Below are 57,671 nucleotides of genomic sequence, written 5' to 3' on the forward strand. Positions count from 1 at the left end.
GTGATCCGATTGAGGCGGGTGCGTTGTTGGCTGTTTATGGTGGGGGTCGTGAGCGTCCTTTGTTGTTGGGGTCGTTGAAGTCGAATATTGGTCATACGCAGGCGGCGGCGGGGTTGGCTGGTGTGATCAAGATGGTGATGGGGATGCGGGCGGGTTTGGTGCCGGCGTCGTTGTATGCGGGTGTGTTGTCGGAGCATGTGGATTGGGGTTCTGGGCGGGTTGAGGTGCCGGGGGAGTTGGTGGAGTGGCCGGTGTCGGGTGGGCGGCGGCGTGCGGGGGTGTCGGCGTTCGGTATCAGTGGGACGAATGCGCATGTGATTGTGGAGGAGGCGCCTTCGCGGTCGGAGCCGGTGTCTGCCGGCCCGGTGTCGCTGTCTGTCGGCGGGGCCTCGACGTCGGTGTCGGTGTCGGCCGGCGGAGAGTCGGCGTCGGTGTCTCCTGGTGGGGCGTCGGTGTCGGTGTCGGCTGGTCCGGTGGTGTGGTGTTTGTCGGCTGTGTCGGATGTGGCGTTGCGGGCGCAGGCTGCTGGTCTGCGGGTGTTTTTGGAGGAGCGGCCGGAGGTGTTGCCCGCGGATGTGGGCTGGTCGTTGGTGAGGACGCGTGCGTTGTTCGATCATCGGGCCGTGGTGGTGGGTGAGGACCGTACGGAACTCCTCACCGGACTCGAAGCACTCGCCCGGGGCGAGGAGGCCCCGCAACTGGTCCAGTCCGGCCCGGGGCGCGGCAGGACTGCGTTCCTGTTCTCCGGACAGGGTGCGCAACACCCTGGTATGGGTGCCGAGTTGTACCGCGCCTACCCCGTCTTCGCCGAAGCCTTGGATGAGGTCTGCGACCAGCTCGACGCGCGTCTCGACCGTCCCCTGCGAGAGCTGATGTTCTCTTCGCCGGGATCCGACGAGGCGCGGCTGCTTCACCGCACGGCCTACGCCCAGCCCGCTCTGTTCGCCCTGGAGACCGCCCTCTACCGGCTGGTGCGGTCCCTCGGTCCCGTTCCCGACTTCCTCATCGGCCACTCGGTGGGGGAGATCAGCGCCGCGCACGCCGCCGGAGTTCTGACACTCGCCGACGCGTGCGCCCTTGTCGCCGCCCGCGCCCGGCTCATGGAGGCCGCGCCCGATACCGGTGGCATGATCGCGATCGACATCGGCGAGGCGGAGATGCGGGGCTGCCTCGGCGAGTTCGACGGCAGTGCCACCATCGCCGCGGTCAACTCACCCCGGTCCGTGGTGATCTCGGGGGAGGACATGACCGTCGAGAAGGTCGCCGCCTACTGGGAGACACGGGGGCGGCGAACCACTCGGCTGCGGGTGAGCCACGCCTTCCACTCCATGATGATGGACGGTGTCCTGGAGGAGTTCCGCGCCGTGGCCGCGACCATTTCCTTCAACGCGCCGGAGATACCCGTCATCTCCAATCTGACAGGCAGGCCCGGGGCCGCCGGCGAGCTGTGCTCACCCGACTACTGGACCCGCCAACTCCGGGACCCCGTCCGGTTCATGGACGGGGTGAACAGCCTGTTCGAGGAGGGGGTGACCACCTTCCTCGAACTCGGTCCCGACGCCACCCTCACCGCTCTGGTCGAGGACTGCGTCACGGGCACCGGTCCCGCGCCGACCCTGACGTCCGTGCTCCGGCGGGAGAGGCCGGAGACACGCACGCTCGCGACGGCTCTCGCCGAGGCCCATGTCGCCAACACCACCGTCGCTCGCCCCAGCCTCGGCCATGACGCCGCGAGGGGCGCGGTCGAGCTGCCCACGTACCCCTTCCAGCGGAGCCGCTACTGGCTGGAGGGCCAGGACGCGGTCCGCCGGCCGGCCGGCGGGCGGGGCGGATCCCCGGACCATCCGCTGCTCGGCGCGGGCATCGACCTGGCCGTGACCAGCGACCGCTGGTTCTCCCAGGAACTCTCCGCCGACCGGCCCTGGTTCGTCCGTGAGCACCGCGTCGCGGGGCGGTCCGTGCTGCCCGGCAGCGCGATGGTCGAATGGGCACTGGCCGCCGTACGGTCCATGGGCCGTCCCGAGCCTGCCGCCTGGACGCTGCGGGACGTGACCTTCGACGAGTTCCTGCCGTTCCCGGACGACGGGAGCCCGCTCACCGTGCAGGCCCTGGCCGAGGCGACCGGGAGGACACACCGGGTGCGTTGTCTGAGCCGGCGGGCCGGGCACGGGACCCCGGCCACACCCGACGGAGGCTGGACCGAACACGCCACCGTGGCGAGCGCCGGGCCCGGTGACAGGCCCCGCCCGGCGCCCGCGGCCAGGCCCGGGCCGGAGGCGGACATGACCGAGCCCGCCATCGGGCGGCTGTATGACTCCTTCCGGAGAATCGGCCTGGATTACGGGCCGGCCTATCGCGCGCTGCGTCGGGTCCGGGTCGACGGAGACCGGGCGCACGGTCTGATCGTCGCCGACGAAGCCACCCGGGACCAGGACACCTATCTGCTGCACCCGGTCGTACTCGACGCCTGCTTCCAGATGGTGGTGGCGTTCACCGCCGACGACGACACACTGCGCGTACCCGTCGCCGTCGACCGGATCGATGTCTACGGGCCGCTCCCGGCCCGGGTCGAGTGCCGGGCCCACCGGCGTGGGACGGCGGACCCCGGTGACGTGTCACTGGACCTGGAGGTGTCCTCGGAGGACGGGGAAGTCCTGGCGACCGTCGAGGGGTTGCGCCTGCGTGCGGTGCCCCGTTCCGCGCTCGGCGCGATGACGAACCCGACTCCCCGCGGCTACGCGCTGACCTGGCGGCCCCGGCCCGACCTGCCGGGGACCGCGCCCGCCCCCCGCGCGCGGACCGGCGGTTGGCTCGTGTGCGGAACCGACCCCGGGGCGACCGTGTCCTGGCGCGACCGGTTGGCCGCGCTCGGTGTCACGGCCACCGCCGTGGTCACCGGCGCCACCGCACCGCGCGCGGACTCCGGCGCCGTGCACGTGGACGCCGTCTCGGACAGTGACGTGCGGGGCATGCTCGACACCGTACGCGGCGACACAGGACAGCCCCTCGCCGGACTGATCCTTCTCACGGAGCCCACCGACGCGGGAGCCGACGAGGTCGTCGAGGCCACGTACCGGCTGGCCCATCGGACCAGCACACTGCTCGCCGGTTTCCTGCGGGCCTTCGCCGCCGGACGCCCCGAGATCATCATCTGCTCGGCGGGCGCGGCGGTGGCGCCCGGCGACGGCGCGGCTGTCGGTGGCGCCGCTGCCGGTGGCGTGAGCGCCGACGGCGCCGGAGCCGACGGCCGGGCGCCCGAGCTCGCACCGTCCGTCCTGACCGCCCTCACCCGGTCGGTCATCGCCGAGTACCCGGACCTGACCTGCGTACAGATCGATCTCGCCCCCGCGGCGCCGATGCCCGCCCCGGCGGAGATCCTCGACCAGGTGTCGGCACTCGGCGGTTCGGGTCATCTCGCGGTGCGCGACGGACAGTGGTACGAGGCCCGCCTGCGCGAGGAGGGACAGGACGCGACGGCGACCGGCGGGACACCAGGAGCCGGCGCACAGGATCCGATGGTGGTCCGAGGCGACGCCACCTATCTGATCACCGGCGGTCTGGGCGGCCTCGGTCTGGCCACCGCCGGCCACCTGGCGGGCAAGGGCGCGCAGTGCCTGCTGCTCGTCGGCCGTACGCTGCCCGCCGGTACCCCGCCCGAGGTGGCGGCGCTGCGGGCGCGCGGGGTCCGGGTCGAACTCCGGGCCGTCGACATGGCGGACACCGCCGGGGTCGAGCGTGTCCTGGCGTACGCGCGGGGCGAACTGCCGCCGCTGCGCGGGGTGGTGCACGCGGCCGGGATCAACGCCGAGGGCGTCCTGGAGCGGGCCGACTGGTCGGAGCTCAGCCGGGTGATGGATCCGAAGGTCAAGGGGGCCTGGAATCTGCATCGCCTCACACACGATCTCGACCTCGACTTCTTCGTCCTCTACTCGGCCCTGGGGGCGCTGATCGGCCTGCCCGGGCAGCCGGGCTATCTGATGGCGAACACCTTCCTGGACGCGCTCGCCCGCCACCGTCGGCGCCAAGGGCTGCCCGCCCTCAGCGTGGGCTGGGGAGCGTGGGCGGACACGGGCATGGCGGTCGACGGGGGCCTCGTGGAGCGGTTCGCCGCCTCGGGCATCCACGGCATGCCGGCCGACGAGGCCCTGCGTGCCCTCGACCTCGTGTCCGCGGACGGTCCCGCGCACATCGCGCTGGCCGCCGTCGACTGGCGGCGGTACGGGGCCGCCGGTGGCCGCCGGCTTCCGGACACGCTGCTCGGCGATGTCGTGCCGCTCGGCCCGTCCTCGGCGCCCGACAGCGGCACGGGGACCGCCCCGGGGACGGCGACCGACAGCGGGCCCGGCCTGGCCGAACTGGTCCTCACCCGGCCCGAGGAGGCACCCGGGATCGCCCTCGACCGGCTGCTCGACCTGGTGGCCGTGCTCCTCGGGATGTCCGCGAAGGAGCGGGACGCGTTGCGTCCCACCTTCCACTACAAGCACCTCAACGAACTGGGCTTCGACTCACTGACCACGATCCGGCTCCGCAACCGGCTCCGCGCCGACTTCTCCGCCGATGTGCCGGCGGACTACCTCTTCGGAGGCGGTACGGCCCTGGAGATCGCCGGGCTGATCTGCCGGCAGCTGACGACCATGAGCGTGCTCGCCACCGACGACGACGTGCTGGACGACGGCGCGGAGACCGAGGTGCTGACGCTGTGACCGCCCCGGCACCCCCTCGACTGCCCCACGACTCGTCAACTGGCGGACAAGGAGAAACCGCTGTGCCTGAAAGCGGATCCCAATCGGTCCCGTCCCTCCTCGACGACCTCGCCCGGGCCGGCATCAGACTGCGGCTCGCACCGGGGGACCGGATCGAGGTGATCGCCCCCAAAGGAGGGCTCACCGGCGATCTCCGGGAGCGGATCGGCCGGCTCAAGCAGGAGCTCATCGCCTGGCTCGACGGCGCCAGGACCCGCCGGGAGCAGGAGGCCGAGCTGCCCGTCGTGACACCGGACGAGCGGCGTCTCCACGAGCCGTTCGCCCCGTCGGACCTTCAGATGTCGTTCATCATGGGCGGCAGGGAGGGGTTCGAGTACTACGTACGGCCCCACCAGTACATGGAGTACGACCTCGCCGAGGCGGACCCCGGGCGCCTGGAGAAGGCGCTCAACCAGGAACTGGAGTTCCAGCGGCGGAATCTGGTCGTGGTCCGGGAGGATCTGCGGCTCCAGACGGTCCGGGACCCGGGTCCCGCCCATATCGAGGTGTTCGACGTCCGTCACCTGGACGCGGCGCGGGCACAGGCGCACATCGAGCGGGTCCGTGACTCCATGACGCGACGCGAGCCCGTGCACGACCGCTGGCCCTGGGTGGACATGCGGCTCAGTCTGCTGCCGGACGACACCGCCAAGCTCCACTACAACAACAACAACCTCTTCAGCGACGCCCCGGCGACCCTGCGGTTCATCAGCGCCGTGCTGCGGCGCTACGAGAACCCCGGGGAGTCCCCGCCCGAACTGGAGATCAGCTATCGGGACTGCGTGCTCGCCCTGGCCGAGCTGGAGGAGTCCCCGCTCGGCCAGGCGTCGAAGAAGTACTGGACCGACCGGATCGCCGGCTGGCCCGCCGCACCGGAGATACCGCTCGCGGCCGGCGCCGACCCGCGACGGCGCTCCCGGCTGGAACGCCGGGAACTGCTGTTCCCCGCCGACGTCTGGGCCTCGCTCAAGGAGAAGGCCGCCGCCCGCAATCTCACCACGACCAATGTGCTGTGCGGCGTACACGCGGAGGTCCTGGCGTTCTGGAGCGGCTCGCGCCACTTCCTGCTCAACAACATGATCACCCACCGGCTCCCGCTGCATCCGCGGATGAACGAGGTGTTCGGCAACTTCGCCTCCCTCTACCCACTGGAGGTCGACTGGCGGCACGAGGAGGGCTTCGAGGACCGGGTCCGCCGCCTCCAGGCGCAGGTCCTCTCCGACGTCGAGCACATCTACTGGAGCGGTGTGAAGGTGCTCCAGGCGCTCAACCAGCACCGCCGCACCCCGGGCAAGGCCGTGTGCCCGTACGCGGTCGGCAGCGCGCTGTTCGTCGGAGCGGCCGAACGTCCCGTGCACAGCCTGCTGGAAACCCCGCAGACACTCATCGACTGCGAGTTCTGGGATCTGCGGGACGGCAGTCTGTGGGTCATCTGGGACGTCATCGAGGACATGTTCCCGCCCGGGCTCGTCGACGCCATGCAGGAGGCCTACCGCGACATCGTCATGCGGCTCGCCGAGAGCGACGAGGCATGGCGGGAGCGGGCCTTCGACCCGCTCCCGGACGCGCAGCGCGCCCGGCGCGCCGCACTCGACGCGCCGTCCGGGCCGGTGCCCCCGGGACTGCTGCACGACTCCCTCGCCCGGCAGCGGGCCCGGCAGCCGGGCCGCCCCGCCGTGGTGACCGCCGACCGTACCCTCACCTACGACGCGCTCGCCGGATGCGCCGAGCGGATCGCCAGGGCGCTTGGCGAGTCCGGTGTCGTGCCCGGCGCCCTGGTCGCCGTCGCCGCGCCGCCGGGATGGGAGCAGATCGCGTCGGTGCTCGGCGTTCTGACCGCCGACGCGGCCTATGTGCCGGTCGATCCCGACTGGCCGCAGGACCGGCTCCGTTATCTGCTCCAGGACACCGGTGCCGCCGCCGTCCTCACCAGCCGGGCCCGGCTGGACACGCTCACCGCGCTCACGGGCGTGCCCGTACTGGCCGTTGACCCACCGGAGGCGGGCGAGACCGGTCACGTCCCGGCGGCCTCGCCGGAGACGACCCGGCAGCCGGGCGACCTCGCCTACGTCATCTACACGTCGGGCTCCACGGGCCGCCCCAAGGGAGCGATGCTCGACCACCGGGGGCCGCTCAACACCGTCACCGAGATCAACCGCCGCTACGGCGTGACCTCCGACGATGTGCTCTTCGGCATCTCCTCGCTCTGGTTCGACCTGTCGGTCTACGACATCTTCGGCGCCCTGGACGCCGGCGCCGCGCTCGTGCTCGCCGAACCCGGCCGGCCCGACCCCGCCGCCTGGACCCGTACCGTCCGGGAGCGGGGGGTCACGGTCTGGAACTCCGTGCCCGCCCTCATGCAGCTCTTCGTGGAGGAGGCCGAGGGAGCCGGACTGCGGTTCCCCGGACTGCGCACGGTCCTGCTGAGCGGCGACTGGATCCCGGTCGGACTCCCGGACCGGATCCGCGCGATCGCGCCCAACGCCCGGGTGATCAGCCTCGGCGGCGCCACCGAGGCATCGATCTGGTCCATCTGCTACCCCGTCGACCGGACCGACCCGGACTGGACGAGCATCCCCTACGGGAAACCGCTCGCCAACCAGAGCTGGCACATCCTCGACGAACTCGGCCGCGACGTCCCCGAGCAGGTCACGGGACAGCTCTTCATCGGCGGCGAGGGCGTCGCCCTCGGATATCTGGGGGACGCCGAGAAGACCGCGTCCGCCTTCGTGCCCCACCCTGTCACCGGCGAACGGCTGTACCGCACCGGCGACCTCGGGCGCCTTCTTCCCAGCGGAGACATCGAGTTCCTCGGCCGGATGGACTTCCAGGTGAAGATCCAGGGATTCCGCGTCGAACCGGGCGAGGTCGAGCACGCGCTGCTGGACCTCCCGGACATCGGGCAGGCGGCCGTCGTGGCACGCGGCACCCGCTCCGGTAAACAACTGGCGGCCTTCGTGACCGCCAAGGAGGGCTGCCCCGCGCCGGTCCCGTCCGGCATACGGGCCGCCCTCGCCGAGCGACTGGTCGGCTATATGGTGCCCAGTCATGTCGCGGTCCTCGACCGCCTGCCACTGACCGCGAACGGCAAACTGGACCGTACGGCCCTGGAAGCCCTGAGCCCGGCCGACATCGACGGCGGGCACCTCCCCGCCGAACCCGGGACCGCCACCGAGCGCACCCTGCTGGACATCTGGCAGTCGGTTCTGGCGCGCGAGCCGATCGGGGTGCACGACGACTTCTTCGACCTGGGCGGCCAGTCCTTCACCGCGCTGCGGGTCATCGGGCAGATCGCCCGCCGACTGGGGCACCGCGTCCCGCTGGGCACGTTACTTGAGCGGCCCACCGTCGCCGGACTGGCCGACTGGCTCGACACCCGGCAGAGCGACTGGACTTCGCTGGTCCAGCTCCGGTCGTCCGACGGTGACGGGAATCCCTGGTTCTTCGTCCACCCGGCCGGCGGCAACGTGCTGTGCTACCGGTCGTTGGCCGAAGCACGCGACCGGCCGTTCTTCGCGTTCCAGGCACCGGGCCCCGCCACCGGCCAGGAGCCGGTGGACAGCGTGCCCGAGCTGGCCGCTCTCTATGTCGCGGCGCTGACGGACGTCCGGCCGCGAGGCCCGTACCGGATCGGCGGCTGGTCCTCGGGTGCCGTGATCGCGGCCGAGATGGTCCGGCTGCTTGAGGCGCGCGGCGAGCGGGTCGAGCGGCTGGCGGTGATCGACTCTCCCGCGCCGGTGGCGCCGCGCGCGAACGCCGACGAGACGCGACTGCTGCTCTGGTTCCTCGAAGACCTCGACATCGGCTTCGACCCGGGCGCCCCCGGCGCCACGGAACTGCCCGGGCCCGAGGGGCCGCCGGTGACGGTCCGACTCGGCCGCGCGCTCGACGCGCTCCGTGACCGGGGCCTGGCCGACACCGGACTCGACCGTGATGAACTCGCCGACACCTTCGCGGTGTTCAAGGCCGTCGTGGCGGGCTGCGACCGCTACACCGCGTCGCCGGTCGCCGCCGACATCACGGTGCTGCGGGCCCGCGACGGCCAGGTCGGCGAGTTCGCCGGCCACCCCTTCGCGGCGGCCCCCGACTGGGGCTGGTCCGCGCTCACCAGCGGTGCCGTGAACAGTCTGAGCGTTCCCGGAACCCACCACACACTGCTCGTCGGCGCGTCCGTGGACATCGTCGCCGACGCCCTGGACAGCACGCCCTACCGCGGGCGGCGGGCCCGGTGACCGCGGCGGCGCGAGACGGAGGAGGACCTACGGTGACGGTGACTCAGGAACTGCTCGGCGAATTGCGCACGCGCGGCATCAAGCTGCGTCTGACCGACGGCCGACTGGACGTGGTGGCCCCGGCCGGCGCGCTGACCGCGCGACTGCGGGACGAACTGCGCGAGCGGCGCGACGATCTCGTCGCGATGCTCAGGGATGTGTCGGCCGGCCCGGAAGAGGGCGCCGTCGTGCCCCGCCCCGCCGACCGCCACGAACCCTTCCCGCTGACCGACATCCAGCACGCCTACTGGGTCGGTCGCGGGTCCGCGGTCGAACTCGGCGGTGTCTCCACCCACATCTACTTCGAACTCGAACGCGCCGGGTTGGACCAGGACCGGCTGGAGACCAGTCTCCGGGCGGTCATCGCCCGCCACGACATGCTCCGCGCGGTCATCGGCCCCGACGGCATGCAGCGCGTGCTGCCGGAGGTCCCCCCGTACCGGATTCCCGTCGCCGATCTGCGCGGCCTGGTGGCGGAGAAGCGGGAACAGGAAATCCTGCGCACCCGGGACGAGATGGACCACCAGGTCCTGCCCGCCGATCGCTGGCCGCTGTTCGACATCCGTGCCTCCCGGCTCGGGGACGATCGTCTGCGCCTCCACATCAGCCTCGACACCCTGATCCTCGACGGCTACAGCATGTATCTGCTGTTCCAGGACTGGCGCCGCTTCTACGAGGACCCCGACTGGTCGCCGGAGCCGCTGGACCTCTCCTACCGCGACCATGTGCTGGCCGAGGCGGCGGCGCAGGAGGGCCCCCGCTACCGGGCGGCGGAGAAATACTGGCTCGACCGGCTGCCCGAGCTGCCGCCGGCGCCCGCCCTGCCGCTTGCCGCGCAGCCCGGCACGATCGGCCGGCCCGAGTTCGGCCATCGCGGGGGACGGTTGCCGGCCGCGCGGTGGACAGCCGTCAAGGAGTCCGCCCGGCGGTTCGGGGTCACCCCGTCCGCCGTGCTGATGACCGCCTACGCCGATGTACTGCGGACCTGGTCGAGCGAGCCCGACTTCACACTGGACCTGACCCTGTTCAACCGTCCGCAGTCCCATCCGCGCATGGGCGAGCTCATCGGCGACTTCACCTCCGTCACCCTCCTCGCGCTGCCGGCCGGCCAGGGCGAGGCGTTCGCCTCCCGGGTGCGGCGGCTCCAGCTGCGGCTCATGCGGGATCTGGAACACCCCGAGTTCAGCGGCGTCCGGGTGCTGCGCGAACGGTCCCGCCGCGCGGGCGGCGGGCCCGGTGCCTCGATGCCGGTCGTCTTCACCAGCGCGCTGGTACTGGGGACCGGCGGCGAGGACCCGTCGGAGGGGATCCGGTTCTTCGGGGACGAGATGTACGGCATCACCCAGACCCCCCAGGTGTGGCTGGACCATCAGGTGACCGAGGAGCGGGGCGACCTGCTGTTCAACTGGGACGCCGTCGAGGCCCTCTTCCCCGCCGGTCTCCTGGACGACATGTTCGACGCCTACCGCGCCACCCTGGACCGGCTCGCCACGGACCCCGCCGCGTGGACGGAGCCGACGACAGCGCCCGCGCTGCCCGAGTGGCAGCTCGCGGAGCGCCGCGCCGCCAACGACACCGGCGCGCCCATCCCGGCCCGCACCCTTGGCGACCTCGTGGTGTCCCGGGCCCGCGGGTGTCCCGACGCGACCGCGGTGATCGACGAGAACGGCGAGCACAGCTACCGCGAGGTCATGGCGGCCGCGGCGGGGCTGGCCCACCGGCTGGTCGAACTGGGCGCCACGCGGGACACGCTGATCGGTGTCGTACTCGACCGGGGCGTGGACCAGATCGTCGCCGTGCTCGCGGTCGCCCTCTCGGGCGCCGCGTATCTGCCGGTCAGCCCGCAGTGGCCGACCGCCCGGCGGCATCTGCTGCTGGAGCGCGGCGGGGCACGGATCGTGGTGACGGCCCCCGAGGCGCGCGACGAGCTCGACTGGCCGGCCGGTGTCCACCTCGTCACCTCGGCGGATCCCGAGGTGAGCGCTGCCGGCACCGAGCCCCCTGAGGTCGATGTCCATCCGGACGACCTGGCCTATGTGATCTTCACCTCCGGGTCGACCGGACAGCCGAAGGGCGTGATGATCGACCATCGGGCCGCCGCCAACACCCTCCAGGACATGAACGAGCGGTTCGCGGTGGGTCCTGACGACCGGGTGCTCGCCCTGTCGTCGCTGAGCTTCGACCTCTCGGTCTACGACGTGTTCGGCGCGCTCGGGGCCGGGGCCGCGGTAGTCGTGCCGGCCCGCGGCCGCGGGCACGATCCGCTGCACTGGGACGAACTGGTACGGCGCCACGGCGTGACGGTCTGGAACTCGGTGCCCGCCCTGATGCGTGCATGGACCGAGGCCCCCGCCGCAGGAGGGAAGGACGGCCGGGGCGAGTCGAGCGTCCGGCTCGTCCTGCTGAGCGGCGACTGGATCCCCGTCACCCTTCCCGCGGCCGTCCGCGCACGGCATCCCCGGGCGGAGGTGGTGAGCCTGGGAGGCGCCACGGAGGCGTCCATCTGGTCCGTGCACCATCCGATCGGGGACGTGCCACCGCAATGGACGCGGATCCCGTACGGCAAGCCCCTCGCCAACCAGACGCTGCACGTGCTCGACAAGCACCTCGAACCCTGCCCGGTGTGGACCACGGGGGAGATATGCATCGGCGGGGTGGGCGTGGCCCGGGGCTACTGGGGAGCGCCCGAGCTGACCGCGGAGCGCTTCGTCGTCCATCCGCTGACCGGCGAACGGCTGTATCGCACCGGCGACCTCGGGCGCTATCTGCCGGGCGGGGACATCGACTTCCTCGGGCGCGCGGACTTCCAGGTGAAGATCAACGGATACCGCGTGGAGCTCGGCGAGATCGAGGCTGCGCTGCGCTCCGCCCCCGGCGTCGCCGACGCCCTGGTGGGAGTGGAGAGCAACCCGGCGACCGGCGGACGCCAGCTCGTCGCGCATCTCGTGGCCGAGGACGGCGCCGCCCGGCCCGCCGGTACGACCGGCACCGACCGCGCCGCGGGCGTCCGCGCCGCCGTCGAGGAACTGCTGCCGGGGTACATGGTTCCGCACCACCTCCTCTTCATCGACACGGTGCCGCTCAGCGCCAACGGCAAGGTCGACCGGGCTGCTCTGCCCGCCCCATGGACCGAGCCGGCGTCGAAGGAGCGGACCGCCCCGCGCGACGAGCTGGAGGACCGGCTGACGCGGATGTGGGCCGACGTGCTCGAACGGGACGACTTCGGCGTCGACGACAACTTCTTCGAGCTGGGCGGGGACTCACTGCACGCGGTACGCGTCCTGACGTCGATCCGCCAGGAGATCGGTCTCGAACAGGACGCGGAGGACGACCTCGGGATGCTCTTCGACTTCCCCACGATCGCGGAACTCGCCCAGCGGCTCACCGGCCGAGCGGAGGGGTGACGGCATGTCAGGAACCGATGCGGGGGGAGCGGGACAGCGCACGGCGACGGTCGAGGGGCACTGGGACGAGGTGATCGTCGGGGCCGGCTCCGCGGGCGCCACCCTCGCGGGACGGCTGTCCGAGGACCCGGGCCGCCGCGTCCTGCTCCTGGAGGCCGGGCCGGACAACCAGGGCGATCCACCCGGTTCGCCCGACAACCCCGTGTTGTCGGGGGCCAACTGGGACCACTCCGCCTACATCCAGGGGGAGTCGGAGAACGGACGGCGCTACCCGTATGTGGTGGGCAGGACCGTCGGGGGCTCCTCCGCGGTGAACGGCGCCCTCGCGCTGCGCGGTCTGCCGGGCGACTTCGACGCCTGGGCGGCCGCGGGCAATCCCGCCTGGTCGTGGGAGAGCGTGCTGCCGTACTTCGTCCGGCTGGAGTCCGACGGCGACATCAAAGGGCCCGAGCACGGTGGTGACGGGCCTCTGCCCATCCGCAGGCCCTCCGAGGACGAGTTCGGGCCGCTGTCGGCCGGCTTCCTGCACGCCTGCCGCGACCACGGCGTGCCGACAGTGGCCGACCTCAACGCGGCCGACTGCACCACGGGGGCGGGGCCCATTCCCCGCAACGAGGCAGGCGGCCGGCGCGTGTCGACGGCCGACGCGTACCTCACCCCTGCCCGGCACCGGCCCAACCTCACGGTGGCCGGGCACTGCTCGGCCGCCCGGGTCGTGTTCGACCGTGGCAGGGCCGTCGGTGTGGAGGCCGTGAGCGGCGGGCGGCTCGTCCGTATCGGTGCCGACCGCGTGACGCTCTCGGCCGGAGCCATCGGCACCCCCACGATCCTGCTGCGCTCGGGCATCGGCCCGGCCGACGCACTGCTGCGGCTGGGCATACGCCCGGTCGCCGAACTGCCCGGTGTGGGCGCGAACCTCATGGAGCATCCGATCGTCGCCCTGTGGGGGCTCCCCGCCCCGGCCGGCTCCCGATCCGGCGAGCCCATGCACCAGGTACTGGCGCGGGTGTCGAGCACGGGCGGCGCCCCCGACCTCAATCTCACCCTGGTCAACAACGCCACCGACCTCGATGTACCCGTGATGCGCGGGGTACTCAAGGGCCGGACCGCGTTCTCCCTGCACGCGTCGCTGCTGACGCCGCGCTCCCGCGGCTCCGTCACCCTGCGGAGCGCGGAGCCGGACGCCGATCCCGTGATCGAGCTCCGGCTTGCCTCGGACCCCTGGGACGTCGAACGCCTGATGACGGGCACCCGGACGCTCTGGGAGATGGTCAGGGGCAGCCGCCTTGCGCCGCTGCTTGAGCGCGTGTTCCTCTGGACCGACCGGACGGTGGAGGACGACGCCATGCTGCGCCGTTCCGTCTCACGGTTCGTCTGCCCGTCCTGGCATCCGGCGGGGACCGCCGCGATGGGCCCGCCCTCGAACCGCGCGGCGGTCGTGGACGAGCGCTTCCGCGTGCACACGGTCAGCGGACTGCGTGTCGTGGACGCCTCCGTGATGCCGGCGATACCGAGCGCGCCGACCAACCTCAGCTGCGTCATGCTCGGCGAGAGGGCGGCGTCGTGGAGCACGTAGGACCTGTCGGGCGACGCGCCCCGGGGACCGGCCGGAGTGTACGGGGGGCCGCCGCCTCCGACGCGTTGGCGCGCCCCGGCGAATTGGCGGGCCGACGGAAGCACTCGACCGCGGACCGCGCGGTCCCGATGTCCGACGGCGGCCCTTTCCCTCGTCACGAGGACGCCCAAGAACAGGTCCTGGCGGCGCCGGCCGCCGAACCACCGACACCGGGCGCCGCACTCACCGGGAGGCAACAGTGACCGCGCACGACCTTTCCCCGACCGATTCTGTGTCGGCGCCCCCGGGAGCCGAGTTCCCGCTGACCGATCTCCAGGCGGCGTATCTGGTCGGGTCGAGCCCGCTGATGGAGCTCGGCGGCTTCCGGCCGAATCTCTACACCGAGATCGACATCGTGGACTTCGACCCCGAGGCGGCGGCACGGGCCGTCGACCTCCTGATCTCCCGTCACGAGCATCTGCGGACCGTCATGACCGAGGAGGGCGGCCAGCGGGTGCTCGGCGCGGCCGAGGTCACACCGTTCCCCCTGCGCGCGGTCGATCTGACGGGTCTGACGGCACACGAGCAGGAGACGGAGATCCGCCGGACCAGGGAGCGGATGCGGGACGAGGGTCCGGCGCCCACCGGCTGGCCGCTGTTCGAGATCGTCGCCCACCGCCTGCGGCGGCACCGCACCAGAGTGCACTTCGCCATGAGCCTGCTGCTTCTCGACTCGACGAGCACCCGCCTGCTCCAGGAGGAGTGGTGGCGGCTCTACCGCGATCCGGCGACGGAACTGCCGCCCCTGTCCGGCACCTTCCGCGCGTGTGTGCTGGCGCGCGCCGCGGACGCGGAATCGGACGCCCACCAGGCCCAGTGGCGATACTGGGAGGCGCGGCTCGACTCGCTGCCCGACGCCCCCCGGCTGCCGCTCGCCCGGCCGGCCCGCGGCATCGAATCCGCCCGCCTGACCCGCCGCTCCTTTCTGTTGAGCCGTGAGCAGTGGCAGCGGTTCCGTACCACCATGCGCGCGCACCGTGTGCTGCCGACGACCGGATTGCTGCACGTGTACGCGGAGGTGCTGGGCGCCTGGGCGGCCACACCGAACTTCTGTCTCAACGTCCTGCACCAGAACTGGGTGGTCCGGCACCCCGAAGCCGCGGGCGTCGTCGGCCAGTTCAGCGCCACCCTGCCGCTGGAGGTCGACCTCCGGGAGGACGAGGACTTCTTCGTGCGGGCGGGGCGCCTCCAGCGCCGGCTCTGGAAGGACATGGAGCACTCCGACGTCAGCGCGATCCGGGTGACCCGTGAGCTCGCCGCCCGCCGTGGCTGGACCTCGCGCGCGGCGCTGCCCTACGTCTTCAACAGCATGCTGGGTCCGGTGGAGAAGCCGGCCACCGGCAGGGGAGTGTGCAGGACGGTGACCTCCGCCCTGCGCACCCCCCAGGTGCTGATCGACCAGCAGGTCAAGGACGCCCCCGGGGGAGGCGTCGAATGCGTGTGGGACATCGTCGCCGACGCTTTCCCCGAGGGCCTTCCCGACGCGATGTTCGACGCCTACCGGAGCATGCTGGAGTCGCTGGCCGGGCCCGGCGGCGCCGAGGTCCGGCCCGCTCTCCCGGGGGCGGCCCACCGGGACCTGGTCGAGCGGCTGAACACGACGGCCGGGGCGCCGCCCACGGACCGGCTGGAGGACGGCTTCCTTCAGCGGGCGGTGCGGGAGCCGGACCGGCCGGCGATCCTGACGGCGCACCGCACGGTGACGTACGGGGAACTGGAAGCGGTCTCGCGGTCAGTCGCCGTATGGCTGCGCGACCACGGCGTCGGGCGCGGCGATGTGGTGCCCGTGGTGATGGAGAAGGGCTGGGAACAGGTCGCGGCCGTACTCGGTGTGCTGAGGTCCGGCGCCGCCTACTGCCCCGTGTCGGTGACCTTGCCCGCCGACCGGATCCGCCGTCTGCTCGACGCGACGTCCGCCCGTACCGCGCTGTGCCAGTCCCACCGCCTGCCCGAACCGCTCAGTCAAGGAGCGGTTCCCACGCTCCTTGTCGACCTGGCGGAACCGACGGACCATGTCCTGGATCCACCGACGAGCGACCCCGGTGAGCTCGCCTACATCATTCACACCTCGGGCTCGACCGGCGCCCCCAAGGGGGTCATGATCGGCCACGGAGCGGCCCGGAACACGATCGCCGACATCAACCGGCGGCTGCGGCTCGGCCCGGACGACCGGGTGTTCGGCATCTCCTCGCTCAGCTTCGACCTGTCGGTCTGGGACATCTTCGGCACCCTGGCGGCCGGCGCCGCACTCGTGCTTCCGGTGGCGACCGACCACCCCGATCCCGAGAGATGGGCCGAGGCGTCGCTCGCGCACGGCGCCACCGTGTGGAACTCCGTCCCGGCGCTCGCCGAGCTGCTTGTCGAGGTCCTCGCCCACCGGCCGGGGCCACAACTGCCGCCGTTGCGGGCGTTCCTGCTCAGCGGCGACTGGATACCCACCTGGCTCCCGGACCGGATGCGGTCCCTGTGGAGCGACGTCCGGGTGCTGGGGCTCGGCGGCGCCACCGAGGCGTCGATCTGGTCGAACTGCTTCGAGATCGGCCGTGTAGACCCCGCCTGGCGGAGCATTCCGTACGGGACTCCCCTCAGCGGGCAGACCATGCGGGTGCTCGACCACGCCATGGAGGTCAGGCCGCCCTGGGCCACCGGCAGGATCTACATCGGCGGTCTCGGTGTCGCCCAGGGATACGCGAAGGACCTGGAGCGGACCGCGGAGAGGTTTCTCCGGCACCCGCGCACCGGTGAACGCCTTTACTGGACGGGCGATCTGGGCCGCTACTGGCCCGACGGCACCATCGAATTCCTCGGCCGCGAGGACCGGCAGGTTCAGCTTCAGGGCTTCCGGGTGGAGCCCGGCGAGGTGGAGACCGCGGTGCGCAGCCATCCGGCGGTGGCCGAATGCGTCGTGTCCACGGTCGCGTCGCCGGACGGCCGACCCCGGCTGGTGTGCGTGGTGGTCCCGGAGGAGGGCTTCGCCGTCGGCGGCGAGGAGATCTCCCGGCACCTGCGGGAGCGGCTGCCGTCCTACATGGTCCCGGGGGAGTACCGGGTCGTGGAGCGGCTGCCGTTGACCCCCAACGGCAAGGTCGACATGGACCAGGTGCGGGCCGCTCCGGCCGCCGGTTGTACAAACGCCGGTGGTACGGACGACAAGGTGACGGACGACAACGCCACGGACGACAAGGTGACGCGTCGGCTGGGCGAACTGTGGGAGCAGCTGCTCGGAGTCGAATCGGTCGGTCCGGACGATGACTTCTTCGCGCGGGGTGGCAACTCGCTCCTCGCGCTGCGGCTCATCAACCGGGCGCGTTCGGAGCTCGGCGCGGAGGTCCAGTTCGGGCGGATCTTCGAGTCGCCGACCTTGCGGGCCTTCGCGGCGGCCGTCCGGGCCGGTGCCCGCCCGGCGGCGTGCGCGGTCAGGCTGTCCGACGGCGGGGAGCGCGGCAGCGGCCCCGGACTGATCCTCTTCCATCCGGTGGGCGGCTCGGTCACCAGCTATCTCGAACTGGCCCGTGTCTGGCCCGGTCCCGTACACGCCTTCCAGAGCCGCATGCTCGTCGACGGCGCCGAGGCGCCGGGCGCACCGGATCTGACGACGATGGCATCGGCGTACCGCGAGGAACTGCTGGATCTGGTGCCCGACGGGCCGTTTCTGCTCGGCGGCTGGTCGATGGGTGGCGTGCTGGCCTACGAGGTCGGCAGGCAACTGATCGCCGAGGGCCACGAGTGCCGGGTCGTCATGATCGACAGCCTGGTCGCCGAGGGCCGGACGCCGAGGACGCGGACCGAGGGGTATCTGGAGTTCCTGGGCGATCTGGCCGGCGGGCATCCGCCGGCCGGGCTCGTGGCCGCGGTGGACGAGGCCGGCGACGAGGAGGTGGCGGGTACGGCCAGGGCAGCCGCGGTCGAGCATGGACTCCTCCCCTCGGAGATCGATCTCGCGGGATTCGAGCGGCTGTCGGGTGCCCACGCCCACCACCTCAAGCTGCTGGGCGCCTATCGTCCCGGCTTCTGTGATGTACCTGCTCTCCTCTTCGTCGCGCGGACGAGGCAGGGCGACCTCCAGGGGCCGGGCGCCGGCTGGCGGGCGGTGTGCCCGCGGATCGAGGTCGAGTTCCTGGAGGGGGATCACTACTCGATCGTGTCGGCCGGTGGACTCCGGGCCATCAGCGAACGGGTCGTCCGTTGGCTTGCCGCTACGGGGGATTAAGCGTGCAGCCTGGCGAACGCGTGCCGTGTCGCTGACGGCCCGGAGGACTCTGGGGCGGTTCTGTCAGTACCGGCCCAGGGTTCCCCGGCGTCTGGCGACGTTCTCCAGACGGCCGAAGAGGATGACGCCGATCGCGATGAGCACGAGCGGCTGAAGGATCACCCACCACAGGCCCCAGCCGGTCACCAGACCGGTCAGCGCGTGGCCGCCCACGAGGATGTCGCGGATGGCCTCGATGCCCGGGGCGATCGGTACGAGGAGCCTGCTGAGGAAGGCGGTCACGTCCGGCATGTTGTCGAGCGGGACGAACGTGCCGCCCGCGATGAACCACACGGCCATCGAGAACTGCGTGATGATCTCGATGCGCTTGTACACCAGCGTCAGCCCGCACAGGATCAGCGCGAGTCCGCAGGTGCCCAGGACGATGGACGCGGCCGGCACCAGGATCTGCGCGTCGAAGGGCGTGTCCCCGCCCCTCGCCTCGATGGTGATCACTCCCACCAGGAGGACGGACAGGGCGCTCGGCAGGGCCGAGACGACAGCGGCGACCTGGCGGCCGAGAATGAGTGTCCACGAGGGCAGCGGCGTGAGGTACGTCTGTTCCAGCACGCCCGACTGCATGTCTCCGAGATAGCTCCAGAAAGCCCGGTTGACCTGCTCGTGGATGAAAACGAGCGAGACCATGCCGAGGAGCCCCGGCAGGAGCAGTTCGTCCCGCAGCTGGCCGCGCCCCATGAACAGGACGAGCAGCAGGAAGAAGACCGGGAAGGTGATCATCTGCACCAGGACCTCGCGCCACCCCGCCGCCAGGTTCAGCAGACCCTTCCGCACTTCGTTGCTGAAGGCGTTGACGTAGGTGGCGGCGCCTGGGCGGTCCGCGGTGTTCGCCGGAGCCGTGCGGCCGGCTGTGGGAGTGAGCGTCGTCATGATCGGTCCCCGCTCATTTCAGTACTGGCCGAGCCGGCCGTCGCGCACGGCTCTGCGGTGGTTTCGGGAGAAGAGCCATCCTCCGAAGAGGACGAGCGCGAAGGTGTAGGCGAGCAGCCAGGGCAGCGTCCCGTCGGACCAGATGTCCCCGAGCGACTTCCCGTCGAAGAGCACCTTCGTGGTCGCCTCGACCCCCAGGGTGGTCGGCAGGAACCGCGCCACCACCGCCAGCCAGTCCGGGTACAGACCGAGCGGCATCATCGAGCCGTTCAGCAGGATGACCAGCGACGTGAACAGCGAGTGCAGGGCGCCGACCATGGGAGAGCTGACGGCGATGGCCGCGAGCACGAAGGTGAACGCCAGGACGTTGACGACGACCAGGGCGTAGGGCACCAGCGCGGCGGCCTTCAGCGGAATCGTCACGCCGGTCACGAACATCGGCACCAGCGTGGCGACCAGGGCCACCATGAGCCCCAGTGTGGACGCGGTGACAAGCCGGCCCAGCATGAAGACCCACGGAGGCGCGGGTGACATATGGCTCTGGGAGTAGGTGCCGCCCCGCTTCTCCTCGACGAGGTCCGCCACCATGACCAGGCTGCCGTAATGCAGGAACCAGTAACCGCTGATGGCGACGAGCGTCTCCGGGATCAACTCCCTGCGGAGCGTGCCCTGCCCCATCACATACTGCATGCCGAGATACAGCACCGTGCTGATGACCAGCATGATGATGTGTCCCACGGGGTGGGCCAGCTGCGACAGCAGTCCCTTGCGGACCTCCGCTCGCAGCACGTTCAGACCGGAACGCGGGGTCAGCTTCCAGTCGGTACGGGCCGGCGGGACCGGCCGTTCGGTGGCGGCGGGCGCGACGCTAGTCATGGGCGGGCGCCTTGATGAGACCCATGAAGACGTCCTCCAGGTCCGGCTGCACCTGGGACAGCGACTGCACCACGGCCTGCTGGTCGCGTAACCGGTCGACGAGCGTATAGACCTGCTGAGGGTCGCTCACGCGCCCCGAGATGATCGTCGTGCCCTCGACGCTGCGGGCGGTGAAGCCGGACGGCAGCGCGAGCTCGGGCAACTCCCCCTCGACGCGCACCTCGTACTTGTCCCGCTCACGGAACTGCGAGAGCAACTGCTCGGTGGGCAGGTCGGCGACGACCCGGCCCTTCCTGATCACGGCCACCCGGTCGCACAACTCCTCGACCACGTTCATCTGGTGGGTGGTGAGCAGGACCGTCTTGCCGCGCTCCCGCGACATGGTGCGGATCCACTCCATGACCGTGCGGGTCGCCTCGACATCGAGTCCGATCGTGGGCTCGTCCAGCAGCACGATGGGCGGGTCGGCGATCAGGGCCGCGGCCACGGCGACCTTCTGCTGCATGCCGCGGGAGTAGCCGCCGACCTTCTCGTCGCGGCGCTCCCAGAGGTCGAGGCCCTTCAGCAGTTCCTCGGCGCGGACCCGCGCGTCGGCGCCGCGCATGCCCTTCAGCCGGCCGAAGTACAGCAGGTTCTGCCAGGCGGAGAGCGTCCAGTAGACGTTGCGCGAGCCCTCCAGGACCGCGCCGAACTGCTGCATCGCGGCGGAACGCCGGCGGGTGACGTCGAAGCCGTTCAGCAGTGTGCTGCCCGACGTGGGGGCCAGCAGCCCGGAAAGGATCTTGATTGTGGTCGTCTTCCCGGCGCCGTTCGGGCCCAGGAAGCCGAAGACCGTGCCGGCCGGGACCGACAGGGAGATGTTGTCGACGGACGGAGTGTCCGACGAGCCGTAGGTCTTGGTGAGCCCGCTGATCTCGATCGCGGGCGTGGCCGTGACTGCGCCTGGCCGGCCGGAACCGGCGGGTGCCTGGGTTTGCGTACTCACATTCGCACCTTCATGGTAAACAGCGCACTGAAACGTGAACACCGTTTACTTTGCATGTGCTGTAATCTAAAGTCAAGAGTGTTCTCGTGGAATGCTGGGTGCAGGTCGGACACGGAGAAGCGGGCAGGCGGATGTCAACGAACTGGCGTGAGAAGCGGCGGGCGTCCGCGGTGGCGGAGATCAAGGAAGTGGCCCGACAACTCCTGGTCAAGGGAGGGGTGGCGGCCGTGTCCCTGCGCGCCATCTCCCGCGAGATGGGCATGACACCCTCGGCGCTCTACCGCTACTTCCCGAGCCTGGACGCCCTGCTGGCGGGCATGCGCAGCGATCTCTTCGAGGAGCTGGGCGAGGCCACCACGAAGGCGCGTGACGGTGTGCCGAGCGACGATCCGCTGCTGCGGCTGATGGCGATGGCGCGCGCGTTCCGCGCCTGGGGGCTGGAGCACCGCGCGGAGTTCGGTCTCATGCTCGGGCCGCCTCCGGCGGGCAACGACGGCGGTCCTGACCCGGACGAACCGGATTACGCCCCCGCGTGCGTGGGCGTCACCTTCCTCGGTGAGATCGCGGAGCTGGAGCGGCGCGGCGCCCTGCGAGTCCCGTCGGTCGAGCTCATCGAGGGCCGGCTCGCACCGGGTCTGCGGGACTATCTCGAAGGTCAGGAAGGGCTCGACCTCCCGGTGATCTTCGCCTTCCTCGCGGTCTGGGCCAGGCTCTACGGCATCATCGCGATGGAGATCTTCGGGCACATGGCCTGGGCGGTGACCGACAGCGGCGCTCTCTTCGAGACGGAGCTGATCAACTTCGCCCAGCAGCTCTCGGGCACCGCGTACGAGGGCTCTTGACGATACGAGGCTCCTGAAGCCGGTTCCGCCGACTTCAGGAATCCTCGTCCCGGGGCGCGCCCGGCCCGGACCGGACACGCCCGGACCGGAGACGGCCTGACCGGACACGCCCGGACGTGAGATCGACCGGACAGGACCTAGGGACGCACGGCGGTCCCGCGGTCGACATGGGCCAGCATCTCGTCCGCCGCGCGCACCGCCCCGCCCGACTCACGGATGTGCTCCCGCAGGTCCCGCGTCGCGGCCCAGGCGGTCTCGTCGGCCTCGATGTCCAGCACGGCGGCGCGAATCGCGCTCGCGGACGTCTCGTCCCGGCCGATCACACGTGCGACCCCGAAATCCGCCAGCTGGCGTGCCAGACCGTCCGCCGCGGCCAGTTGCGGCATCACGACCAGTGGGGTGCCCGCGTGCAGCGCGTGCATCACCGTCCCGGTTCCGCCGGAGCAGACGGTGAGCCGGGCGTGCTCCAGCACGGACCCGAACGGCACCCAGGTGTGCGTCTCGACATCGGCCGGCAGCGGCCCGATGTCGGCCGGGTCGACTCCCGGACCCACCGCGATCACCACGTGCCACGGCAGCCCCTCGAAGGCCTCGACACACATCCGGAACAGCTCGGGCTGCTGGTTGAAACTGGTGCCCAGCGAGACCAGCGCGACCGGCTTCCCGCTCGCCGGAGGCTGCCAGGTCTCCGCCGGGTCCGGCGCGCGCAGACAGGGGCCGACGAAGACGAACTTGTCATCGGTCTCGGCGTCGATATAGCCGAACCTGCTCGGATAGAAGACGATCTTCAGCGCCTCGGGATCGCCCGTCAGCCGGTGGAAGGCCACTTCCGGGTCGACGCCGTTCATCCGCGCGTACCGCCGCATCTCGCCGCGCAGTTCGGCGTACGCGGCGTCGCCGATGGCGGCCGGTGTGACGTGCTGGCTGACACACCCCACCGGGAAGAGCCGTACCGCCGGGACACGCCACTTCTCCCCGAGCAGCTCGCCGATCCAGCGCACGTAACCGTCGTAGACGACGGCGTCAGGGCGGTCGTCCGCGAAGTGGGCGTCGAACAGCGATGTGGTGGCGATGCCCTCGCGCACCCCGCTCAGCAGTACTTTGGCCAGCCAGTTGTCCGTGCCCGGAGGAAAGTCCCGCTGCACGTCGATGGTGGACTCGTACGGGATGACGGTCGCGCCGGTGGACGCGACCTCCTTCGCGAACGCCGCGGTGGCCGGATAGCTCACCCGGTGTCCCCGGCGTACCAGCTCCTCGACGACCGCGAGAGTGGGTGCGAGATGCCCGGGCGCGGGGACGTTGAAGAAGGCGATGTGCCGGCTGCTGCTGCCCATGACAGGACCTCCCTCAGACCCGCCGGCCGCGGATGGAGACGAACTCGTGGCTCCGTACGACCATGGCCTTGTTGTGCATCAGGTCCGTGAGGAAGAGGTCGATGTCGGAGGCGTCGAAGCCGGCCTCGATCATGGCGTCGCGCTTCTGGCTGACGTTGTTCTCGTACAGTCGGCAGCCGTAGTCGCCACCCGTCCAGCTCTCGAAGTGCCAGCGGGTGCGTACGGCGGAGAGGCCGGCGTCGAGCATGGTCCGGTGGACCTCGTGGCCCCAGCCGCCGTGTGTGTGACGGGCCGTCATTACGTCGTACAGTCCGTCCAGGACCCGCTTGAAGACCGCGGCGTGCTCCTCGCTCGGCGCGGACACCACCCGTGGGGTCGAGCGGACGAACTCGCCCAGCAGCAGCCAGCCCCCCGGCTTCAGCGAGCCGGCCAGCCGGTGCACGAACTCCACCCGGTTCTCCAGGTGGTGGGTCAGCAGCCGGCCGTGGATGAGGTCGAACGGGCCCTCCGCGGCGAGCGGTTCACCGCTGCTCAGGTCCTGGGTGTGAATCCCGATGTTCGGCCCCTGAGGGACCATGTGGGTGTCCTGGTCGATGGCCTCGACCCGACCGGTCTCACCGGCCAGCTCGGACAGCATCCTCGTCACCGAACCGCCGCCGGCCCCGAGATCGAGATAGTGGCCGCCCGCGTCCGGTGCTATCTCACCGAGCTCGGCGCGGGTGAAGGGGTCGAGGAATTCCTCAAGCGGGCTCAACTGGGCGGGGACGTTGTGGAATACGTAGTCGGCGAGGTTGGTCATCGTCTTCCTCTGTGGTGGTGGAGCCGGCGGTGGGCGGAGGCCTGCGGTCGTCGTTGACCGTCAGGGGCTGTAACTGAACAGTTCCTTGTCCCGGTAGGTCTCCTCGCGACGCTTCATGGACTTGATCAGCGTGTCGCGGAGCCGGCCCACGAGGGGGTTGGTGGTGTGACCCAGCCGCGCGATCAGCCGCGAATGCTGGACGATCTTGTTGGCGCGCCGCGAGCGGACACGCGCGTAGTGGCGCAGGGCGGCGGGCACCTCATGCTCGGACAGCAGGCAGGCCAGGCTGGCGACGTCCTCCAGCGCCATGTTGGCGCCCTGGCCCAGGACAGGCCCGATCGGGTGCGCGGCGTCGCCGAGCAGTGCGAGCCTGCCGGTGTGCCAGCGCTTCAGGGGCGGGCAGTCGTGGACATCGGTGACGACCATGTCCTCCAGCGCGCAGGAAGCGACCGTTTCCGGCAGGGGAGCGGACCACTCGCCCCACAGCTCCAGCAGATCGGCCTTGGCCCGCTCGACAGGCTTGGCCGGCCAACTGTGCTCGGGGGCATTGACGGTGGCCGTCCAGAACAGACGTGTGTCGTCGAACGCCTCGGCGAAGAAGTGGCCGCCGGGTCCGACGAACACGAAGCCGTCGCCGTGCTGGGCCGGTCTCTTGGAGATGCCGCGGACCGAGGTGAACCCCAGATAGCGCGGCGGCACCTCACCGGCGACCAGCGAGCGCAGTGTGGAGCGCACCCCGTCGGCCCCGACGACCAGATCACCGGTGACGGTGCGGCCGTCGGTCAGCCGAACAGTGGCGGTGTCACCGGCGCTGGCCGCCGCCACCACGGTGGCCTGGTGATGGACGGTCACCGGCACCGGCCCCGGCCGGTGCACCGCCTCGGCCAGGATCCGGTGCAGGTCGGCCCGGAGGATGCCGATCATCGGCGCGCCCCATTTCGCCGGGAAGTTGCCGACCTCACGGCTCTTCAGGAGCTTGCCGTCCGAGGACATGATCGGCATGTCGCGGGCATGCCGGTCACTGGACCATCCCGCGCTCCGCACGGCCTCGCCGAGCCGGGGACTGATGCGGTCCACCGACTTGACCCCGTTGGGTGTGAGCTCGATCCCCGATCCCGTGTTGCCGAACCCCTTCGCGCGCTCGAACACCTCCGCGGAGATTCCGCGTTCGCGCAGGGCGACAGCGAGCGCGAGTCCGCCGATCCCCCCGCCGGCGATGAGTACCTTGATCGACTTCATGTCCGAGTCCCTCCCGAGTTGTTGTCCCCGGCCCTCACGGAGAGCCGGGAAGGCTGATTTCTGCCACGGTCGTCGCCACCGGGCACGAGAGCGCGTAAGAGCGGCCAATTGGGCCCGGATACCGATCCAGGGCGTTCGCCGATATTCTCGGCGTTCACGTGCTGCCGCGGTCGGCTTTCTCGGGAAAGACCGCCCCCAGGTGTTTTGACGAGCAGTTTCGCATGACGGAACTCTTGCGAGAATATCCCAAATTGCTATTCTTTCCGCTGATCCGGAGGGCTTGTGGTCGAGACATCCACGCGGCTATCGTCACCAATTCCTGCGCGCGGCCGATTAATTCTGCACAAATCTGCGGACCGAGGACGGATGACGGAATGACGACATTGGCAGGCATTGACGGAGCGGGCGGTAAGGCACCCTCCTGGCGTTCCCTGCGCATATCCCTCGACGACGAGGCGGCCGCGGAGCGGCTGCTGCTCACCGTCGTCGCGCCCTGGGCGGCCGGACGCAGGGCCGACCGTGCTGTGGCGAGCTGGTTCCCCGAGCGCGCGGGCGGGCACGGGGAGCAGTTGCGCGTACAGGTCCTGAGCGCGGACGAGGGGACCATGGCGGGGCTCATCGAGGCGATCCGCTCCGCCGGACCGAACGCGTCCGGCCCGGCCCCGGAGATGGCCGAGCTTCCCTACGTGCCCGACGCGGCCCTGTTCGGCGGCCCCGACGGGATCGCGGTGTGCGCGGAGCACTTCGGTGACGCCGCGCGAATCGCCGTCGAGACGATCCGGGCGACGCCGTCGCGCGAGAAGCGCCTGCGCGCGGCCGCCGCGCTGCTGCTGGCCTCCGCCCTGGCCACCGGGCCCGATCCGCGCAAGGCCGTTCAGTGGCTGCGCGGCCAGGCGTCCTCGCTGGCCGGCACGGCGGACGTCGCCGACGCGCGGACCCGCGCCGAGGAGGACCACTTCCGCAACGAGGCCGAGTGGCGGCAGCGGCACGCCGCCACCCGCGAGGAGACCGCGCGGCCCACGACCACGACCGGGGCCTGGTACCGGCAGCAGTGCGCCGTGTGGACGTCGCTGACGCGGCTGCGGGAAGCGGGGCGGCTCGACGGGACCCCCGGGGACGTGCTCCGGGCGTTCGCACGGCTGCTCTTGGGGCAGTTGGGCCTCGGCGCGCATGACGAGGCGTACGTGGCCTGGCTGGTGTCCATGGACCTCGTCTCGCCGGGACCGCGCGAGCCCTTCTTCGCCGACTCCCAGGCGTCCGTCGACCGCCTCATGCACGAGCAGAGCAAGTACTTCGACGCCCGCCTCATGGACCAGCGCCCCGACATGGCCGGCGCGACGGCCGAGGGGCGCCAGGAGCTCCCGCCCGTGCTCGCGCGCGTCGAACTCGGCCGACCGTCGGCGCCAGGTCCCGACGCCCCGAGGTTCGAGGAGGTGCTTCTCGCCCGCCGCAGCGCGTACGGCTCGTACGCGGGCCCCGTCACCCTTGGCCAACTCAGCGCGCTGCTCTACTTCTCGGCGGGTGTCACGGCGCAAAAGACCATGCCAGGGGCGGACACCTCCTACCCGGTCAGGCCGTACCCGAGCGGCGGTACCCGCTATCCCCTGCGCATCCTGTTGTACTGCCACGCCGTCGAAGGACTCGCGCGGGGCACCTATCTCTACGACCCGGAGGGACACGCGCTCGAACAGTTGGGTGACCGGGACATTCGCGCCGATCTGATGCGGATGGCGCCCGCCACCGATCCGCGCGTGGTCTTCCCGCCCAAGGCGGGCGGGAATCTGCACGTCGACGAGTGCCCGCTGTGGGTCTTCACCGTGGCCGACCTGACGTTCCAGCGACTTCACTACGGCCTGCGCTCCTATCGTCTCGTCCTTCAGGAGAGCGGCCACCTCGCGCAGAATCTCGCGCTCGTCGCGACGTGGCTGGGCAAGTCCTCGGTGGGGCTCGGCGGGTTCTACGACGACACCGCGAACGAGGCACTGGCGCTGGACGGGGTCAACTCGTCAGTGGTCTACGTCCATCTCGTCGGCGTGGTGCGACCGCCGTCCCGCACTGACGGAGCGATTCCTGATGCCTGACCGTGCGGGAGCGGTGCGAGGCGGGTTGGGACACGCGGACTGGCCGGCCGGGCGCCGTCCGCCCCCTTGAGCTGCGACGTTCCGCGGTGGGCACGGGCTTCCTCCCGGTGAACGCCGAGATTACTATATGAGAGCTCTAGTGTCTCCCTCTTCTCAACAAGTGGCCGGCCGCCCCGCACCCGGCGCGGGTGGGCGCGGGAGCCGCAGGAGGGATGGGCCGGCCCGGGGGAGGGGCCGGGGTTCCCGAGGCATCTCCGGCCATTCCATAACCTGAGGCGACGCGATTCCGAAGCGCTTTTCGCGAATTGTCCCGAGTAATGGTGTCCCAGGCGTCCGAGGCGTCCGATCATGCGGGCCATGCTCCCCGCACTCGGCGAAACCGGAAGCGGAACGTCGCCGGAGGACTTCGGCAATCACGCGCACCGCCTCTTGTTGAGCAACTCAGGAGGCGACGGTCCTCGGCGGGCCTGTGAGAGTCATCGTGCTGACGCAATGGCTGTCATTGCGCGGCCAAGGGGGAGTTGACATGAATCAGCGCAGAGATTCGCTCAGACAGGGCGCACCGAGACGTTCGGTGCTGCTCGGAATTGCCGGCGGCGCCGGAATTCTCGCGACCGACGGCCTGGGCCTCGCGGCGCCGTCGGCCGAGGCCGCGCACGGAGCCACCCGTCACCACTTCGACTTCGACAGGGGCAACGCCCCCCTGGAGGTCTTCGGCCCCGTCTCCGGAGGGCCGGTGCGGGCCGCGATCGAGCCGAACGACGCCTCGCTCATCATCCGCTTCTCGAATCTGGTGGCGCACGCCTGGTTCGACGCCATCGCCCCGTACCATCCGACCGCGATCGGCATCCACTCGAACCTCGGCCGCCGTCCGGCGAGCGAGAGGGCGACCAACAAGTTCAGGAACGTCGCTCTCATGTACGCCACGTACGGCATGTACGGGGCTCTGCTGCCGCAGTACTCGACCATCTGGCGCGATGCCATGACATCGGTCGGACTGGACCCCGACGACGCGCAGGAGAACACCGACACGCCCGTGGGGATAGGAAATCTCGCGGCGCGTGCCGTGATCGCGAGCCGGACGCACGACGGGATGAATCAGCTGGGCGATCACGGCGGGCGGGAGTACAACCGCCGGCCGTTCGCGGACTACACCGGATACCGGCCGGTGAACACCGCCTACGAACTGCGTGATCCGTCGCGCTGGCAACCGGCCGTCGTGACCAAGGGCAACGGGATCTTCCACGTCCAGCAGTTCGTGACGCCACAGCTGCGACTGGTCCGTCCCTACTCGTATGCCGAGCCCAGCGAGTTCCGCGTCGCGAAGCCCACGGCGAGTGACCATCACAACCGAAGGGAGTACAAGCGTCAGGTCGACGACATACTCGCCATGTCGGCGAGCCTGACGGACGAGCAGAAGATGAAGTGCGAGATGTTCGACGACAAGTTCACGAGCCTCGGCGCCGCCGTCGGCTCCGCGTCGGAGAACGCCGGTCTCGACCTGGACGGATGGGTCCACCTCCACGCGGTCGCCGACACCGCCACCTTCGACGCCAGCATCGCGGCCTGGTACAACAAGAACGTCCACGACGCGGTTCGCCCCGCCACCGCGATCCGCCATGTGTACGGAGACCGGCCGGTGACGGCGTGGGGCGGGCCGGGCAGGGGGACCGTCAGGATTCCGGCCGACCAGTGGCGCGGCTATCTGAACGTGCCGGACCACCCTGAGTATCCCTCCGGCTCGACGGCGCTGTGCGCGGCTGAGGCGCAGGCGGTACGGGGCTTCCTCGGCACCGACGAGGTCAGCATCCGTATTCCGCGCGCCAAGGGCTCGTCCCTGGTGGAACCGGGTGTCACACCGCACGAGGAAGCGGTGTTGAGTTGGGACTCCTGGACCGACTGGACGCGTGACTGCGGACTCAGCAGGTTCTGGGGCGGCGTCCACTTCATGCCGGCGATCGAGGCGTCCTGGGACATGGGGCGCCGGATCGGTGACCGCGCCCACGAGTTCGTCCGCGCTCACATCGACGGCGCGGTGTGACGGCCGGGCGCGTCGTTGGCCGGTAGCGCCGGAGTTCGCACCAACTCCCGTGCATGGCAAGTGAATCGGGAGAAACACGGGACCACGGGACCGGGTCGCGGTTAGGCTGGCGATCAACCCTCCTTGTCCCCCCACGCGTTGTCGACGCCGGGACTCGTAACCCGTGATCAAGACATGGAAAGTAGAGGACTGTCATGAATGTTGCCCTGTGGATCGTCGCGGGGGTTCTGGCCTTCTTGTTCGCCGCCGTCGGCCTGATGAAGATCTCCAAGCCCAAGTCCGAACTGGCGGCGGGCAACATGGCATGGGCCGAGGACTTCTCGTCCGGTGCGCTGAAGACGATCGGGGCGCTGGAGGTGCTCGCCGCCATCGGGCTCGTGCTGCCCGCCGTTCTCGACATCGCCGTGGTGCTCGTACCGCTCGCCGCGACGGGGCTGGCCGTCACGATGGCCGGCGCCGTGGTCGTCCACGCCAGGCGTAAGGAGAGCTCGGCCATCGTCGTCAACGTGGTCCTGCTGGCCCTGGCCGTGTTCGTCGTCTGGGGTCGCTTCGGACCCCACAGCTTCTGATCAACAGGGCGGGGGACTGGCGCGGGCGAGCCCGCTCACCAGTCCCCCGTCATCAGGACGCGTGAACCGACCACTCGACCGGCAGCGCCAGAAGAATCGGCGGGTTCGCCCAGCCGAGCGGGCGCAGTGTCATCTGTACCGCCGCATCGGTCCCCGGACCGATGGTGACCGGGCCCGCCGTACCGACGAGCAGAGGATGCCCCGTCGACGCGTTGCCCGGCAGCGGCCCTTGCGCCGCCGCGTGCACATACCAGCTTCCCCGCGGCACGCCGTTGATACGGAACTGGCCCGAGTGCGCGATCGTCGCCCGCGCGGCGGGCGACCGCTCCAGAATGGGGCTCTCGAACACTCCGATATAAATTCCGGAGTCGGTTCTGTAGGGGCTTCTCACCACACCCGAGATCGATCCGCCGCTGTCCGGCCGCGGCTCGGTCGGCGCGAGTGAGATCCTGCGCGGCGACGGTTGAGGATTCCCCAGGGCGTTGTGCCGGTATTGTGTCGGCGAGAATCCCACGGATTCGCTGAAGCGGCGCGTGAAGCTGCCCGTGCTGCTGTACCCGACCTGGGCGCCTATGTCACTTACGTTCAGCGAGGTCGAGACCAGGAGAATCTTTGCCTCATGGAGTCGTACGGCGCTCAGAAATCGCCCCGGGGTGACACCTGTGATACGCCGGAATGTGCGTAGGAAGTGGAACTTGCTGACCATTGCGGTATGGGCCAACTCGTCGAGTGTGAGCGGTTCGGAATACCTTTCGCGTATCGTTTGCACTGCACACTGAATTGCGTGTTCCATCGTACTCCCCCGTTGGAATACTTCGCCTGCTGAAATCCGTGTAACGCGATGTGGTGCGCGTTGGATGCGTGATTCGATGCGTGGTGAATCGCAGGTGTTGCGGAGTGTGTGTCGTGGCGGGTGTCGTGGCGAGGACTCGGTGTCCGGTGTGGCCCGAGGTCAATGGTGGCGGATGTCTTCAGCAGAGGGTTGCAGACAGAACAGGCCGCTGTCTTCTTCGTTTTTGCGGTTCGGGTAAAGGTCGCATCAATTGAATTGGACGATTCCCCTCCGTTTGTTTGGAGGGCGGCCTTCCGAACGGAGTGATCACTTCCGAGAATGGGCGGGCGAGTGGCCGGTCTTTCCTCGTGGAGAGCGGAAAAGGGCCTCTGTCCGTGTTATGGCGACCCGGATCCGAATCGCCATAACACGGGCCGAGGCCCTGAAGCGCGGTGTGCGTCTTTCGTCTGTGCCGCTACACCACGGCCACTATCTCGGCCGTCTCCGCGGTGGAGTCGGTCGTGAGCGCGAACGCCGGGCCGGCCTCCGGGATCGTCGGGGCGGCGGCGAGGGCCTTCTGCATGGCCGCGGCGGACTCCCAGTACCAGTGATCCACCCACGATCCGTCCTCAAGCCGACCGAGACGCGCCTCGGTGAGCCCGGGGAAGGACTCCCGGACGGCGGCGATCAGCGTGGCCCGCTTGTCAAGCATCGCCTGGTCGTTGGCGGGGTCGGTCTTGAAGCGCGTGATCCTGACAACCGTCATGCCAAGTCCCTCTCTAGAGTGCCTATCTCATGTGGTACTCTAGATGCACACTACGCTGAATCGTCAAGTGTCCTGGTTGCTCGATCCGCGGGCGGGAGGACGTTTGGCGGTCGCCTGGCCATCTGCTTCCCTCGGACCACTTCGACTTCGAGATGGCGGGGGTGGACTCGTGGCGTGCCGTTCAACTCACGGGGAGTCCTGATGCGGCCTGAGATCGAGGGTGTTGTCGAAGCCATACGCGATCGGTACGACGAGGATCTTTCCCTCTGCGTCCTCGCGGACATGGCCCGATTGAGCAGTTTCCACATGTCGCGCATCTTCCGGCAGGAGACCGGGCTCCCGCCGACTCGTTTCCTCTCCGCGGTGAGACAGGAGGTCGCGAAGCGAAAGCTCCTCTACACCTCGGACCGGGTGGCCGATATCTCGGTGCAGGTGGGGTATTCCAGCCTGGGGAGTTTCACGACACGCTTCACCAGGAGTGTCGGTGTCCCGCCCGGCCGATTCCGTCGGCTCGCGCAGCTGGGGCAGACCGCCATCGATTTCACCGCGGGGAAGAAGGATGACGCGCCCTTCGCCTACGGGGCGTTCCGGGGGCGGGTCCACAGAAGTGACGGGCTCGACGATGAGCCGGTCTTCGTGGCGGCGATTCCCCCGCTGGCACGTCACGAACGCCCTGCGCGCTGTTGTCGTACCGAGCACAGCGGGGACTGGAACATCGAATACGTTCCCGAGGGGACCTGGTACCTTCAGGCGGTATCGCGGAGGTCGGGCGGCGGCAAGCGCCCCGTCGTGGTCGAGAGCGTCGGTCCTTTTTATATCGCGCCGGGCTCTGTGATCACGGTGGATCTCGTTCTGAAATGCCCGTCGCAAACGCGCGTCTTCGATACCGAGCGGGCCACTATCGGCGCCGCGCTTCCGGAGCTCTTCGCATACTGAAGGACGTATCCCACCGGGGTTGAGCAATCCTGGAGAAGACACATTTGACCCGCCGCCTCAACAATGGCACAACGGTGCGGTCCGCACCGCAGTTGCGGTCTTTTGAGGAGGGCACGTGGGCGTGGTCGGCGGACACGCGGTGATTGTCGGAGGCTCGATCGGGGGACTGGTCGCGGCCCGCACTCTCGCCCGCAGATTCGAGTCGGTGACCGTGCTCGACCGGGACACCTTCCCCGAGGGCGCGGGCAACCGCAAGGGAGTGCCCCAGAGCCCGCACGCACATGCCCTGCTCATCAGCGGGCGCCAGAAACTGGAGGAGCTTTTCCCCGGTCTCACCGACGAGCTGATCACCGGGGGCGCGGTGCCCTTCGATCCCGGTCGCGACCTGTTGTTCCACCAGATGGGCGCGCTGCGCACCCGGTTCACCAGCGGCCGGCTGGGCATCAGCCTCACCCGTGCCTACCTGGAACACACGATCCGGCGACGTGTCACCGCACTGCCCCATGTCCAGATCCTCGACCGGACCGCCGTCAGCGGACTGTTCGGTGTGCCCGGCCGGGTGCTGGGTGTCGAGCTGGACGACGGCCGCAGGCTCGGTGCCTCCCTTGTCGTCGACGCCACCGGCCGCAGTGCCGGCCGGACCGACCGGTGGCTGGAACGGCTCGAATGCCCGGTGCCGAAGACCACCACCGTCAAGATCGATGTCGGATACACCACCCGTGTGATGCATCGCGCGGGCGGCGAACTGCACGACGACGCCCTCCTCTACCTGATGTCCGCGGTGCCGCCGGACGACAAGCGGGCCGCCGCGGTGTTCGCCGTGGAGGGGGACCGATGGATGGTCACCCTCGGCGGCTGGCACCGGGCCCACGCGCCGGTGGACCCCGAGGGCTTCGCCGCGTTCGCGGACGCCCTGCCCAGCCCGCATGTGTCCGAGCTGCTCGCCAGGACCAAACCGGTCAGCGACGACAACGCGGAACGCTTCCTGTACCCGGCGGCGCGGCGCCGCTGGTTCGAGCGTCTGCGGAAGGTCCCCGAGGGCTTCGTGGCGCTCGGTGACGCCATGTGCAGCTTCAACCCGCTGTACGGACAGGGCATGACCGTCGCCACGCTGGAGGCGGTGGAACTCGGCCGCTGCCTGGACCGGCACGGCGCGGCCACACCGGCCATGGCGCGCCGGTTCTACCGGGCGGCGTCGAAGGTGATCGACACACCGTGGCGGATGTCGACGAGCAGTGACTTCATGTATCCCGAGACGGTCGGGGCCAAGGGCATCGGCACGGATGTCGTGAACCGCTACGTACGGCAGGTCATGCTGGCCAGCCATGTGTCGGTGCCCGCGCACCGCGTCATGCTCGACGCACAGCATCTGCTGGCCGGGTCGGCGTCGGTCGTCCGCCCGGACAGAGTGGTCCGATCGCTGATAGCCGCACGCCGGTCACCGGCCCACCCGGCAGCCGGCGGCCCGGGGCGGCAGTCATAATTGCCTGGCTCGCTGGAGTGGACGGGCGCCCGTGTACGACGGGTCCATTCGACGGTCCGCCCAGCGGCGCCTGACATGCCGCAGCAGTGAGTAGGAAGTGATCGAGAATGGTGAAGGAAACGCCCGGCCGCCGGCTGAAGGCACAGCAGACCCGCAACCGGATGCTGGCGGCCGCGATGGCACTGTTCATCGAGCACGGTTACGGCGCGACGACCATCGAGTCCATCGCCCGTGAGGCAGGCGTCGCCGTCCAGACGATCTACTTCTCGTTCGGGAGCAAGCAGCGGATCCTCAAGGAACTCATCGACGTTCACATCGCCGGCGACGAGGATCCCGTGCCGACGCTGGAGCGGCCCCAGGTGGTCGAGGCGCTGGAGACGGAGGACCCGCGTCAGCAGCTGCGGCTTCAGGTGCATCTGACGCGCCTGGTCTTCGAGCGCGTCGGCCCGCTGCTCGAAGTGCTGCGCAACGCGGCGGCGACCAGCGGGGACGGCGCCGAGCTGTGGGAGGCGAACAAGCGTCAGCGACTGGTCGTCCAGCGGCGTTTCGTCGAGTCGCTGGAGAGCAAGCAGGCGCTGCGCGAGGGACTCGGTGTGGAGCGGGCCGTGGACATCTCGTATGTGCTGCTCGGTCCCGAGCTGTTCCATCTCCTGGTGTCCGAACGCGGCTGGACGCCGCAGGAGTGGGAGCAGTGGGTGTACGAGGGACACTGCCTCCATCTGCTCGGTGAGCCCGCCTGATCCATCGGGGCGATCTCCGAGTTTCGTCCGCGACGGCCGCGGCGGAGCTGTTACGGGCAGCACCGCTGAATTGATGAGTCATCGGCCGACGGTATGAGCAATCTGGGAGACGCCATCGGGCGGCGGGCCGGGCGAAAATGGGCGACGAGTGAAAGTGACGCGTCAGACCCGACCTAGTCCGAGAGTTGCTGATGACGGAATTTCTCGCCGATACGCCGTACGGTCCGGCAAGTTTCCACCAGTGGTTCGAGGCCGCTCGCAAAACCGTCTACACGCAGGTGGAGCGTGTCCCGCTGGCATCCGTGCACGGGTGGGACTGCTCGCCCGACCGGCCGGCCATGACCCATCGCAGCGGTCGGTTCTTCTCAGTCGAAGGGCTCCGTACACATCATTCCCGAGGCATTGTCCCATGCTGGGATCAGCCCATAATCAATCAGCCTGAGACGGGAATCCTCGGAATTCTGGTCAAGCGCGTCAACAGTGTCCTGTACTGCCTTGTTCAGGCCAAGGCGGAACCGGGAAACATCAACGGACTTCAGCTTTCACCCACGGTGCAGGCGACGCGCAGCAATTTCAGCGGCGTGCATCGCGGAAAGTCCGTGCCCTATCTGGCGTACTTTCAGAACGCGGCCCCGCACCGGGTGATCGCCGATGTACGGCAGTCGGAACAGGCGTCCTGGTTCCTGCGCAAGCGCAATCGCAACATGATCGTCGAGGTCCGGGAGGACGTCGAGGCGATCGACGGGTTCCACTGGCTGAAGCTCACCGACGCGCGCGGACTGCTGAGGATCGACGACCTGATCAGCATGGACCTGCGCAGCGTGCTGGCCTGCATGCCGTACGGCGGGGAGCGGCATGTGACGCGGCCGAAGTCGCCCTGCGGCCCCACCACGACCGAGGAGATCCTGAGCTGGATCACCGCGGCGCGCAGCCGGATCGAGGTGCGTACCGAGCAGGTGCCGCTGGCGGATCTCGACCAGTGGCGGCGCGAACCCGCCGCCATCGTTCATGACAGCGGCCGGTTCTTCGATGTGATCGGCGTACAGGTGAAGGCCGCCGGCCGGGAGGTCGGGGAGTGGGCACAGCCGATGATCGCCGCGCACGGCATCGGCATCGTCGCCTTCCTCGCCGCCCGCTTCGACGGCGAACTGCATGTGCTGGTGCACCAACGCGCGGAACCGGGTTTCGTGGACGTGGTGGAGCTGGGTCCCACCGTCCAGTGCACCGTGCGCAACTACGACGGGCTGCCGCGCGAGACGCGCCCGCTGTTCCTCGACGAGGTGCTGACAGCGCGGGCGGACCGGATCCTGTTCGACGTCATCCTGTCCGACGAGGGCGGCAGGCTCTACCACACCCGCAACCGGCATCTTCTGATCGAGACGGACGAGCGGCCGGACCACCCCGACTTCCGATGGATGACACCGGCACAACTCTCCGGGCTGTTACGCCACAGCCACTACCTCAATATGCAGGCCCGAAGTCTGCTGGCGTGCCTGCACGCGCTCGCCACCCCGGCCGGCCCGGTCCGCGTGCCCGCGCAAGGAGTCGAGAGCGTATGACCTCGCAGCGGCCGGACCCGGGCGAGCCGCCCGTTGTCGCCGTACTCGGAGCGTCCGGATTCGTCGGATCGGCCGTCACGGCGGCGCTCGCGCGCCTGCCCGTCCGGCTGCGGGCGGTGGCCAGACGGCCGAGCCAGGTGCCCAGTGGAGAGCCGGCCCGCACCGATGTGCGCACAGCGGACCTCACCCGCGCGGGAGCCGTGGCCGAGGCCGTCGCCGGCGCGGACGCGGTGATCCATCTCGTCACACACAGCGGTGGCTGGCGGGCGGCCGAGAGCGACCCCGCCAGCCGGGCGGTGAACGTCGGTGTCATGGAGAACCTCTGCGAGGTCCTGCGCCGGGACCGGGGGGAATCGCCCGCCCCGTTGATCGTGTACGCGGGCGCCGCCTCTCAGATCGGCCTGCCGCCCGAGCGCCCCATCGACGGCAGCGAACCGGACCACCCGGGGACCGCGTACGACCACCACAAGCTGGCCGCCGAACGACTGCTGAAGGAGGCCACCGCGGCAGGGGTGGTGCGGGGCGCGAGCCTGCGTCTGCCGACGGTGTTCGGGCATGTCGCGGCGCCGGGCGGCGCCGACCGGGGCGTTGTGGCCTTCATGATTCGCCGCGCCCTGGCCGGTGAGCCGCTCACTCTGTGGCACGACGGGACGGTCAAGCGGGACCTGGTGCATGTCGACGACGTGGCCCAGGCGTTCGTGGCCGCTCTCGACCACCCCGACCCGCTGGCCGGCGGCCACTGGCTGCTCGGCGCAGGTCGGGGCGATCCCCTCGGTGACGTGTGCCGCACCGTATCCGAGCTCGTGGCGGCCCGGCTGGGGAAACCGCCGGTACCGGTGGTCTCGGTCGCGCCGCCCGAGAGCGCGCCGGCCACCGACTTCCGGAGCGTCACCATCGATTCCTCCTCGTTCCGGTCGGTCACCGGCTGGCGGCCTCGGATACCGCTGCGCGTGGCACTGGAGCGGACCGTGGCCGCCTTGGCCGAAGCCCATGCGATGTGAGGGGACAGCTGTGTACGGACCGGAGTTCGCCGAGATCTACGACCAGGTGTACGCACTGCGCGGCAAGGATTACCCGGCCGAGACCAAGTTCGTGACCGAGCGGATCCGGGCGCGACTGCCCGAGGCCTCCTCGCTGCTCGACGTCGCGTGCGGCACCGGAGGCCATCTGCGCTACTTCGAGGAGCTGTTCGAGCATGTCGAGGGGGTGGAGCTCGCCGAGTCGATGCTGTCCGTCGCCCGGGACCGGATGCCCGGCGTACCTCTGCACCAGGGCGACATGCGCGCCTTCGACCTCGGCCGGACCTTCGACGCCGTCGTCTGCATGTTCGCCGCCGTGGCGCATCAGAGCGCCGACGAACTCGCCGGTACGATGCGCTGCTTCGCGCGGCATGTGCGCCCCGGTGGTGTGGTCGTCGTCGAGCCCTGGTGGTTCCCCGAGGCCTTCCTCGACGGCTATGTCGCGGCCGACGTCCTCACCCCCGACCACCGCACGATCTCGCGGGTGTCGCACACGCGACGGGAGGGCGAGGCCTCCCGCATGGAGGTGCACTACGTCGTCGCCGACACCGGGGGAGCCCGCTACTTCACCGAGTCCTACCTGCATCAGCTGTTCCCGCGCGACCTCTACGAGCGGACCCTGCGCGACGCGGGTCTCACCCCCGAGTACATCGACGATGCCCAGTCGGGCCGGGGCCTGTTCCTCGGTGTGAAAGAAGGAGCGGAGCGTCCATGACGACCAGAGTCTGGGGCTATCTGGAGGAGTACGAGGCGGAGCGGAAGGAGATCCTCGACGCCGTCGACACCGTCTTCAGCTCGGGCCGGCTCGTGCTGGGCAGCAGCATGCACGGGTTCGAGCGGGAGTTCGCGGCCTACCACGGGGTGCCGCACTGCGTCAGCGTCGACAACGGCACCAACGCCATCAAGCTCGCGCTACAGGCTCTCGGTGTCGGACGGGGCGACGAGGTCGTCACCGTGGCCAACACGGCCGCGCCGACCGTGGTGGCCATCGACGCCATGGGCGCCACCCCGGTCTTCGTCGACATCGATCCCGACACCTACCTCATGGACACCGCACAGGTGGAGGCGGTCCTGACGGACCGGACACGCTGTCTGTTGCCGGTCCATCTGTACGGGCAGTGTGTCGACCTGGAGCCGCTGAAGAGCCTCGCGGCCGCACACGGCTTGTTCCTGCTGGAGGACTGCGCCCAGGCCCATGGCGCCACCCGGCACGGGGCACTGGCCGGGACCACCGGGGACGCCGCGGCCTTCTCCTTCTATCCGACCAAGGTGCTCGGGGCGTACGGCGACGGCGGCGCCACCTTCTTTCGCGACGAGGAGACCGCCCGGCGCATGCGCCGGCTGCGCTACTACGGCATGGAGGAGCGCTACTACGTCGTCGAGACCCCGGGACACAACGCCCGGCTCGACGAGGTCCAGGCGGAGATCCTGCGCCGGAAGCTTCCCCGGCTCGACGGCTATATCGCCGCGCGGCGCGCCATCGCCGAGCGCTACGCCGAAGGACTCGCCGGCACCGGCCTCGCCTTGCCGGCCGTCGCGCCGGGCAACGACCACGTGTACTACGTGTACGTGGTGCGCCATCCGAAGAGGGACGAGATCCTGGCCGCGCTCAAGGGCCACGACATCGAACTCAACATCAGCTACCCGTGGCCCGTCCACACCATGACCGGGTTCAGCCATCTCGGCCTGCGGGCGGGGTCGTTGCCGGTGACCGAGTCGCTCGCCGACCAGATCTTCTCGCTGCCGATGTACCCGTCGCTGGCCCCCGCGACCCAGGACAGGGTGATCGGCGCGCTGCGCGAGGTGCTGGCCGCCCTTTAGGCCCTGTCCGGTCGATCTTCGCGGGCCCGCGACGCCTGGCACGCGCGCTCGCCCCGCCCCCAGTGGACCCGCTCAGGAGGAGCCATGGAAATACGTGAACTCGCCGTCGAGGGAGCAGTGGAGTTCACTCCGCGGGTCTTCCCCGACGAACGCGGCCTCTTTGTCTCGCCGTTCCAGGAGGCTGCCTTCGAGAAGGCCGTCGGGCATCGGCTCTTCCGGACGGCGCAGACCAATCACAGCCGGTCCCGCCACGGCGTCGTGCGCGGGGTGCACTTCACCGTGACACCCCCCGGCACCGCGAAGTATGTCTACTGCGCGCACGGTGCCGCGCTCGACATCGTCATCGACATCCGGGTCGGCTCACCGACGTACGGACAGTGGGACGCCGTGCTCCTCGACCCGGTCGACTTCCGGGCGATGTACTTCCCCGTCGGCGTCGGTCACGCCTTCGTCGCGCTGGCGGACGACACCGTCATGTCCTACATGCTCACCAGCGGCTATGTCGCCGAGAACGAACTCGCCCTGTCCGCCCTCGATCCCGCGCTCGGGCTTCCGATCCCCGCCGGCATCGACCCGGTCATGTCCGAGCGGGACAGGGCCGCACCGACGCTCGCCGAGGCAAGGGCGGCCGGTCTGCTCCCCGACTACGCCACCTGCCAGGAGCTGACCCGGTGACCGGACACCCTCGCCGCAGGACACGGAACGGCTCGGCCGGCCCGGCCGGACACGGAGACAGACACCCTCGGAGGACCGCATGTCGACCCGCAGGACTGTGAATTCGCCGGTCGGACGACGCGGGGTGACCCCCGCCGAGCGTTCCCCGGCACCCGACATCGCGCGGGGCTTCATGCTGCTGCTCATCGCCCTGGCCCACGCGCCCATGTACGTGACGACCAGCGACCCGGGCGTGGTGACGCACCCGAAGGGGGGCGACACACTCGACCGCGCGATCACGTTCCTCAGCCTGGACCTCGTCGACAACCGTGCCTATCCGATGTTCGCCGCCCTCTTCGGATACGGCATGGCGATGCTCGTCATACGCCAGCGTGCCGCCGGTACTTCGGCGCCCGCGGCGGCCCGGCTGCTGCGCCGGCGCGGGGTGTTCCTCATCCTGTTCGGCTTCGTCCACTTCGTGCTGATCTTCCCGGCCGATATTCTCGCGCCCTACGGAGTGGCGGCGCTGGCCCTCGGATGGCTGCTCACCAGGAGCGACCGCGCGCTGGGCAGGGGCGTGGTGATCAGCGCCGCGGCGGCGACCGTTCTGGCCACCCTGCTGTCCATCGCCGTGGCCATGGAGGAGAGCGGGAGCGGCGAGGAGATCCGCGGCACCGTCTGGGCCCACCACTACGGTGAGGCGGTGGTCGAGCGGCTGTCGCAGGTGCCGTTCGCCTCGGTGCACATCCTGCTGGGCTGGCCGATCCCCACCGCCATCCTGATCGGTGCCGTGGCCGCGCGCAGGCGCTACCTCGACGACCCCGCCCGGCATCGCGCCCTGCTCAGGCGCGTGGTGCTCATCGGCGGTCTCGTGTCGGTGCTCGGCGGTGTGCCGCTCGCGCTGGTGGGCGCCGGCTCCTGGGGGGCCGGTGACCTGGCCACGGGCTCGGTGACGGCGCTGCATGTGATCACCGGCTTCGCCGGAGGCCTGGCCTACGCGGCGGCGTTCGGACTGTTGGTGGCGCGCCGCCAGGACCGGGGCCGGGCCCCGGGGCCCGTGGCGGGAGCCCTGGCCGCGGTCGGCCGCCGCTCACTGACGTGCTATCTGCTCCAGTCCGCGCTGCTCGCGCTGATCCTCGCCCGCGTCGCCTTCGGCGTCGGCGACCGGATCCATGCCACCGGCGCGGCCGTCATCGCTGTCTGCGTCTGGCTCACGGTGCTCGTCGTGGCCGTCGCACTTGAACGTGCCGGGCGCGCGGGGCCGTTGGACGCGCTGCTGCGCCGGCTCGTCTACGGCGGACCCGCCGGCCGGGGAGCCGAACCGGCCGCGCGGGACGAGGCGCGGCCCGGGACGGAGCCGGTGGCGAAGCAGGAGCCGGCGACGAGGACCGAGTCGTGAAGGCGCTCGTCCTGGCGGGCGGCACCGGGACCAGGCTGCGGCCCTTCAGCCACACCATGCCCAAACAGCTCATCCCCATCGCCAACAAGCCGGTGCTCGCGCACATCCTGGCGGACATCCGCGCACAGGGGATCACCGATGTGGGCATCGTGGTGGGGGGGTACGGGCGGGACATCGCCGCGAAGCTCGGCGACGGCTCCGCGTTCGGCCTGCGGATCAGCTATCTCCACCAGGACGCGCCGCGGGGGCTGGCCCATGGACTGCTGATCGCCCGGGAGTTCCTGGGCGACGCGGACTTCGTGATGTACCTCGGCGACAACATGCTGCCGCGGGGCATCGCCGACATCGTGGCCGACTTCCGCACAGGCGGGGCGGACGCTCAGCTCGCGGTCCAACCGGTCGATGATCCACGGGCCTTCGGCATGGCCGAGGTGGACGACCGGCAACGGGTGACCCGGGTCGTGGAGAAGCCCGCCCACCCGGTGGGCAACCTGGCACTCATCGGTGTCTATGTCTTCTCCCCGCGGATCCACGAGGCGGTCGCGGCCATCGTGCCGAGTGCGCGCGGTGAGTTGGAGATCACCGATGCCGTCCAGTGGCTGGTCGCCGCGGGCCATGACGTCCGGGCGTCCCGCTACACCGGCTACTGGCGGGACATGGGCACGGTCGACGACATGCTGGAGTGCAATCGCGAACTGCTGCGGACCCTCACCCCTTCCATGGCGGGCAAGGCGGACGAGGCCAGCGAACTCGTCGGACCGGTGGAGATCGGGGCGGACAGCCGGGTGGTGAACTCGCGGATCACCGGACCGGTGAGCATCGGCCGGGGGAGCGTCATCGAGGACAGCGTCGTCGGGCCGGACACCACGATCGGCGACGACTGCGTACTGAGCGGCGCCGGTGTGTCCTACTCGATCGTCCTCGACACCGCGACCATCAGCGGCGTCGAGGGTCTGCACGGCTCCGTCATCGGCCGGGCGGCACAGGTGGTGTCCGCGGACGGCGACGGCGACGGCGACGGACGACACCACCGGCTGATGGTCGGTGACCACGCGAGTGTGTACCTGCTGACGACCTGACAGCCGCCGACGAACTGATTCCCGTGCGGGTAATTCCGCCGGAACGACACGGGAGCCGGCCGGAAAGAAGAGTGTCGGTCGGGCGGAACACGCCCTTGAGACACGCCGTTGAGACACGCGCTTGAGACACGCCCTTGAGCAATTTTGCGTGAACGTTGAATCAATTCATCGCGGTTGCTCCGCGATTCTCGCTTTCCGCTTACGTCGGCGACCGATTTTCGCACTGTGAATTCCGAATCCCCACTCAGTCCTCTGTATGTGTGGATCGAACATCCAGAGATGCTCCAGAAGACCTTCATGGGGCAGGCGCCACAATTTGGGGAATGCCGATGCGCGCCCCGCCTCATGCGGTGCACGTCTGTTGAAGTAAGGGGAGGATCTCCAATGTCGTCCACTCTCTTCGGGGTGCCTGAAGAATTCGACATCATCGTCATTGGTGGCGGGCCGGCCGGCTCCACCACCGCGGGACTTCTCGCGAAGCGCGGACACCGTGTCCTCGTACTCGACCGTGAACGGTTTCCGCGTTACCACGTCGGCGAATCGCTCATCCCGGCCTTCATGCGTCCCATGCAGGAACTGGGCCTGACCGAGCGCATGGACGCCCGGGGCTTCGAGCGCAAGTACGGCGGCACACTGGTCTGGGGCAACGCGCAGGTGCCGTGGAACTTCTCGTTCATCGAGGGCACCGCGCACGAGTACGCGTACCACACCCGGCGCGCCGACATGGACTCCCTGATACTCGACCGGGCCCGTGAACTGGGCGCGTTCATCATCGAGGAAGCCACCGTCAAGGAACCCATCGAGACCGAGGGCCGCGTCACCGGCGTCCGCTACACACTGCGCGGCACGGACGGCATGCACGAGGCGCGGGCGAAGCTGGTCATCGACGCCTCGGGCCAGGCCAGGCTCCTCAGCCGCAAGTACGCCGACGTCACCTGGCACGAGGAGCTGCGCAACGTCGCGGTCTGGACGTACTTCGACAACTGCGAGCGGCTGCCGGGCGATGAGTACACCAACATCCTCATCGAGGGCCTGGACGAGGGCTGGTTCTGGGCCATTCCCATCGACAAGGGCACCATCAGCGTCGGATACGTGACCCGCTCGCAGGACGCCAACAAGGACGGCAAGTCCCTGGAGGACCTGTTCAAGGCCGAGATGGCGAAGTCGACCAAGCTCAAGAAGATGCTCGCGGGCGCCAACCAGTCCGCGGGCTGGCGGACCGCCCGTGACTGGTCGTACACCAGCCAGAGCTTCACCGGCAACGGCTGGGTGTGTGTCGGTGACTCCGCCGCCTTCGTCGACCCGCTGTTCTCCACCGGTGTCGCGCTGGCGACGCTGGCGGGCAGCACCCTGGCGAAGATCGTCGACCAGATCATCCAGCACCCGGAGATCGAGGAGCAGGCCCTCAAGCGCTATGTCACGGCGTACCGGGGCTTCTTCGACGAGATCCGGACCTTCGTCGAGCGCTTCTACGACCGTACGAGGTACAAGGAGTTCTACCACAGCCTCGCGCAGGAGATGGTCGACCCCGATCACGAGCGCACGCCGTCGGCGAACTTCGTCCAGCTGATCTCCGGGCTGAGCGGGAAGCATCCGATGCTCACCCTCACGATCGACGACCTCGTCGACGGGGGCGCCGGGCCGGCCGCCGAGCAGAGTTGAACACCACCCACGACGATCCGAGGATGAGCGGGACGCCCAGGCCATGAGCAGTCACCAGGTGCAACTACTCTTCATCGATCTCGGGTTGATCCTCTTTCTGGCAAGAGGGCTCGGTCATCTCGCGGCCCGGGTCAACCAGCCCGCCGTGGTGGGCGAGATCGTCGCGGGCGTCCTGCTGGGGCCGACCCTGTTCAACGGGGCGATCTCCGATCTCCTGTTCCCCGGCGACATCCGCCCCCTGCTCACGGGCATGGCCGATGTCGGTGTGGCCCTGTTCATGTTCGCCGTCGGTCTTGAGCTGGACGGGGCCACGCTGCGGGGCCGGAGCCGGGTCACCGGAGGCGCGATCCTCGGATCCACCGTCGCGCCGTTCCTGCTCGGTATCGGGCTCGCCTTCTATCTGCTGCGTACCCACGAGAGCCGGAACACCGCGGCGTTCGTCGTGTTCATCGGGCTGTCGGTCTCGGTCACGGCCTTCCCCGTGCTGGCCAGGATCCTCACCGAGCGCGGTATCAGCAAGACCGCGCTCGGCGGAATAGCCCTGGCGACCGCCGCGTCCGTGGACGTGGTCGCCTGGACCGCGCTCGCGGCGGTCCAGGCATCGGCGGGCGGCAGCGGCGAGCACTGGCGGGTGGCGCTCGCCTTCCCGTTCATCCTCGTGATGATGTACGTCGTGCGGCCCCTGCTGCGCGCCGTGTTCGTCAAGGACGGCAAGGCCGTCGCCTTCGCTCCATGGCATCTCGCCCTGGTCCTCATCGGGGTGCTGCTGTCGGCGGCGGCGACCGAGGCGATGGGGATGCACTTCATCTTCGGTGCCTTCCTCTTCGGCACCATCATGCCCCGGGAGAAGACGCTCGCCCTGCGCACCGAGATCCACGACCGGACGGGGCAGGTCACCGCACTGCTGCTGCCCGTCTACTTCGTGGTGGCCGGCCTCAAGGTCGACCTGAGTTCCATGGGAAGCGGTGACTTCCTTGAGCTGGGGGTGATCCTGCTGGTCGCGGTGGCCGGCAAGTTCGGCGGAACGTACGTCGGCGCCCGCAGCCAGGGCCTCCCGTCACGGCCGGCCGCGGCTCTCGGGGTGCTGATGAACACCCGGGGACTGACCGAACTGGTCATTCTCGGCATCGGCCTCCAACTCGGGCTGCTCGACACCGGGTTGTACTCCCTGATGGTCGTGATGGCGGTGGTCACCACGGCGATGACGGGTCCGCTGCTGTCACGCGTCTACCGCAAGCCCGTGGAGGTCCCCCGTGCTCCGAAGTCCGCGGAGCCGGAACCCGTGACCTCTTCTTCGGCATAGGAGGGGAGGAAAGATCATGCGGTTGGTCGGACTGGACCGCGAACTGTCCGAGCTCTCCGAACTGCTCCGCACCTGCGTCCGCGGTGATGGCGGCGGCGCCGCGGTGATCGGCGGTGCCATGGGCTGCGGCAAGACGGAGCTGCTCACCGCCCTGAAGGGCGAGGCGTCGAACCAGGGCTTTCTGGTTCTGGACGCCATCGGCACCTGGCCGGAGCGCCGGTCGCCGGGCAGTGTGCTGAGGCAGCTGCTGCGGTCGGCCGGCGCTCCGCCGGGCGCCGTCGCGCTCCTCGACAGCCTCCGCGAAACGTGCCCGGCCGTCGGTGACGGGACGGGCGAGCGCCCCTGGACACTCGACGCGGCCGACACGGACGTCCTGCACCAGTTGTGCGCGGAGGTCGTCCGGGCCGCGGCGGACACCCCCGTACTGCTGTGTGTGGACGACGTCCAGTTCACCGACCCGCTGTCGCTGCACTGGCTGCTCCATCTGATCCGCCGACTGCGGCAGGCACGGGTGGTCCTGGCGCTCACCGAGTGCCCCCTGTCGCGCCCCGCCGATCCGCAGTTGCACGCGGAGTTGCTCCGGCAGCCCAACTACCGTGGTCTGACGCTGGGTACGCTGTCGCGGGCCGGGGTCACGGCCCTGCTCGCCGCTCACCGGGGCGCCGCCCCGGACCCGGCCTTCGCCGAACGGTGCCATCGGGTCAGCGGCGGTAACCCGCTGCTGGTGCGGGCCCTGTGCGAGGACTCCCGCCGTGCCTCCGACCCGGCCATGCCGGTGGTGGGGGACACCTACGGCGACACCCTCCTGAGCTGTCTGCACCGAGGGCGCCCGGCGCTGCTGCGGCTCACCCGGGCGCTGGCCGTGCTCGACGGCGACATCCACGCGCCAGGACATCTCGCACGGCTCACCGGCCTGGAGCCCGCGGCGGTCGTCCGCGGCACCCACGCGCTGGAGGCCGCCGGTCTGCTGGACGGGATCCGGCTGCGTCACCCCGTCGCCGCGCAGGCCGTACTGGAGGGACTGAGCGCGGCGGAGCGGAGCACCCTGCACCGCGAAGCGGCCCTGATGTGTTACGAGGAAGGTGTCGCCGCCACCCGGACCGCTCGCCATCTGCGCAACTGCGACGGTGAGGGCGGATCGTTGCCATGGGCGGTGCCGCTGTTACGGGAGGCCGCGGAGCGGCACCTGAACGGCAACCGGGTGGCGGAGGCCCACTCCTGTCTGGAGGCGGCGCTGCGGTTCGGGGCCGACGACGGAGAACGGGTCGGGCTTCGCGCCCTGCTGGCCTCCACCTCATGGATGCTCAACCCGTCGATCAGCACACCCCACCTCGGCGAGCTGGCGATCGCCCTGAGCGACGGCCGGCTGTCCACCCGGCACACGCTGATGCTGGCCAAGTACCTGTTGTGGCACGGCCGTTTCGACGAGGCGGTGCGTGCCGTCGCCCAGATCGACGACCGGGACGAGCGGGCCGACCCGGAGTACACGGCCGAGGTGCGGGCCACCTGGGAGCTGCTGTCCGTCACCTACCCGGTGGTGCTGGCCCCCGCCCGCGGAGAGCCGGTGCACGACGACCCACGCTCACTGAGCGCCCTGGCGTTGTCACGGGTGCTCGCGCACGGCCCCACCGAGAGCGCCGTGGCGGAGGCGGAATCGGCCCTGCGCGCCATGCGGCTCGGCAGACATACCCAGGAGTGGCTGATGTGCGCCGTCGCGGCGCTGTCGTTCGCCGACCGGCCGGACACGGCCGCCCGGTGGTGCGACCACTGGCTGGAGGAGGCACGTGCCCGCAAGGTCCCCTTGTGGACGGCGGAGTTCGCGTCGCTCAGGGCCGGTATCGCGCTGCGGCTGGGCGAGCTGACACACGCCCGGTCACTGGCCGAGGCCGCGCTCGCGCAAGTGCCCGCCGACAGCTGGGGGGTCTGCATCGGCGGCCCGTTGGCCAATCTGATCCAGGCGGCGACCGACACGCGTGACTTCGAGGCCGCCGCCGAGTACGTGGCGCAGCCGGTGCCTGACGGGATGTTCTCCAGCCGGTTCGGGCTCTACTACCTGCACGCGAGGGGCTGCTTCCACCTGGAGACCGGACGTCCTTACGCGGCGCTCGACGACTTCGTCCGGTGCGGGGAATCCATGACGAGCTGGGGATTCGACCAGCCGACCCTGGTGCCGTGGCGCAGCAGCGCGGCGCGCGCGCATCTCGCCCTCTCGGATGTGCGGACGGCCCGCCGACTCGCGGACGAGCAGGCCGCGCTCGCGGGCGAGGGCCCCTCCCGCGCGCGCGGCATCTCGCTGCGAGTGTGCGCCGCCACCCGCGACCAGGGGGAGCGGACCGGGCTGCTGGAGGAGGCGGTGGCGAACCTCCGCTCCTGCGGTGACCGGTTCCAGCTGTCGGGTGCGCTGGGCGAGCTGGGCCGGGCGTACGCCCTCGCGGGCCAGGGCTCCCTGGCCCGCGGCGCGCAGGAGGAGTCCAAGCGCCTGTGGCGGGAGTGCGGGGCCGGTACGTCGTCCCACGCCGGGGCGTGGAGCCTCGCGTCCACGCTGGATGAGTCGGCGGTGGGCCGGCTGAGCGGGGCGGAACGCCCGGTTGTCGCCCTCGCCGCGCACGGCAGGACCAACAAGGAGATCGCCGACGCGCTGACCATCACGGTGAGCACGGTCGAACAGCACCTCACGAAGGCCTTCCGGAAGCTCGGTGTCCGGACCCGTAAGGAACTGCCGAGGAAGCACTTCCCGGAAGCGGCAGCGAGATGAGCAGGCACCACTGCATATCGGAGAGAGACAGGTGAGCGACTTGCCGCGCAAGGACTCGAAGCACAAGCCGAGCGATCAGTACGACGTGGCGATCCTCGGCAGCGGAATGGCCGGCGGCATGCTGGGCGCGGTACTCGCCCGCAACGGCGTCAAGGTTCTGCTGCTCGACGCGGGCACCCACCCGCGCTTCGCCGTCGGCGAATCCACGATTCCGTACACCTCGGGCATGACCCGGCTGATCGCCGACCGGTACCAGGTTCCCGAACTGAAGGCACTGTCCAGCTTCAAGGGGATCCGCAAGGAAGTCTCCCGCAACTGCGGGCAGAAGCAGAACTTCGGCTTCGTGTACCACCGCGAGGGCCGTCCGCAGAACCCCACGGAGGTCAACCAGCTGGTTGTTCCCTCCGCGATCAGGACCGAGACACATCTGTTCCGGCAGGACATCGACGCCTACCTCTTCCACCTCGCGGTGAAGTACGGCGCCGTTCCCCAACTGGCCACCCGTATCGCGGACATCGAGATCGACCCTGACTCCGGCGCGGTGCTGCGTACCGAGGCCGGCAAGGAGTTCCGCGCGAGTTATGTCGTCGACGGCAGCGGCTTCCGCTCGCCGCTGGCGGAGAAGTTCGGCCTGCGCGAGACGCCGACCCGGGCGCGCACTCATTCGCGCAGCCTGTTCACGCACATGATGGGCGTGCGCCCGTACGACCGTTCCCCCAACGGAAGGCGGCACAAGCAGCCGAACCCGTGGCACAACGGCACACTGCACCATGTCTTCGACGGCGGCTGGCTGTGGGTCATCCCGTTCGACAACCACGAGGACTCGCTCAACCCCCTGTGCAGCGTCGGTCTGACGCTCGACCCGCGGGTCTTCCCCAAGGGCGAGGCCACGGCGGAGCAGGAGTTCGACGACTTCCTCAAGCGGTTCCCGGAGATCGCCTGGCAGTTCGAGGGCGCCAAGGCCGTACGGCCCTGGGTGTCCACCGGCCGGCTCCAGTACTCGGCCAAGCAGGTCGTGGGGGAGCGGTTCTGCCTCACCTCGCACGCGGCCGGCTTCATCGACGCCCTCTACTCGCGTGGTCTGACCAACACGATGGAACTGGTCAACGCGCTCGGCTGGCGGCTGATCGCCGCCTCACGCGACGGCGACTGGTCGCTGGAGCGGTTCTCGTACCTGGAGAACCTTCAGCAGGGACTCTTCGACTTCCACGACAACCTCGTCTACAGCTCCTTCGTGGGCTTCAGGGACTACGAACTGTGGAACGCCGTCAACCGGACCTGGATGCTCGGCACCATGCTCGGCAACGTCATGCTGGAGGACGCGTACTACCGGTTCGACACCACCGGCGACACCCAGGTCTTCCTTGACCTCGAACAGAGCAAGCACCCCGGCTCACCTTTGCCGGTGAGCCCTGGATTCAATGAGATGGGAATTCTCGCCCGCGACCTCTGTGAATCCGTGGAGGCGGGCACAGTTGCGCCGGGGGACGCGGCGAAGAAAATTCTCCGGCATATCGAGCAGGCCGACTTCATCTCGCCCTCGTTCCGGCTCGGCAACGAAAGCACCCGCTGCTTCGCCATGACTCCGGGCAAAATGGCGATGAACGCGGTGTGGTCCCGCAGAGAGGCGCCGCCGGAGATCGGCCCGCGCATGATCAATGCGAGTAAGGGGCTGGTCAGGACACGCCTGCGGGACATCAAGTGACCCCAGATCACCTCTAGGGGGCGTCCGTGGGGAACACCCCTGAAATGTCAGGGGTGTTCCCCACTTCCGCGTTGATATAAGTTCAACTGGATTGCTCCGATATTTGGTTGCGAGACAAGAGGGCGACGAATGGACGCGAACGCAGAAGGCGACCCGGCGAACCTGATCGCCATTGTTGGTATGGCGGGCCGGTTTCCGGGCGCGCCGGATGTCGAGAGCCTGTGGAATCTGATGATGGCGGGCGAGGACGGGATAGGCCCGATTCCGGCCGACCGCTGGGACAGCACGGCGCAGCTCGACCCCGAGAAGGAGATCCAGGCGGTCGGCGGCTTCCTGGACGGGGTCGACCGATTCGACGCCGGATTCTTCGGCATCTCGCCCCGTGAGGCCGAGGCCATCGATCCGCAGCAGCGTCTGATGCTGGAAGTGGGATGGCGGGCCCTGGAGGACGCCGGCCAGCGCGCCGACGCCCTCGCCGGCACGCGCACCGGCGTGTACGTGGGCGCCTCCTGGCACGACTACGAGCTGCTGCGCAAGGCGCGCGAGGCCGGGCCCACCCCGCACAGCCTCGTCGGCAACGCCCTCGATGTGATCGCCGCGCGTCTCTCGTACTTCCTCAAGGTCCGCGGGCCCGGCATGACCGTGGAAACCGGCTGCTCCTCCTCGCTCGTGGCGCTGCACCTCGCCTCCCAGGCCCTGCGCCAGGGCGAGATCGACGCGGCGATCGTCGGCGGCACCAACCTCATGCTCGACCCGCATGTGACGGTCGGGCTCACGCACTTCGGCGGTCTCTCACCGGACGGACGGTGCAAGGCGTTCGCCGCGTCGGCCAACGGGTTCGTGCGCGGTGAAGGAGTCGCCGCCCTCTATGTGAAGACACTGGAACGCGCCCTGGCCGACGGCGACCGCGTCCACGGCGTCGTCGTCAACACGGTCGTGAACAACGACGGCGGCGGTGACAGCCTGGTGACTCCCAGCCCCCAGGGCCAGGAGGATCTGCTGCGCCGCGCCTACGGCGGGGGAGTCGTACCGCAGGGCGCCCCCGCGTATATCGAGGCGCACGGTACCGGCACCGGGCGCGGCGACCCGATCGAGGCCACCGCGATCGGGCACGTCCTCGGCCGGGACCGAGCCGATGACCCGCTGCTCATCGGCTCCGTGAAGACCAATATCGGGCATCTGGAGGCCAGCGCGGGCCTGGCCGGCCTGATCAAGATCCTCCTCGCGCTGAAGCACCGTGTCGTGCCCCCGAGCCTGCACTCCGAAGAGCTCAACCCCGCCATCCCGTTCGAGGACATCAATCTGCGGGTGGTCCGCGAGCCCACACCGCTGCCCGACAGCGGCCCCCTCTACCTCGGGGTCAACTCCTTCGGCTGGGGCGGCACCAACGCCCATGTGGTCGTCATGAGCCCGCCCGGGACACCCTCGCACGACGCGCCGCCGCCCGTCGCGCGGCCCGTCGCGGCGACCGGACTGCCCGCCGTCGTCCCGCTGTCCGCCAAGGACGCCCCGGCCCTCGGCCTGCGCGCCGCCGAACTGGCGCCCCTGGTCCCGGACACCGCCGAGGACATCGTCACCCAGGCAGGCGCACTCGCCTGGCGCCGCGACCACTTCCCGGTCCGCGCGGCCCTGGTCGCACCCGGGGAATCCGCCCGGCTGCGCACCGATCTGCTCGGCCTCGCCGCCGCCCCGGACGCCGAGCCCGTGTCGCCCGGACTGACGGTCGGCAGCGCCGTGCCCCATGGCGGCACCGCGTTCGTCTTCCCCGGCCAGGGCTCCCAGTGGAGCGGCATGGGGGTCGAACTCTTCCGGGACAGCCCGCTGTTCGCCGAGGTCGTCACGCGATGCGCCGGCGCACTGCGCCCGTACACCGACTGGGACCTGCTGGACATCTTCGCCGGCAAGGCCGACGAGGAATGGATGAGCCGTATCGACATGCTTCAGCCCACCCTCTGGGCCATGTCGCTCGGGCTCGCCGAGCTCTGGCGCGCCTCCGGCGTCGAGCCGGACGTCGTACTCGGCCACAGCCAGGGCGAGATCACCGCGGCCACCCTCGCCGGCGTCCTCTCCTACGAGGACGCCGCCCTGGTCATGGCCCGGCGCAGCGCCATCGCCCGACGCGCCTCAGGACAGGGGCGGATGCTCGCCGTGGACCTGGACAGGGAAGCCGCCCTGGCCGCGCTCCAGGGGTTCGAGGACAGCGTCTCCCTCGCGGTGCACAACGGTCCCAGCTCCTGTGTGCTGTCCGGCGAGAAGGAGGCCGTACTGACCCTCAAGGAACTGCTCGACGCCGAGGGCACCTACTGCCGGCTGGTCAATGTCGACTACGCCTCGCACAGCCCCCAGATGGATCCACTGCGCGACGATCTGCTGGCCGCCCTGGACCCCGTCCGGCCCCGCGACGCCGAGATCGACCTGATGTCGACCGTACGACGGAGCCGGCTGGCCGGCCCCGAGATGGACGGCGCCTACTGGGTGGAGAACCTCAGAAGCCCCGTGCGGTTCGCCGACGCGATGAGCGCGCTGCTCGACGACGGCATCACCCATGTCGTGGAGATCAGCCCGCACCCCGTCCTCGCACCCGCCATCGAGCAGCTTGTGGCCGGACAGCCGCGCCAGGCCGCCGTACTGACCACCATGCGCCGCCACCAAGGCAGCACCGCGGACGTCACGGGGGCCCTCGCCCGCGGCTACGTCGCGGGACTGGAGCCCTTCGGCGAACTGCCCAGGAGCTCCGGCACCACCGTGCCCGGGTACCCCCTGCGGCAGGACCGCTACTGGACCGCCGCACGCCCCCGGGGCACCGGGGCGGCCCGCGGTTTCGACACACCGCTGCTCCCCGCGCCCGGCGAGGCGGATGTCCGGCACGGCGCCCTGGAGTTGTCGCTCGGCGGTCCGCCCTGGCTGGCGGACCACCAGGTGCACGGCACCCCCGTGCTGCCCGGCGCCGCAATGCTCGCCATCGCCGTCAACACCGCCCGCTCCCTCCCCGGCCCCGCCGCCCGTCGCCTGGAGAAGGTCCGCTTCGTCAAGGAGGTGGCGGTGACCGAGGACATGACGAGGCTCATCGCCGAGTGGAGCGGCGCGACCGCCGGTGGCGCCTTCCGGCTGCTGTCACTGTCCGAGGGCGGCGCCGGCTGGGAGGAGAACGCCACCGCCCGTGTCGGCCACGGGGATTCGCCCCGCTCCGTCACCTTCCCCGACTGGCACACCGGTCTCGACCCGGTGGACACCGACGGCTTCTACCGCGGCTGGGCGGCGCGCGGCCTCGAATACGGCCCCGCCTTCCGCGCGATCCGTACCCTCTACGCCGACCCGGCCGGTGAACACGCCCTGGCCGAGGTGGTGCTGGGCGACCGGCTGCGCGCCGGAAACCGCGGGCGCGCGCCGCACCCCGCCCTGTGGGACGGGGCGCTCCAAGCGTCCCTCGCGCTGTGCGACGCCTACGCCCCGGGAACGGCCCTGGTGCCGACGGCCGTTGACCGCGTCGAGCTGCTCGACGAACCGGCGGAGCCCGTCACCCAGGTGTGGTCGCACGCCGTCCGGCGGGCGGAAGGCGTCTTCGACATCGAGATCTTCGACGCCGGTCACCGGCCACTGCTGGTTATGGCGGGACTGGAACTGTCACCGCTGCCCGGCGCGGATTCCGCCGCGGACGTCGACGCCGAGCGGCTGCACCGGGTCGAATGGACCGAACAGAGCGCTCCCCGTGACGAGACGGCACAGGACGGCCACTGGCTCGTCTGCGGGGCGGCCGACGACACCGGCATGGCCCGGCGGCTGGCCGACGGGCTGACCGCCGCCGGCGCCGGAGTGACACGTACCGTCACGGACGGGGTGCCCGACGCGTCGCCGCTCCCCGAGAACGTGGTCTTCGTCGCGCCGGACGCCACCGCCGGGTACGAAGCCCAACGGCAAGGGCTCAGCCGGCTCGCGGGACTCGCCCGTGCCTGCTCGGAGCTGCCCGTACCGCCGCGGCTGGCCGTGGTCACCGCGGGGGCGCAGGCGGCGGAGCCCGGCGACACCCCCGATCCGGGCGGCGCGCTCTACTGGGGATTCACCCGCGTCCTGCGGCGCGAGCACCCGGAGTTGCGCGCCCGGCTCGTCGACGTCGACCCCGCGGACACCGACGGCCCGGCCGAGTGGGCGGCCGCGTGGGCGGCCGAACTCCTCGGCGACGACGCCGAGGACCAGGTGGCCCTGCGAGCCGGCCGCCGCCTCGCGGCCCGGCTCACCCGTGGCGTCCCGACCGGCCGAGCCGCCGCCGCGCTCCCGGCCCGGCGCTCGGCGCGGCAGCCGTTCCGGGCCGGTACGCGCCGGCCGGGCGCTCCGGAACCGGTCGAGTTCCTGCCGCTCGCCCGGCGCTCGCCCGGCGCCGGTGAAATCGAGATCGAGATCGCCGCGGTCGCCCTGGACCACGGGGACGCGTTCCGCGTGTTCGGCGCGCGGCAGGGCGGCGGCGGCCCGCTGCCGCTGGGCTCCGGATGCGCCGGCCGGGTCACGGCGGTCGGCCCCGACATCACGGCCGTGGCGCCCGGAGACCGGGTGGTGGCCTGCGCCGTCGGTGTCCTCGCCAGCCATGTCACCGTCCGGGCCGACCACGCCGCGCTCGTCCCTGACGCGCTCGGCGACGCGGAGGCGGCGGCGCTGCCGCTTCCGCTGGCCGCCGCCTGGCACGCGCTGTCGGACCTGGGGCGGCTGGAGGCCGGGGAAACGGTGCTGATCGATCTGCCCGCCGGGGTCGCGGCCCGAGCCGCCGTCGAGCAGATCTCCCGGGTGCTGGGCGCCCGGATCATCACGACGGCCACCGGCGGCGACGCCGACCCCGGCTCCGATGCCGTCGTCGACCCGACGGACCCCGACTGGGCCGAAGCGGTACGCGCCGCCACCGGCGGCCGCGGCGTCGACCTCGTACTGGCCTCGCCCACCGGACAGCCGGGCGACGGAAGACTGGACGCGCTCGCCACCGGCGGCCGGTACATCGCGTTCGGGGGGAACGGCAGCCGAGCCCTCGGCGCCGAGGCGTTCAGCCGGGGCGTCAGTCTCGCCACGGTCGCACTGCCGGGACTGCTGGAACAGCCGGGGCGCCGTTTCGCCTCCGCCCTGGCGGCGGCCTGGGAACTGGTCGTCAACGGCAAGCTGGAGTCGCTTCCCGTCCACACCCGCGCCATGGCCGAGGTGACCGAAGCCCTCCGCGAGACCGTGAACGGCGCACCGCACGGCCGCCGCACCGTCCTGGTCGACCCCTCCGGAGTCGAGGCCGTGACACCGCTGCCGATGCCCGGCGGCCGGTTCCGCGCCGACGGCAGCTACCTGGTGACGGGCGGCCTCGGCGCGCTGGGCCTGAGCCTGGCCGAATTCCTCGCGGCACACGGCGCGGGAACACTCGTCCTGCTGGGGCGCTCCGCCCCCGCCCCGGCCGCCGCCGCCCGGATCGAGGCCCTGCGCGCCACGGGCATCACGGTCCGCGCCGAGCGGTGCGACGTCGCCGACGCGGCCGCCCTGCGCGCCGTCGTCGCGGGGGTACGGGACGAACTGCCGCCGCTGCGCGGGGTGGTGCACGCCGCGGGTCTGCTGGCGGACGCCACCGTACGCAACCTGACGGCGGAACAGGTGGAGCGGGTCCTGGCGCCGAAGGCCGCGGGCGCCCGCAACCTCGACGCGGCCACGGCGGACGATCCCCTGGACTTCTTCGTCCTGTTCTCCTCCGCGGCGGCCCTGGTCGGCAACGCCGGGCAGGCCGCCTACGCGGCCGCGAACGCCTACCTCGACGCGTTCGCCGAGGCACGGCGCCGCCGGGGGCTGCCCGCACTCAGCGTGCAATGGGGCCCGTTCACCGAGATCGGCCTCGCGGCGAGCGACGACCAGCGGGGCGCGCGCCTGGAAGAGCGCGGCATGGGCGGCTTCGGCCCCGACGAGGCATGGTCCGCGCTCGTACGGATGCTGGAGCGGGACGAGCCGGTGACCGGGTACGTACCGATCCATCTCCGCCAGTGGTTCGACGCCTATCCGGACACCGCCGCGCTCGGCAGCTGGGAACGGCTGCTCGTCGCCGCGCGCGACGGCCGCGGGGCCGCGGGCACGGGCGGCGACTTCCTGGAGCGGCTGTTGGCCCTCCCGCCAGAAGCCCGTCCGGCCGCGGCCGAGGAAGAGGTCCGGGGGCTCGCCGGGCGGGTCCTGCGGCTCGACGCCGAACAGGTCCGTGGGGACATCCCCTTCAAGCAACTCGGCCTGGACTCCCTCATGGGCCTGGAACTGCGCAACCGCCTGGAGGCCTCGTTCGGGCTCAAGCTGTCGCCCACCCTTCTGTGGTCCTACGGGACCTCGAAGGCGCTCGCCGACGCGCTGTGCGAGCGGCTTCCCGACCCCTCGGAGACCAGCTGACCCCGGCCCCGCGTCCGGCCCCAGCCTTTGCCACGACCTTCCGTCGTACGACCGCGAGGAATGCCATTCCATGGAAGAGACCGAAGAGACCGCTACAACCGACGCGAGCCGGCAGACCCCGCTCACCCGCGCACTCGCCACGATCCGCACGCTGCGGCAGCGCATCGAGGAGCAGGAGGGCAGCCGGCCCGTCGCCGTGGTAGGCGTCGGCCTCCGGCTGCCCGGCGGCATCGACGACCTCGACGGTTACTGGGAGGCGCTGGCGGCCGGGCGCGACATGGTCCGCCCTCTTCCGGAGAACCGGAAGGAACCGTTCACCGCCGAGTGGGAGAGACTTCCGCAGCGCGGCGGCTTCCTGGACGACGTGCTCGGCTTCGACGCCGCGTTCTTCGGCATCAGCCCGCGCGAGGCGCGCCATCTCGACCCCCAGCAGCGGCTCCTGCTGGAGGTCGCCTGGGAAGCGATGGAGAACGCGGGCCTGCCCGCCGACCGGCTCTCCGGCACCCAGACCGGTATGTACCTCGGCATCATGTGGCAGGACTACCGGGACTGGCTCGTGGGCGAGCCGGATGCCTACTGGACGACCGGCAACGGGCACAACTTCGCGGCCGGCCGCATCGCCCACGCGCTCGGCCTCAACGGGCCGACGATGGCCGTCGACACCGCCTGTTCGTCCTCGCTGGTCGCCGTGCATCTGGCCGCGCAGGCGCTGCGGCGGGGCGACTGTGACGTGGCGTTCGCCGCGGGCACCAACCTCATCCTGTCCCCCCGGTCCATGAGGCTGGTACAGGAGACCCGGTCGCTGGCCCCCGACGGCCTCTGCAAGGCGTTCGACGCCCGCGCCAATGGATTCGTCCGCGGCGAGGGGTGCGGTGTCGTGGTCCTGAAGCGTCTGGACCACGCCCTGCGCGACGGGGACCGCGTGCACGCCGTGATCCACGGCACCGCCGTCAACCAGGACGGCCGCTCGGGCGGCTTCACCGCCCCCAACGTGCTTTCCCAGGTGTCCCTCATCGAGAAGGCACTCGCCGAATCCGGCCTGGCGCCCTCGGACATCGGCTACATCGAGGCCCATGGCACCGGGACCGCGCTGGGCGATCCCATCGAGATGGAGGCGCTGGCGACGGCGCTCGGCCGGGCGAACGGCGGCGCCCCCCTCGCCGTCGGAGCGGCCAAGAGCAACTTCGGTCATCTGGAGGCCGCCGCCGGTGTCGCCGGACTGGTCAAGGCCATGCTGTGCCTGCGTCACCGCAAGGCCCCGCCGGTCGTGCACTTCCGAACGCTCAACCCCAGGGTCGATCTCTCCGGTACCGGAATGACCGTGCCGGGGGAGCTCACCGACTGGGCCCCCGGCAGCGGCCGTTACGCCGGTGTCAGCTCCTTCGGCATGAGCGGCACCAACGCGCATGTCATCGTCGGGCCTCCCGAGGAGACCCGCCGCGACGATGGCCCCCGGACCGATGGCCCCCGGGTCGAGGGGTTCGAGATCTCCGCGAAGACGCCAGAGGCCCTGCGCGCCCTCGCCGGCCGGTACGCGGAGCGCGTGTCGGCGCTCGGCCCGGAGTCCTACGCGGCCTTCGCCCACTCGGCGGGGGCAGGACGGACCCGGCATGAGTTCCGCGCCCGCCTCACCTGCGCGGACGTCGAATCGGCGGCCGGTGCCCTGCGGGCGCTGGCGGCCGGTGAGCCGCGCGCCGAC

The 57,671-nt window shown here is 70.5% G+C and carries 33 protein-coding genes and 1 pseudogene (1 of these 34 running past the window's edge); 26 read left to right on the top strand and 8 right to left on the bottom strand.

Annotated elements, in window-relative coordinates:
- Positions 1-8: 8 nt before the first annotated feature.
- From ABTZ59_RS22375 to ABTZ59_RS22400, 6 genes and pseudogenes are all read left to right on the top strand, one after another.
- A pseudogene (locus tag ABTZ59_RS22375) lies at positions 9-161 on the top strand (hypothetical protein); the annotation flags it as partial.
- 315 nt (positions 162-476) lie between these two features.
- Positions 477-4,703: an SDR family NAD(P)-dependent oxidoreductase gene (locus tag ABTZ59_RS22380; protein WP_503003420.1), complete on the top strand. Its 4,227-nt coding sequence runs from the start codon at positions 477-479 to the stop codon at positions 4,701-4,703.
- 62 nt (positions 4,704-4,765) lie between these two features.
- The gene (locus tag ABTZ59_RS22385; protein WP_351410579.1) at positions 4,766-8,974 is read left to right on the top strand and encodes a non-ribosomal peptide synthetase; all 4,209 of its coding nucleotides are present in this window, start codon (positions 4,766-4,768) and stop codon (positions 8,972-8,974) included.
- 32 nt (positions 8,975-9,006) lie between these two features.
- Entirely contained in the window at positions 9,007-12,417 is a 3,411-nt protein-coding gene (locus ABTZ59_RS22390; protein WP_351410588.1) for a non-ribosomal peptide synthetase, read from the top strand.
- Between the two features lie 4 nt (positions 12,418-12,421).
- Positions 12,422-13,993 carry a GMC family oxidoreductase gene (locus ABTZ59_RS22395; RefSeq protein ID WP_351410594.1) on the top strand — a complete coding sequence of 524 codons (1,572 nt, stop codon included), beginning with the start codon at positions 12,422-12,424 and terminating at the stop codon, positions 13,991-13,993.
- A 238-nt stretch (positions 13,994-14,231) separates the two neighbouring features.
- On the top strand, positions 14,232-18,242 hold the full coding sequence (locus ABTZ59_RS22400) for a non-ribosomal peptide synthetase (RefSeq protein WP_351410604.1): 4,011 nt from the start codon (positions 14,232-14,234) through the stop codon (positions 18,240-18,242).
- Between the two features lie 63 nt (positions 18,243-18,305).
- Here the strand turns inward: ABTZ59_RS22400 and ABTZ59_RS22405 are convergent, their stop codons facing one another.
- From ABTZ59_RS22405 to ABTZ59_RS22415, 3 genes are read right to left on the bottom strand one after another with little or no spacing between them, the layout of a single operon-like run.
- Positions 18,306-19,169, bottom strand: coding sequence for an ABC transporter permease (locus ABTZ59_RS22405; protein WP_351410612.1), 864 nt, complete (start codon positions 19,167-19,169; stop codon positions 18,306-18,308).
- 18 nt (positions 19,170-19,187) lie between these two features.
- A complete protein-coding gene (locus tag ABTZ59_RS22410) occupies positions 19,188-20,045 on the bottom strand; it encodes an ABC transporter permease (RefSeq protein WP_351410624.1) in 858 nt (285 codons plus the stop codon).
- The gene (locus ABTZ59_RS22415) at positions 20,038-21,030 is read right to left on the bottom strand and encodes an ABC transporter ATP-binding protein (RefSeq protein WP_351410632.1); all 993 of its coding nucleotides are present in this window, start codon (positions 21,028-21,030) and stop codon (positions 20,038-20,040) included. The genes ABTZ59_RS22410 and ABTZ59_RS22415 overlap by 8 nt, the downstream gene beginning before the upstream one ends.
- Positions 21,031-21,161: 131 nt before the next feature.
- Between ABTZ59_RS22415 and ABTZ59_RS22420 the strand changes: the two genes are divergently transcribed.
- Positions 21,162-21,872 (top strand): TetR/AcrR family transcriptional regulator, encoded by a 711-nt coding sequence (locus ABTZ59_RS22420; protein ID WP_351410638.1) that lies wholly within the window; start codon positions 21,162-21,164, stop codon positions 21,870-21,872.
- A 137-nt stretch (positions 21,873-22,009) separates the two neighbouring features.
- Here the strand turns inward: ABTZ59_RS22420 and ABTZ59_RS22425 are convergent, their stop codons facing one another.
- The 3 genes from ABTZ59_RS22425 to ABTZ59_RS22435 are packed head-to-tail and all read right to left on the bottom strand — an operon-like array spanning position 22,010 to position 25,244.
- Positions 22,010-23,206 (bottom strand): macrolide family glycosyltransferase, encoded by a 1,197-nt coding sequence (locus tag ABTZ59_RS22425; RefSeq protein ID WP_351410659.1) that lies wholly within the window; start codon positions 23,204-23,206, stop codon positions 22,010-22,012.
- Between the two features lie 13 nt (positions 23,207-23,219).
- Positions 23,220-24,005 carry a class I SAM-dependent methyltransferase gene (locus ABTZ59_RS22430; RefSeq protein ID WP_351410672.1) on the bottom strand — a complete coding sequence of 262 codons (786 nt, stop codon included), beginning with the start codon at positions 24,003-24,005 and terminating at the stop codon, positions 23,220-23,222.
- A 60-nt stretch (positions 24,006-24,065) separates the two neighbouring features.
- Entirely contained in the window at positions 24,066-25,244 is a 1,179-nt protein-coding gene (locus tag ABTZ59_RS22435; protein ID WP_351410678.1) for an FAD-dependent oxidoreductase, read from the bottom strand.
- 374 nt (positions 25,245-25,618) lie between these two features.
- Between ABTZ59_RS22435 and ABTZ59_RS22440 the strand changes: the two genes are divergently transcribed.
- From ABTZ59_RS22440 to ABTZ59_RS22450, 3 genes are all read left to right on the top strand, one after another.
- Positions 25,619-27,325 (top strand): SagB family peptide dehydrogenase, encoded by a 1,707-nt coding sequence (locus tag ABTZ59_RS22440; RefSeq protein WP_351410691.1) that lies wholly within the window; start codon positions 25,619-25,621, stop codon positions 27,323-27,325.
- Positions 27,326-27,851: 526 nt separating this feature from the next.
- Positions 27,852-29,366, top strand: a complete 1,515-nt coding sequence (locus ABTZ59_RS22445) for a DUF6851 domain-containing protein (RefSeq protein ID WP_351410716.1) — start codon at positions 27,852-27,854, stop codon at positions 29,364-29,366.
- A gap of 194 nt (positions 29,367-29,560) precedes the next feature.
- Positions 29,561-29,935 (top strand): DoxX family protein, encoded by a 375-nt coding sequence (locus tag ABTZ59_RS22450; RefSeq protein ID WP_351410726.1) that lies wholly within the window; start codon positions 29,561-29,563, stop codon positions 29,933-29,935.
- 52 nt (positions 29,936-29,987) lie between these two features.
- Here the strand turns inward: ABTZ59_RS22450 and ABTZ59_RS22455 are convergent, their stop codons facing one another.
- On the bottom strand, positions 29,988-30,728 hold the full coding sequence (locus ABTZ59_RS22455) for a helix-turn-helix domain-containing protein (protein WP_351410734.1): 741 nt from the start codon (positions 30,726-30,728) through the stop codon (positions 29,988-29,990).
- Positions 30,729-31,182: 454 nt separating this feature from the next.
- The gene (locus tag ABTZ59_RS22460; protein WP_351410743.1) at positions 31,183-31,473 is read right to left on the bottom strand and encodes an antibiotic biosynthesis monooxygenase; all 291 of its coding nucleotides are present in this window, start codon (positions 31,471-31,473) and stop codon (positions 31,183-31,185) included.
- Positions 31,474-31,674: 201 nt separating this feature from the next.
- Here ABTZ59_RS22460 and ABTZ59_RS22465 point away from each other — a divergent pair, with 201 nt between their 5' ends.
- From ABTZ59_RS22465 to ABTZ59_RS22540, 16 genes are all read left to right on the top strand, one after another.
- Complete coding sequence (locus ABTZ59_RS22465) at positions 31,675-32,409, top strand: helix-turn-helix domain-containing protein (RefSeq protein WP_351410754.1); 735 nt, start codon at positions 31,675-31,677, stop codon at positions 32,407-32,409.
- Positions 32,410-32,524: 115 nt separating this feature from the next.
- Positions 32,525-33,892: an FAD-dependent oxidoreductase gene (locus ABTZ59_RS22470; RefSeq protein ID WP_351410762.1), complete on the top strand. Its 1,368-nt coding sequence runs from the start codon at positions 32,525-32,527 to the stop codon at positions 33,890-33,892.
- Positions 33,893-33,999: 107 nt separating this feature from the next.
- Positions 34,000-34,632: a TetR/AcrR family transcriptional regulator gene (locus ABTZ59_RS22475; RefSeq protein WP_351410776.1), complete on the top strand. Its 633-nt coding sequence runs from the start codon at positions 34,000-34,002 to the stop codon at positions 34,630-34,632.
- 191 nt (positions 34,633-34,823) lie between these two features.
- Positions 34,824-36,191, top strand: coding sequence for an NDP-hexose 2,3-dehydratase family protein (locus ABTZ59_RS22480; protein WP_351410795.1), 1,368 nt, complete (start codon positions 34,824-34,826; stop codon positions 36,189-36,191).
- On the top strand, positions 36,188-37,192 hold the full coding sequence (locus ABTZ59_RS22485) for an NAD-dependent epimerase/dehydratase family protein (protein ID WP_351410803.1): 1,005 nt from the start codon (positions 36,188-36,190) through the stop codon (positions 37,190-37,192). Before ABTZ59_RS22480 ends, ABTZ59_RS22485 begins: the two co-directional genes overlap by 4 nt.
- 10 nt (positions 37,193-37,202) lie before the next feature.
- Positions 37,203-37,925 (top strand): class I SAM-dependent methyltransferase, encoded by a 723-nt coding sequence (locus tag ABTZ59_RS22490; protein WP_351410815.1) that lies wholly within the window; start codon positions 37,203-37,205, stop codon positions 37,923-37,925.
- A complete protein-coding gene (locus ABTZ59_RS22495) occupies positions 37,922-39,031 on the top strand; it encodes a DegT/DnrJ/EryC1/StrS family aminotransferase (RefSeq protein ID WP_351410827.1) in 1,110 nt (369 codons plus the stop codon). Before ABTZ59_RS22490 ends, ABTZ59_RS22495 begins: the two co-directional genes overlap by 4 nt.
- Positions 39,032-39,115: 84 nt before the next feature.
- Complete coding sequence (locus tag ABTZ59_RS22500) at positions 39,116-39,706, top strand: dTDP-4-dehydrorhamnose 3,5-epimerase family protein (RefSeq protein ID WP_351410831.1); 591 nt, start codon at positions 39,116-39,118, stop codon at positions 39,704-39,706.
- A 79-nt stretch (positions 39,707-39,785) separates the two neighbouring features.
- Positions 39,786-41,084 carry a DUF418 domain-containing protein gene (locus tag ABTZ59_RS22505; RefSeq protein ID WP_351410838.1) on the top strand — a complete coding sequence of 433 codons (1,299 nt, stop codon included), beginning with the start codon at positions 39,786-39,788 and terminating at the stop codon, positions 41,082-41,084.
- Entirely contained in the window at positions 41,081-42,163 is a 1,083-nt protein-coding gene (locus ABTZ59_RS22510) for a glucose-1-phosphate thymidylyltransferase (protein WP_351410846.1), read from the top strand. Before ABTZ59_RS22505 ends, ABTZ59_RS22510 begins: the two co-directional genes overlap by 4 nt.
- Positions 42,164-42,547: 384 nt before the next feature.
- Entirely contained in the window at positions 42,548-43,825 is a 1,278-nt protein-coding gene (locus tag ABTZ59_RS22515; protein ID WP_351410855.1) for an NAD(P)/FAD-dependent oxidoreductase, read from the top strand.
- Positions 43,826-43,868: 43 nt separating this feature from the next.
- Positions 43,869-45,128, top strand: coding sequence for a cation:proton antiporter domain-containing protein (locus ABTZ59_RS22520; RefSeq protein WP_351410865.1), 1,260 nt, complete (start codon positions 43,869-43,871; stop codon positions 45,126-45,128).
- Positions 45,129-45,144: 16 nt separating this feature from the next.
- Positions 45,145-47,883 (top strand): helix-turn-helix transcriptional regulator, encoded by a 2,739-nt coding sequence (locus tag ABTZ59_RS22525; RefSeq protein WP_351410875.1) that lies wholly within the window; start codon positions 45,145-45,147, stop codon positions 47,881-47,883.
- A gap of 31 nt (positions 47,884-47,914) precedes the next feature.
- On the top strand, positions 47,915-49,588 hold the full coding sequence (locus ABTZ59_RS22530; protein ID WP_351410885.1) for an NAD(P)/FAD-dependent oxidoreductase: 1,674 nt from the start codon (positions 47,915-47,917) through the stop codon (positions 49,586-49,588).
- 129 nt (positions 49,589-49,717) lie between these two features.
- Positions 49,718-55,972: an SDR family NAD(P)-dependent oxidoreductase gene (locus ABTZ59_RS22535; protein ID WP_351410899.1), complete on the top strand. Its 6,255-nt coding sequence runs from the start codon at positions 49,718-49,720 to the stop codon at positions 55,970-55,972.
- Positions 55,973-56,042: 70 nt separating this feature from the next.
- Positions 56,043-57,671, top strand: the 5' portion of a protein-coding gene (locus tag ABTZ59_RS22540) for an SDR family NAD(P)-dependent oxidoreductase (RefSeq protein WP_351410913.1). It continues 7,617 nt past the right edge of the window; 1,629 of the gene's 9,246 nt are visible here — the first part of the coding sequence; its start codon is at positions 56,043-56,045; the stop codon falls past the right edge of the window.

The organism is Streptomyces sp. NPDC094034 (assembly GCF_040303865.1).
In the GTDB taxonomy this organism is placed as follows: Bacteria; Actinomycetota; Actinomycetes; order Streptomycetales; family Streptomycetaceae; genus Streptomyces.

Coding starts and splice junctions, on each gene's coding strand:
- ABTZ59_RS22435 (WP_351410678.1), bottom strand. CDS start 25,244: ATGAAGTCGATCAAGGTACTCATCGCCGGCGGGGGGATCGGCGGACTC.
- ABTZ59_RS22450 (WP_351410726.1), top strand. CDS start 29,561: ATGAATGTTGCCCTGTGGATCGTCGCGGGGGTTCTGGCCTTCTTGTTC.
- ABTZ59_RS22485 (WP_351410803.1), top strand. CDS start 36,188: ATGACCTCGCAGCGGCCGGACCCGGGCGAGCCGCCCGTTGTCGCCGTA.
- ABTZ59_RS22420 (WP_351410638.1), top strand. CDS start 21,162: ATGTCAACGAACTGGCGTGAGAAGCGGCGGGCGTCCGCGGTGGCGGAG.
- ABTZ59_RS22535 (WP_351410899.1), top strand. CDS start 49,718: ATGGACGCGAACGCAGAAGGCGACCCGGCGAACCTGATCGCCATTGTT.
- ABTZ59_RS22405 (WP_351410612.1), bottom strand. CDS start 19,169: ATGACGACGCTCACTCCCACAGCCGGCCGCACGGCTCCGGCGAACACC.
- ABTZ59_RS22455 (WP_351410734.1), bottom strand. CDS start 30,728: ATGGAACACGCAATTCAGTGTGCAGTGCAAACGATACGCGAAAGGTAT.
- ABTZ59_RS22525 (WP_351410875.1), top strand. CDS start 45,145: ATGCGGTTGGTCGGACTGGACCGCGAACTGTCCGAGCTCTCCGAACTG.
- ABTZ59_RS22505 (WP_351410838.1), top strand. CDS start 39,786: ATGTCGACCCGCAGGACTGTGAATTCGCCGGTCGGACGACGCGGGGTG.
- ABTZ59_RS22520 (WP_351410865.1), top strand. CDS start 43,869: ATGAGCAGTCACCAGGTGCAACTACTCTTCATCGATCTCGGGTTGATC.
- ABTZ59_RS22430 (WP_351410672.1), bottom strand. CDS start 24,005: ATGACCAACCTCGCCGACTACGTATTCCACAACGTCCCCGCCCAGTTG.
- ABTZ59_RS22500 (WP_351410831.1), top strand. CDS start 39,116: ATGGAAATACGTGAACTCGCCGTCGAGGGAGCAGTGGAGTTCACTCCG.
- ABTZ59_RS22480 (WP_351410795.1), top strand. CDS start 34,824: ATGACGGAATTTCTCGCCGATACGCCGTACGGTCCGGCAAGTTTCCAC.
- ABTZ59_RS22495 (WP_351410827.1), top strand. CDS start 37,922: ATGACGACCAGAGTCTGGGGCTATCTGGAGGAGTACGAGGCGGAGCGG.
- ABTZ59_RS22440 (WP_351410691.1), top strand. CDS start 25,619: ATGACGACATTGGCAGGCATTGACGGAGCGGGCGGTAAGGCACCCTCC.
- ABTZ59_RS22410 (WP_351410624.1), bottom strand. CDS start 20,045: ATGACTAGCGTCGCGCCCGCCGCCACCGAACGGCCGGTCCCGCCGGCC.
- ABTZ59_RS22445 (WP_351410716.1), top strand. CDS start 27,852: ATGAATCAGCGCAGAGATTCGCTCAGACAGGGCGCACCGAGACGTTCG.
- ABTZ59_RS22425 (WP_351410659.1), bottom strand. CDS start 23,206: ATGGGCAGCAGCAGCCGGCACATCGCCTTCTTCAACGTCCCCGCGCCC.
- ABTZ59_RS22395 (WP_351410594.1), top strand. CDS start 12,422: ATGTCAGGAACCGATGCGGGGGGAGCGGGACAGCGCACGGCGACGGTC.
- ABTZ59_RS22460 (WP_351410743.1), bottom strand. CDS start 31,473: ATGACGGTTGTCAGGATCACGCGCTTCAAGACCGACCCCGCCAACGAC.
- ABTZ59_RS22515 (WP_351410855.1), top strand. CDS start 42,548: ATGTCGTCCACTCTCTTCGGGGTGCCTGAAGAATTCGACATCATCGTC.
- ABTZ59_RS22465 (WP_351410754.1), top strand. CDS start 31,675: ATGCGGCCTGAGATCGAGGGTGTTGTCGAAGCCATACGCGATCGGTAC.
- ABTZ59_RS22475 (WP_351410776.1), top strand. CDS start 34,000: ATGGTGAAGGAAACGCCCGGCCGCCGGCTGAAGGCACAGCAGACCCGC.